This window comes from Marinococcus sp. LNSP9103-4 (assembly GCF_056034345.1).
Genome location: NZ_JBQLIA010000005.1, coordinates 113,857 through 170,495, shown reverse-complemented (window position 1 = coordinate 170,495; position 56,639 = coordinate 113,857). Strand labels below are relative to the sequence as shown.

60 protein-coding genes (2 of these 60 only partly in view) are annotated in these 56,639 nt (G+C 51.5%); all 60 read right to left on the bottom strand.

From position 1 onward, the window contains the following. A protein-coding gene (locus ACTRXG_RS05745; RefSeq protein ID WP_022792810.1) for a DUF503 domain-containing protein crosses the window boundary here: on the bottom strand, positions 1-75 show its start. It extends 201 nt beyond the left edge of the window; 75 of the gene's 276 nt are visible here — the first part of the coding sequence; it begins with the start codon at positions 73-75; the stop codon falls past the left edge of the window. Continuing rightward, positions 72-1,940 (bottom strand): translation initiation factor IF-2, encoded by a 1,869-nt coding sequence (gene infB, locus ACTRXG_RS05740; protein WP_474260554.1) that lies wholly within the window; start codon positions 1,938-1,940, stop codon positions 72-74. Before infB ends, ACTRXG_RS05745 begins: the two co-directional genes overlap by 4 nt. A 72-nt stretch (positions 1,941-2,012) precedes the next feature. Continuing rightward, on the bottom strand, positions 2,013-2,324 hold the full coding sequence (locus ACTRXG_RS05735; protein WP_322524702.1) for a L7Ae/L30e/S12e/Gadd45 family ribosomal protein: 312 nt from the start codon (positions 2,322-2,324) through the stop codon (positions 2,013-2,015). Then, a complete protein-coding gene (rnpM, locus tag ACTRXG_RS05730) occupies positions 2,314-2,589 on the bottom strand; it encodes an RNase P modulator RnpM (RefSeq protein ID WP_474260553.1) in 276 nt (91 codons plus the stop codon). The genes ACTRXG_RS05735 and rnpM overlap by 11 nt, the downstream gene beginning before the upstream one ends. Positions 2,590-2,607: 18 nt before the next feature. Then, positions 2,608-3,723: a transcription termination factor NusA gene (gene nusA / locus ACTRXG_RS05725; protein WP_474260552.1), complete on the bottom strand. Its 1,116-nt coding sequence runs from the start codon at positions 3,721-3,723 to the stop codon at positions 2,608-2,610. 40 nt (positions 3,724-3,763) lie between these two features. Beyond that, a complete protein-coding gene (gene rimP / locus ACTRXG_RS05720) occupies positions 3,764-4,234 on the bottom strand; it encodes a ribosome maturation factor RimP (RefSeq protein ID WP_474260550.1) in 471 nt (156 codons plus the stop codon). 189 nt (positions 4,235-4,423) lie between these two features. Then, the gene (locus tag ACTRXG_RS05715; RefSeq protein ID WP_474260548.1) at positions 4,424-8,719 is read right to left on the bottom strand and encodes a PolC-type DNA polymerase III; all 4,296 of its coding nucleotides are present in this window, start codon (positions 8,717-8,719) and stop codon (positions 4,424-4,426) included. Between the two features lie 107 nt (positions 8,720-8,826). Further along, on the bottom strand, positions 8,827-10,539 hold the full coding sequence (locus tag ACTRXG_RS05710; protein ID WP_474260546.1) for a proline--tRNA ligase: 1,713 nt from the start codon (positions 10,537-10,539) through the stop codon (positions 8,827-8,829). Positions 10,540-10,641: 102 nt separating this feature from the next. Next, on the bottom strand, positions 10,642-11,907 hold the full coding sequence (gene rseP, locus ACTRXG_RS05705; RefSeq protein ID WP_474260544.1) for an RIP metalloprotease RseP: 1,266 nt from the start codon (positions 11,905-11,907) through the stop codon (positions 10,642-10,644). 60 nt (positions 11,908-11,967) lie between these two features. Then, the gene (locus ACTRXG_RS05700) at positions 11,968-13,113 is read right to left on the bottom strand and encodes a 1-deoxy-D-xylulose-5-phosphate reductoisomerase (protein WP_474260542.1); all 1,146 of its coding nucleotides are present in this window, start codon (positions 13,111-13,113) and stop codon (positions 11,968-11,970) included. A gap of 40 nt (positions 13,114-13,153) precedes the next feature. Then, entirely contained in the window at positions 13,154-13,954 is an 801-nt protein-coding gene (locus ACTRXG_RS05695; RefSeq protein WP_474260540.1) for a phosphatidate cytidylyltransferase, read from the bottom strand. Between the two features lie 21 nt (positions 13,955-13,975). Next, positions 13,976-14,794, bottom strand: a complete 819-nt coding sequence (locus tag ACTRXG_RS05690; protein WP_474280745.1) for an isoprenyl transferase — start codon at positions 14,792-14,794, stop codon at positions 13,976-13,978. Positions 14,795-14,964: 170 nt separating this feature from the next. Then, a complete protein-coding gene (frr, locus tag ACTRXG_RS05685; protein ID WP_322524692.1) occupies positions 14,965-15,522 on the bottom strand; it encodes a ribosome recycling factor in 558 nt (185 codons plus the stop codon). Beyond that, positions 15,509-16,243, bottom strand: a complete 735-nt coding sequence (pyrH, locus tag ACTRXG_RS05680) for a UMP kinase (protein WP_091610312.1) — start codon at positions 16,241-16,243, stop codon at positions 15,509-15,511. Before pyrH ends, frr begins: the two co-directional genes overlap by 14 nt. Before the next feature lie 123 nt (positions 16,244-16,366). Further along, positions 16,367-17,248 (bottom strand): translation elongation factor Ts, encoded by an 882-nt coding sequence (tsf, locus tag ACTRXG_RS05675; protein ID WP_462865356.1) that lies wholly within the window; start codon positions 17,246-17,248, stop codon positions 16,367-16,369. A 132-nt stretch (positions 17,249-17,380) separates the two neighbouring features. After that, positions 17,381-18,169: a 30S ribosomal protein S2 gene (gene rpsB, locus ACTRXG_RS05670; RefSeq protein ID WP_091610308.1), complete on the bottom strand. Its 789-nt coding sequence runs from the start codon at positions 18,167-18,169 to the stop codon at positions 17,381-17,383. Positions 18,170-18,324: 155 nt separating this feature from the next. Then, complete coding sequence (locus tag ACTRXG_RS05665) at positions 18,325-18,699, bottom strand: DUF6115 domain-containing protein (protein WP_474260535.1); 375 nt, start codon at positions 18,697-18,699, stop codon at positions 18,325-18,327. Positions 18,700-18,714: 15 nt separating this feature from the next. After that, positions 18,715-19,488 carry a FliA/WhiG family RNA polymerase sigma factor gene (locus ACTRXG_RS05660; protein ID WP_474260533.1) on the bottom strand — a complete coding sequence of 258 codons (774 nt, stop codon included), beginning with the start codon at positions 19,486-19,488 and terminating at the stop codon, positions 18,715-18,717. A 15-nt stretch (positions 19,489-19,503) separates the two neighbouring features. After that, complete coding sequence (locus ACTRXG_RS05655; protein ID WP_474260531.1) at positions 19,504-20,007, bottom strand: chemotaxis protein CheD; 504 nt, start codon at positions 20,005-20,007, stop codon at positions 19,504-19,506. After that, positions 20,004-20,633, bottom strand: a complete 630-nt coding sequence (locus tag ACTRXG_RS05650; protein WP_474260529.1) for a chemotaxis protein CheC — start codon at positions 20,631-20,633, stop codon at positions 20,004-20,006. Before ACTRXG_RS05650 ends, ACTRXG_RS05655 begins: the two co-directional genes overlap by 4 nt. Next, on the bottom strand, positions 20,630-21,259 hold the full coding sequence (locus ACTRXG_RS05645) for a CheB methylesterase domain-containing protein (RefSeq protein WP_474277375.1): 630 nt from the start codon (positions 21,257-21,259) through the stop codon (positions 20,630-20,632). The genes ACTRXG_RS05650 and ACTRXG_RS05645 overlap by 4 nt, the downstream gene beginning before the upstream one ends. Positions 21,260-21,275: 16 nt before the next feature. Next, positions 21,276-22,154: a MinD/ParA family protein gene (locus tag ACTRXG_RS05640; protein ID WP_474280418.1), complete on the bottom strand. Its 879-nt coding sequence runs from the start codon at positions 22,152-22,154 to the stop codon at positions 21,276-21,278. Beyond that, positions 22,144-23,220 (bottom strand): flagellar biosynthesis protein FlhF, encoded by a 1,077-nt coding sequence (locus ACTRXG_RS05635; protein WP_474284278.1) that lies wholly within the window; start codon positions 23,218-23,220, stop codon positions 22,144-22,146. Before ACTRXG_RS05635 ends, ACTRXG_RS05640 begins: the two co-directional genes overlap by 11 nt. Then, entirely contained in the window at positions 23,217-25,250 is a 2,034-nt protein-coding gene (flhA, locus tag ACTRXG_RS05630; protein ID WP_474284277.1) for a flagellar biosynthesis protein FlhA, read from the bottom strand. The genes ACTRXG_RS05635 and flhA overlap by 4 nt, the downstream gene beginning before the upstream one ends. Before the next feature lie 15 nt (positions 25,251-25,265). Beyond that, positions 25,266-26,348 (bottom strand): flagellar biosynthesis protein FlhB, encoded by a 1,083-nt coding sequence (flhB, locus tag ACTRXG_RS05625; RefSeq protein WP_474277363.1) that lies wholly within the window; start codon positions 26,346-26,348, stop codon positions 25,266-25,268. Beyond that, complete coding sequence (gene fliR, locus ACTRXG_RS05620; protein WP_474260517.1) at positions 26,345-27,127, bottom strand: flagellar biosynthetic protein FliR; 783 nt, start codon at positions 27,125-27,127, stop codon at positions 26,345-26,347. Before fliR ends, flhB begins: the two co-directional genes overlap by 4 nt. Before the next feature lie 7 nt (positions 27,128-27,134). Then, the gene (gene fliQ / locus ACTRXG_RS05615; RefSeq protein ID WP_022792784.1) at positions 27,135-27,404 is read right to left on the bottom strand and encodes a flagellar biosynthesis protein FliQ; all 270 of its coding nucleotides are present in this window, start codon (positions 27,402-27,404) and stop codon (positions 27,135-27,137) included. Positions 27,405-27,429: 25 nt separating this feature from the next. Continuing rightward, on the bottom strand, positions 27,430-28,116 hold the full coding sequence (gene fliP / locus ACTRXG_RS05610) for a flagellar type III secretion system pore protein FliP (protein ID WP_474284276.1): 687 nt from the start codon (positions 28,114-28,116) through the stop codon (positions 27,430-27,432). Then, entirely contained in the window at positions 28,116-28,757 is a 642-nt protein-coding gene (locus ACTRXG_RS05605) for a flagellar biosynthetic protein FliO (RefSeq protein ID WP_474260515.1), read from the bottom strand. Before ACTRXG_RS05605 ends, fliP begins: the two co-directional genes overlap by 1 nt. Before the next feature lie 22 nt (positions 28,758-28,779). After that, on the bottom strand, positions 28,780-29,142 hold the full coding sequence (locus ACTRXG_RS05600) for a response regulator (RefSeq protein WP_322524678.1): 363 nt from the start codon (positions 29,140-29,142) through the stop codon (positions 28,780-28,782). Positions 29,143-29,165: 23 nt separating this feature from the next. Next, complete coding sequence (gene fliY, locus ACTRXG_RS05595; protein ID WP_474277360.1) at positions 29,166-30,329, bottom strand: flagellar motor switch phosphatase FliY; 1,164 nt, start codon at positions 30,327-30,329, stop codon at positions 29,166-29,168. Beyond that, positions 30,322-31,317, bottom strand: coding sequence for a flagellar motor switch protein FliM (gene fliM, locus ACTRXG_RS05590; protein ID WP_474260511.1), 996 nt, complete (start codon positions 31,315-31,317; stop codon positions 30,322-30,324). Before fliM ends, fliY begins: the two co-directional genes overlap by 8 nt. Positions 31,318-31,360: 43 nt before the next feature. Further along, the gene (locus ACTRXG_RS05585; protein WP_474260509.1) at positions 31,361-31,789 is read right to left on the bottom strand and encodes a flagellar basal body-associated FliL family protein; all 429 of its coding nucleotides are present in this window, start codon (positions 31,787-31,789) and stop codon (positions 31,361-31,363) included. Positions 31,790-31,819: 30 nt separating this feature from the next. Continuing rightward, positions 31,820-32,029, bottom strand: a complete 210-nt coding sequence (locus tag ACTRXG_RS05580) for a flagellar FlbD family protein (RefSeq protein ID WP_474260507.1) — start codon at positions 32,027-32,029, stop codon at positions 31,820-31,822. A 53-nt stretch (positions 32,030-32,082) separates the two neighbouring features. Continuing rightward, the gene (gene flgG, locus ACTRXG_RS05575; RefSeq protein WP_474284275.1) at positions 32,083-32,880 is read right to left on the bottom strand and encodes a flagellar basal body rod protein FlgG; all 798 of its coding nucleotides are present in this window, start codon (positions 32,878-32,880) and stop codon (positions 32,083-32,085) included. A 72-nt stretch (positions 32,881-32,952) separates the two neighbouring features. After that, entirely contained in the window at positions 32,953-33,333 is a 381-nt protein-coding gene (locus ACTRXG_RS05570) for a TIGR02530 family flagellar biosynthesis protein (RefSeq protein WP_474284274.1), read from the bottom strand. A gap of 18 nt (positions 33,334-33,351) precedes the next feature. Further along, entirely contained in the window at positions 33,352-33,834 is a 483-nt protein-coding gene (locus tag ACTRXG_RS05565) for a flagellar hook capping FlgD N-terminal domain-containing protein (RefSeq protein WP_474277350.1), read from the bottom strand. A gap of 16 nt (positions 33,835-33,850) precedes the next feature. Next, the gene (locus tag ACTRXG_RS05560; RefSeq protein ID WP_474284273.1) at positions 33,851-35,635 is read right to left on the bottom strand and encodes a flagellar hook-length control protein FliK; all 1,785 of its coding nucleotides are present in this window, start codon (positions 35,633-35,635) and stop codon (positions 33,851-33,853) included. A 16-nt stretch (positions 35,636-35,651) separates the two neighbouring features. Further along, the gene (locus ACTRXG_RS05555; protein WP_474284272.1) at positions 35,652-36,206 is read right to left on the bottom strand and encodes a MotE family protein; all 555 of its coding nucleotides are present in this window, start codon (positions 36,204-36,206) and stop codon (positions 35,652-35,654) included. After that, positions 36,199-36,657 carry a flagellar export protein FliJ gene (gene fliJ / locus ACTRXG_RS05550; RefSeq protein ID WP_474284271.1) on the bottom strand — a complete coding sequence of 153 codons (459 nt, stop codon included), beginning with the start codon at positions 36,655-36,657 and terminating at the stop codon, positions 36,199-36,201. The genes ACTRXG_RS05555 and fliJ overlap by 8 nt, the downstream gene beginning before the upstream one ends. Continuing rightward, entirely contained in the window at positions 36,657-37,973 is a 1,317-nt protein-coding gene (gene fliI, locus ACTRXG_RS05545) for a flagellar protein export ATPase FliI (protein ID WP_474280406.1), read from the bottom strand. Before fliI ends, fliJ begins: the two co-directional genes overlap by 1 nt. Then, positions 37,970-38,713, bottom strand: a complete 744-nt coding sequence (fliH, locus tag ACTRXG_RS05540; protein ID WP_474284270.1) for a flagellar assembly protein FliH — start codon at positions 38,711-38,713, stop codon at positions 37,970-37,972. Before fliH ends, fliI begins: the two co-directional genes overlap by 4 nt. Further along, positions 38,706-39,719, bottom strand: coding sequence for a flagellar motor switch protein FliG (gene fliG / locus ACTRXG_RS05535; RefSeq protein ID WP_474260491.1), 1,014 nt, complete (start codon positions 39,717-39,719; stop codon positions 38,706-38,708). The genes fliH and fliG overlap by 8 nt, the downstream gene beginning before the upstream one ends. Positions 39,720-39,734: 15 nt before the next feature. Next, positions 39,735-41,327, bottom strand: coding sequence for a flagellar basal-body MS-ring/collar protein FliF (fliF, locus tag ACTRXG_RS05530; RefSeq protein ID WP_474284269.1), 1,593 nt, complete (start codon positions 41,325-41,327; stop codon positions 39,735-39,737). A 29-nt stretch (positions 41,328-41,356) separates the two neighbouring features. Beyond that, a complete protein-coding gene (gene fliE, locus ACTRXG_RS05525) occupies positions 41,357-41,653 on the bottom strand; it encodes a flagellar hook-basal body complex protein FliE (protein ID WP_474260487.1) in 297 nt (98 codons plus the stop codon). Positions 41,654-41,673: 20 nt separating this feature from the next. Continuing rightward, positions 41,674-42,120, bottom strand: a complete 447-nt coding sequence (gene flgC, locus ACTRXG_RS05520; RefSeq protein ID WP_298784326.1) for a flagellar basal body rod protein FlgC — start codon at positions 42,118-42,120, stop codon at positions 41,674-41,676. 2 nt (positions 42,121-42,122) lie between these two features. Beyond that, positions 42,123-42,518: a flagellar basal body rod protein FlgB gene (gene flgB, locus ACTRXG_RS05515; protein ID WP_474284268.1), complete on the bottom strand. Its 396-nt coding sequence runs from the start codon at positions 42,516-42,518 to the stop codon at positions 42,123-42,125. A gap of 299 nt (positions 42,519-42,817) precedes the next feature. Beyond that, entirely contained in the window at positions 42,818-43,600 is a 783-nt protein-coding gene (gene codY / locus ACTRXG_RS05510; RefSeq protein WP_091610307.1) for a GTP-sensing pleiotropic transcriptional regulator CodY, read from the bottom strand. A gap of 23 nt (positions 43,601-43,623) precedes the next feature. Then, entirely contained in the window at positions 43,624-45,036 is a 1,413-nt protein-coding gene (gene hslU / locus ACTRXG_RS05505; RefSeq protein ID WP_474260483.1) for an ATP-dependent protease ATPase subunit HslU, read from the bottom strand. 27 nt (positions 45,037-45,063) lie between these two features. Then, entirely contained in the window at positions 45,064-45,612 is a 549-nt protein-coding gene (gene hslV / locus ACTRXG_RS05500) for an ATP-dependent protease subunit HslV (RefSeq protein ID WP_474260481.1), read from the bottom strand. Positions 45,613-45,614: 2 nt separating this feature from the next. Then, complete coding sequence (gene xerC / locus ACTRXG_RS05495; protein ID WP_474277328.1) at positions 45,615-46,532, bottom strand: tyrosine recombinase XerC; 918 nt, start codon at positions 46,530-46,532, stop codon at positions 45,615-45,617. A 104-nt stretch (positions 46,533-46,636) separates the two neighbouring features. Next, positions 46,637-47,950 (bottom strand): FADH(2)-oxidizing methylenetetrahydrofolate--tRNA-(uracil(54)-C(5))-methyltransferase TrmFO, encoded by a 1,314-nt coding sequence (gene trmFO, locus ACTRXG_RS05490; RefSeq protein ID WP_474284267.1) that lies wholly within the window; start codon positions 47,948-47,950, stop codon positions 46,637-46,639. An 82-nt stretch (positions 47,951-48,032) separates the two neighbouring features. Continuing rightward, the gene (gene topA, locus ACTRXG_RS05485; protein ID WP_474260475.1) at positions 48,033-50,108 is read right to left on the bottom strand and encodes a type I DNA topoisomerase; all 2,076 of its coding nucleotides are present in this window, start codon (positions 50,106-50,108) and stop codon (positions 48,033-48,035) included. Between the two features lie 193 nt (positions 50,109-50,301). Further along, entirely contained in the window at positions 50,302-51,177 is an 876-nt protein-coding gene (gene dprA / locus ACTRXG_RS05480; protein ID WP_474284266.1) for a DNA-processing protein DprA, read from the bottom strand. 102 nt (positions 51,178-51,279) lie between these two features. Then, on the bottom strand, positions 51,280-52,194 hold the full coding sequence (gene sucD, locus ACTRXG_RS05475; protein ID WP_474284265.1) for a succinate--CoA ligase subunit alpha: 915 nt from the start codon (positions 52,192-52,194) through the stop codon (positions 51,280-51,282). Between the two features lie 21 nt (positions 52,195-52,215). Then, positions 52,216-53,376 carry an ADP-forming succinate--CoA ligase subunit beta gene (sucC, locus tag ACTRXG_RS05470; protein WP_022792755.1) on the bottom strand — a complete coding sequence of 387 codons (1,161 nt, stop codon included), beginning with the start codon at positions 53,374-53,376 and terminating at the stop codon, positions 52,216-52,218. A 178-nt stretch (positions 53,377-53,554) separates the two neighbouring features. Continuing rightward, positions 53,555-53,848 carry an EscU/YscU/HrcU family type III secretion system export apparatus switch protein gene (locus ACTRXG_RS05465; RefSeq protein ID WP_322524653.1) on the bottom strand — a complete coding sequence of 98 codons (294 nt, stop codon included), beginning with the start codon at positions 53,846-53,848 and terminating at the stop codon, positions 53,555-53,557. Next, on the bottom strand, positions 53,845-55,395 hold the full coding sequence (locus ACTRXG_RS05460; protein ID WP_474284264.1) for a hypothetical protein: 1,551 nt from the start codon (positions 55,393-55,395) through the stop codon (positions 53,845-53,847). Before ACTRXG_RS05460 ends, ACTRXG_RS05465 begins: the two co-directional genes overlap by 4 nt. 15 nt (positions 55,396-55,410) lie before the next feature. Then, positions 55,411-56,193, bottom strand: a complete 783-nt coding sequence (locus tag ACTRXG_RS05455; RefSeq protein ID WP_474277316.1) for a ribonuclease HII — start codon at positions 56,191-56,193, stop codon at positions 55,411-55,413. A gap of 13 nt (positions 56,194-56,206) precedes the next feature. Then, positions 56,207-56,639: the 3' portion of a ribosome biogenesis GTPase YlqF gene (gene ylqF / locus ACTRXG_RS05450; protein ID WP_474284263.1), read on the bottom strand. The gene runs 431 nt beyond the window's last position; the window shows 433 of its 864 coding nt (coding positions 432-864); its start codon lies beyond the right edge, outside the window; its stop codon occupies positions 56,207-56,209.

Genomic DNA, 56,639 nt, shown 5'->3' with positions numbered 1-56,639 from the left:
CTGAAGCACCGCCCGTTTCTGCTTTAAATGACTTGCTTCATAAAGCATGCACTCTACATGGACGACGCCGATCATGTGCGTTTAACTTCCTCCATGATATATGGCTCCATAATGTCGCCTTCTTTAAGGTCGTTAAAGTTTTCGAGGGTCACACCGCACTCATAGCCGGCTGCGACTTCCTTGGCGTCGTCTTTATAACGCTTCAGGTCCTTAATGCCGCCGTCGAAAATCACGACGCCGTCGCGCACGACACGCACTTTGGAGTCCCGGGTAATTTTGCCTTCGAGCACATAGCTTCCGGCGATTGTACCAACGCGGGAGACTTTAAACAGCTGACGCACCTCAACCTGTCCGAGCACGCGCTCTTCATAGACTGGGTCGAGCATACCCTTCATGGCTGTTTCAATTTCTTCAATCGCATTGTAGATAACCTGGTGGAGACGAAGATCCACATTTTCTGCGTCCGCCGTACGCTTGGCGTTTACGTCCGGACGGACGTTGAAGCCGATAATGATCGCGTTGGAGGCCGAGGCGAGGATAACGTCTGATTCTGCAATGGCGCCGGCACCGGCGTGTACGATATTGATCTTGCAGCCTTCCACTTCTATTTTTTCAAGGGACCCGCGAAGTGCTTCCACCGAGCCCTGCACGTCCGCTTTCACAATCACGTTGATTTCTTTCATGTCGTTTTCCTGAATCTGGCTGAACAGATCGTCAAGGTTGATCTTCGAGGTTTGTGCACGCTCGGCATCCTTCGCCCGGCTCTTACGCGCATCGGCAATCTGACGGGCTTTTTTCTCTTCCTCAAAGACGACAAACGGGTCGCCTGCCTGCGGCACATCGTTCAGGCCGATAATTTCCACCGGCTTGGATGGTCCCGCGCTTTTCACCTGGCGGCCAAGATCATCCACCATTGCCCGGATCCGGCCAAAGGCGTTACCGACGACAATCGGCTCGCCGACATGCAGCGTGCCGTTTTGAACGAGCAGAGTGGCAACCGGGCCGCGCCCTTTATCCAGCTCTGCTTCTACGACGCTGCCGCGTGCCCGTTTGTCCGGGTTCGCTTTGAAGTCTTCCACTTCAGCGACGAGCAGAATCATTTCGAGCAGTTCATCAATGCCTTCCCCGTGAATCGCAGAAAGGTTTACAAAGATTGTTTCCCCGCCGTATGCTTCCGGCACTAATTGAAATTCCATCAGCTCCTGCATGACCCGGTCCGGGTTCGCGCCTTCCTTGTCCATTTTGTTTACCGCGACAATGATTGGCACATTTGCCGCCTTGGCGTGGTTGATGGCTTCTCTTGTCTGCGGCATGACACCGTCGTCAGCTGCGACAACCAGAACCGTAATATCGGTTACTTCAGCACCGCGCGCACGCATCGTCGTAAACGCTGCGTGTCCAGGCGTATCAAGGAAGGTAATCAGCTTGTTGTTTTCTTCCACCTGATAAGCGCCGATATGCTGGGTAATGCCGCCGGCTTCCCCTGAGGTCACCTTTGTATGGCGGATGGAGTCGAGAAGCGTCGTTTTCCCGTGGTCGACGTGTCCCATAATGGTTACTACCGGCGGGCGCTCCTGCAGCTTTGCAGGGTCGTCCTGCTCGACATAGTTATCGATATCGAGTTCATCCACCACTTCCTCCTGCTCTACCGCTACGCCGTAATCGGTGGCGATCAGTTCAATGGTTTCTGCCTCGAGCGTTTCGTTGATGGTCGCCATTACGCCGAGATTCATCAATTTTTTGATGATTTCAGAGCTTTCCTTATTCAGCTTTTCTGCCAGTTCCCCGACGGAAAGACTGCCGGCAAACGTAATTTTTTCCGGTGTGGCCTGCTGCTCTTTACGGCCGCCGCCCGGGCGTTTCTGGGTGTTCTTCTTCTTGTTTGGGCCTCTGTTCCCCTGCTGGGTGTTTCTTGTTTTATTGCTTCTCACTTTACTCATAGTGACATCACTTTCCTTCCAAAGATATCGTTCCTGAATATTGTTCGTTTTTCCTCCATCTACACGTCCTTCTTAATTTATTTCTTCATCTATTAATTTTATCAGCTTTTTGGCAAAGCCGCGTTCTGTGACGGATAAAATAGTTCTCGATTCTTTTCCGATCGCCGCGCCGAGATCCGCTTTCGTTCCGGCAACCCGAAAAGGGCATGAATAAAAGGCCGTTTTATCCGTGAACTTTTTAATCGTATTGGCAGAAGCGTCCGCAGCGACGATGACCAGCTGTGCTTTTTTGGTCTGCACAGTTTTAAGAACGGTGTCATCGCCGCTTTTCAGTTCTCCCGCCCTCGCGGCAAGGCCAAGAAAGGACAATGCTTTATCGTTCATGACTCGCGCCTCTGCGCTCTTCGAGGAGACGGTCGTAGTCTTCGCTTGAGACTTTCACCTTCAGATGGCGGCTCAGCGAATCCTTTGCCTTCGCCTGTAAAAACACATCATCACTGTCTGTTAAATACGCGCCCCGGCCGTTCTTTTTACCGGAACGGTCAACAAAAACGGTGTTATCCGGGTCCCGAACGACTCGCACCAGCTCTTTTTTGGGCTTTTCTTCTCCAGTAATAATGCATTTTCTCATGGGAATTTTTTTAACCATAGCCGCTCACCCTCATTTTTACAAATCTTCTGTGTCTAAATCAATGCTTGTGCTTGTCACTGGGATTTCTTCCGCATCCTCCGGCGAGAAGATACCGAGATCTTCGGCTTCGGTTTCACTTTTAATGTCGATTTTCCAGCCGGTAAGCTTGGCGGCCAGGCGGGCGTTCTGTCCGCGCTTGCCGATAGCCAGGGAAAGCTGGTAGTCCGGCACCACGACGAGCGTACTTTTTTCCTCTTCATTCACCTGAACATCAAGGGCTTTCGCCGGGCTCAACGAGTTGGCTACATACTCCACCGGATTATCCGACCACTGCACGATATCGATTTTTTCGCCCTTCAGCTCTTTAACGATCGTCTGTACGCGCTGGCCGTTCGGCCCTACGCAGGAGCCGACCGGATCTACTTCCGGATCGTCCGCATACACCGAAATTTTCGAGCGGTCGCCCGCTTCCCGCGCCACTGAAATAATTTCCACCGTGCCGTCATAAATCTCCGGCACCTCCAGCTCAAACAGCCGCTTTAAAAGTCCCGGGTGCGTACGGGAAATAACGATTTGCGGCCCCTTGGTGGTTTTTTCCACTTTGGTGATGTATGCTTTCAGCCGGTCATTATGGTTGTACGTTTCATTCTGCATCTGTTCGCTCTGCGGCAGCAGCGCCTCTACCTTCCCGAGATCCACGTAGATAAAGCGGTGGTCCTGGCGCTGCACGATGCCGGTCATAATATCTTCTTCGCGGTCGATGAAATCGGAATAGATAATGCCGCGCTCGGCTTCGCGCACGCGCTGGGTCACGACCTGCTTCGCCGTCTGGGCAGCGATGCGCCCGAAGTTTTTCGGGGTGACTTCCATTTCCACTACATCGTCGAGCTCATATGACGGGCTGATTTCCTGCGCTTCCTCCTGAGAGATTTCAAGCCGCGGGTCAAATACCTCTTCCACCACTTCTTTCCGGGCAAATACGTGAATCGATCCGGTGTCACGGTTGACGTCCACCCGGACGTTCTGCGCCTGGTTGAAATTTCGCTTATAGGCGGAAATCAATGCGGCCTCGATTGCTTCGAGCACTATTTCTTTATCGATTCCCTTGTCGTTTTCCAGTACGTCCAATGCTTCCATAAAGTCTGCATTCATGGAATTCAGATCCTCCTTTTTCTCGAGGCCCGCCGCACCGTTAAAAAATGATGGCGAGCCTTGCTTTAGCTACTTTACTGTACGGTATATGCACCGTGCGTTCCCTTTGTTTCTGTTTAGTGGAAATCAAAAGCTCTCCATCTTTGAAGTCACTCAGCTTTCCTTCGAACGCTTTTTCTCCTTCAACGGGTTCATACGTAGTCACGTATACGTTTTTCCCGACTGAACGGCGGATATCCGATTCGTTATTCAGCGGACGCTCCGCGCCCGGTGAAGACACTTCCAGATAATAAGCCTCCTGGACCGGATCCAGGGCGTCGAGCTGTTCACTCAGCCGTTCGCTCACCCGTCCGCAGTCTTCCAGATGTACACCGTCGGGGCTGTCCACAAACACCCGAAGGTACCAGTTTTTTCCTTCTTTTTTATACTCTGTATCCACGAGTTCCAGATCCAGTTCTTCAGCAATCGGCCGCGCCAGACGTGCTGCGATGTCTTTAATACTTTCTTTCATTACGTACCTCCCTGCTGCTTTGTCATCATCTTCATTTCTTCCAATGATAGTATATAGTTTATTTTATGCAGAAAGCTTCAACCATAAATGAAAGAGTGGGTATCCACCCACTCTTTCGCCGTCTCGATATACCTCTCACTGCCCATTATCATAGCACGATTTGTGCATTTTCGCAAGCCTCGCTGCCGTTTAGAACAGAGAAAGTTGGTTCGTATCCGGCAGCCCGTCAAGGCATCCGTGCAGGTCGAGGTGCTCGATCACTGTTTTGGTCGCCTTGCTGCGCTGCTGCAGGTCTTCCTTGGATAAAAACTCCCCGTCGGCGCGCGCTTTCACTACGTTGACCGCTGCATTCGTTCCTACGCCTTCAAGCGCATTGAACGGCGGTATCAGCTCGTCGCCGTCGACAACAAATTCGCTTGCCTCCGAGCGGTACAGGTCCACCTTCTGGAAACGGTAGCCGCGCTCGGTCATTTCAAGCGCAAGCTCAAGCACGGTCACAAGGCTTTTCTCCTTCGGAGAGGCGTCAAATCCCTTCGCCTGGATTTCCTCAAGCTTCGCCCGGATCGAGGTGCTGCCGTTGATCATGGTCGGCAGGTCAAAGTCGTCCGCGCGGACCGTAAAGTACGCTGCGTAAAAAAGGATCGGATGGTGCACTTTAAAGTAGGCAATCCGTACTGCCATCAGAACATAGGCGGTGGCGTGCGCTTTCGGGAACATGTATTTAATTTTCAGGCACGACTGGATGTACCATTCCGGTACGCCGTGGTTTTTCATTTCTTCAATCCATTCCGGATCGAGTCCGCGCCCCTTGCGGACAAATTCCATAATTTTAAAGGCGAGCGAGTGCTCGATGCCTTTATAGATCAAATACACCATGATATCGTCCCGGCAGCCGATAACGTCCTTCAGTTCACACGTGCCGTTCTGGATCAGCTCCTGGGCATTTCCAACCCAGACGTCCGCGCCGTGGGAAAGCCCGGAAATCTGAACCAGCTCGGAAAACGTCGACGGCTTCGTATCTTCAAGCATCTGGCGCACAAACCGGGTACCGAACTCCGGAATGCCGTACGTTCCCGTTTTGCAGTTAATCTGCTCCGGCGTCACGCCGAGCACTTCGGGACCGCCGAAGATTTTCATGACTTCCTCGTCATCGGTCGGGATCGTCTGTGGATCAATGCCGCTTAAATCCTGGAGCATGCGTATAACCGTCGGATCATCGTGGCCGAGGATATCAAGCTTCAGCAGGTTGTCGTGAATGGAATGAAAGTCAAAGTGCGTCGTTTTCCATTCCGACGTTTTATCATCTGCCGGAAACTGGATCGGCGAGAAATCGTGAATGTCATACTCATCCGGGACGACAATAATGCCGCCAGGATGCTGGCCGGTCGTCCGCTTGACACCCGTGCATCCGCTCACCAGCCGGTCGATTTCCGCCCCGCGCAGGTGCAGCTCGTGGTCGCTCTGGTAGCCTTTTACAAATCCGTACGCCGTTTTGTCCGCCACGGTACCGATTGTTCCTGCCCGGTATACTTTTTCCTCACCGAACAGTTCCTTCGTGTAATTGTGGGCCCGCGGCTGGTAGTCGCCGGAGAAGTTCAGGTCAATATCGGGCACCTTGTCGCCTTTAAACCCGAGGAACGTTTCAAACGGAATATCGTGGCCGTCTTTAACCATATCCACGCCGCAGCTGTCACACAGCTTGTCCGGGAGGTCGAAGCCGGAGCCGACCGAACCGTCGTCAAAAAACGTCGACTGCTTGCATTCCGGGCAAACGTAATGCGGCGGCAGCGGATTCACTTCGGTAATTTCTGTCATAGTGGCAACAAACGACGAGCCGACCGAGCCCCGGGAGCCGACAAGGTAGCCGTCTTCGAGGGATTTTTTCACGAGCTTCTGCGAAATCAGATAGATAACGTCAAAGCCGTTTCCGATAATGCTGTCGAGCTCTTTATCGAGCCTGGTTTTCACGAGCTCCGGTATGGGCGAGCCGTAGATGCTCTCCGCCCGGCGGTAGCACATTTCCCTTATTTCTTTATCCGACCCTTCGATGTTTGGTGTATACAGGTCGCTTGGTACCGGATGAATCGTTTCCACCTGATCCGCGATCGCCCTGGTATTTTCCACCACAATCTTTTCTGCCGTGCGGTCATCCAGAAAATCGAAGCAGGAGAGCATTTCCCCAGTGGTGCGGAAATGCACCTGCGGAAGCGTCTGGTTGTTCAGCGGGTTCGCCCCGCCCTGAGACGCAATCAGAATCTGCCGGTAGCTGTAGTCGTGTTCATCCATATAGTGGGCGTTACCGGTGGCAACGACCGGAAGATTCAGCTCCTCCCCGGTGCGGATGATTTTCTGAATCACATCCTTGACGTCGTCGTAGCTTTTCAGAAGCTCCTTTTCCACCAGGTGCGCATAGTTTTCCGGCGGCTGCACCTCGAGGTAGTCGTAAAATTCAGCAGCTTTTTTCGCTTCGTCCTCTGACTTCTGCATCATCGTTTCAAACACTTCGCCTTTGTCACACGCCGAGCCGACGAGTATGCCTTCGCGGTACTTCTGCAGCTTCGAACGCGGGATTCTCGGTGTCCGGAAAAAATACTCCAGATGCGAAAGTGTGACGAGATGGTACAGGTTTTTCAGCCCTTCCTGCGTCTGGGCGATCAAAGTACAGTGCGATGGGCGCAGGCGGTGAAAGCCGGACTGGCCCATGTTGTCATTCAGCTGTTTATGGTTCGTGATGCCCTGGGCAAGCGCATCCTTCATCATTTTCCACATCAGGTACCCGGTCGCTTCTGCGTCGTAAATCGCCCGGTGGTGGCTTACGAGTTCAATGTCAAACGTTTTACAGAGCGTATTCAGCCGGTGGTTTTTTAAATTCGGATACAAAAAGCGGCCGAATTCAAGTGTATCGATCACCGGCATGTCTGCCGTTTTACCGATTTTTTTGTATCCCTCCCGGAGAAAGCCCATGTCAAAGCTTGCGTTATGGGCAACCAGCACCGAGTCTTTGGAAAAGGCGTAGAAGTCTTCAAGCACCGGCTCAATTTCCGGCGCATCAACGAGCATGTCGTCCGTGATGCCGGTCAGGTTAATAATCGTGTCCGTCAGCTTTTCATGAGGGTTTGAAAAGCGTTCAAACCGGTCGATAATTTCGCCGTCTTTTACCTTCACTGCTGCGAGCTCAATAATGGAGTCGTACACGACCGACAGGCCGGTCGTTTCCACGTCAAAAACGACATAGGTTCCTGTTTCAAGATCCACGTCCGCCTCGTTATATGCGATCGGGACGCCGTCATCCACGAGGTTCGCCTCCATACCGTACAGTACTTTAATGTCGTGTTTTTTCCCTGCATTGTAGGCCTCCGGAAACGACTGCACGACGCCGTGATCCGTTATGGTAACTGCCGGATGGCCCCATTCGGCTGCCCGGGCTACGTATTCTCCGGCAGAAACAGTCGCATCCATCTGACTCATATTCGTGTGGGCATGCAGCTCGACGCGCTTTTGTTCGGCGTCATCGGTTTTCGACGTTCCCTGCACCTGGATCACATCGTTTGCGATCATAACCAGGTCCCGGACGAACGTATCGTCCTGGACGCCGCCACGGGCCTTTACCCAGATGCCTTTCTGTACGGCTTCAAGCAGCGGCACCTGTTCTTTATCCTTGGAGAACATTTTGATCATAATCGAATCGGTGTAGTCGGTAATTTTAAACGTCAGCAGCGTCCGGCCGCTGCGGAGCTCCTTCGTTTCCGCTTCGAAAATGTAGCCCTCCACCGTGATGCGGCGCTCTTCTTCGCGGATCTCTTTCAGCGGCACGGCTTCGTCCTTGATCGGGTAGCCGATCTGAATTGACTGGGACGCACGCCTGGAATCGGCTTCGGATTCCTTTTTCTTGCGCTCCATCATCGCTTCAATTACTTTAGAGTGCTCTTCCTGCTTTTTCTTTTCTTCGAACTGTTCCTTTTCTTCATCGCTCGTTTTCGCTTCCATCGTAAACGTGGCAGCCGGCAGCCCGAACAACGGCAGAACGTCGTTCATCGCCTGCTGCAGCTTCGGTCCGAGCGAATTCATTTCAATATCGCTTTTACACGGGAAAATCAGCTCGCCTTCCCGCAGAAACGGCGCTCCTCCGTTCAGCCTCATGCGCAGATGGGGATCGTAATTTTCGAGCTTCTGCATAATCAGCGGCCAATAGTCCGGGATGGCGTCCGCCGGCACTGTGGTGCCTTCTTCGTAATGAAGCGTAAAGTCAATGTCAGCAATGCTTTCAAATGCAGCCTGCAGTTTTTCCTTCAGCAGCGCGTAAACCGTAAATGGCAGCGGAGCTGCCAGCGTCAGATGAAAATGCCACTGCTTCTGTTCCTTATGAATAACAAGCTTTTCGAGGCGGCCTTCTGTAAAATAACGGTTGGTTTCTTCTTCCGGCATGCCAATCTGCTCAAGTAGCAACTCAAAACGTTCCTGCTGAATGTGACGGTCGGTCTGCACGTTTCTCGCCTCACTTCTTCGTTCTTTTATAATTCATTTTATCAAAAAAATTCATTTCCGGCAGGTGCATGGAAGAGGGAAACCCCTCCTGGAGACACCAGAAAGGGTTAATGGATTTCAGACCACAGCTTCTCGAGATACTGCGGAAGCTCGCTTACAGCGACTTCCACGTTTTCATCGGCTGTGCGGGATTTTACTTCCACAATCTGCTCCCCTGCTTTTTTTCCGCAGGCGATACGCACAGGAAGCCCGTAAAGGTCCGCATCCTTAAATTTCACTCCCGGCCGCTCCTTCCGGTCATCGAGCAGCACGGACCACCCGCTTTTCTGCAGGCTCTCGTACAGCTCGTCGCCAAGCTGCTGCTGCTCGTCCTGTTTTGGATTGAGCACCAGCAGATGCAGATCAAACGGGGCGGCTGCTTTCGGCCAGCAGATGCCGCTCTCGTCATGGTTCTGCTCAATGACGGCCGCGATCGTCCGGCTCACGCCGACGCCGTAGCTCCCCATAATGATCGGGCGGGCTTTGCCGTTTTCATCCAAAAATGTGGCTCCGAGCGCTTCGCTGTACTTCGTGCCAAGCTTAAACACGTGCCCGACCTCAATGCCCTTGGCGAAGCGGACCGTGCCCTGTCCGTCCGGAGACGGTTCTCCTTCCTGGATGAAACGCAGGTCTGCGTACCGTCCCACCGGGAAGTCTCTTTCCGGCACCGCATACTGGCAGTGTCTGCCGTTTTCGTTGGCACCGCACACGGCACCTGCCATGCCGCGGACCGCGTAATCGGCAAGCACCTCCACGTCTTCAGACAGGCCGGCAGGGCCGATAAAGCCGGGCTCTGCTCCGAATACCTCTTGAATTCTTTCGGCAGACGCTGGTTCAAGCACTTCAGCTCCCACGGCGTTTGCCACTTTCACTTCGTTGACGTCATGATCGCCGCGCATAAGCACGGCTATCAGCCGGCCATCTGCGTCAAACGCGACCGTTTTCAGGCACTCTTCGTGCTTGATTCCGAGGTTTAAAGCCACTTCTTCAATGGTTCGCTCCTGCGGCGTCTCGACAATTATCATTTCCTCTGCTACCGGCTCCGGCTTTGACACGTTGTCCGGAATGGCGGCTATTTCAATATTTGCCGCAAAGTCGCTTTCATCAGAATACACGATGGTATCCTCTCCAACATCGGAAAGCACAGTAAATTCGTGGGTTTCTCCCTGACCGCCCATCGCTCCGGCATCGGCCTGCACCGCCCGGTAGTCCAGTCCCAGTCGGGTAAAAATCCGCTCGTAGGCGCGGTACATTGCCCAGTAGCTTTCGTTCTGCGCTTCGTAGGACGTATCAAACGAATACGCATCCTTCATGATAAATTCGCGGGCGCGAAGCACCCCGAAACGCGGACGCGCTTCATCGCGGTATTTGGTCTGAATCTGGTACAAAATCGCAGGCATGCGCTTGTATGTATTCATTTCATCCTTTACAAGGGCGGCAATGTTTTCTTCATGCGTGGGACCGAGCACAAAATCACGCTGGTGGCGGTCTTTAAAGCGCATCAGCGCCGGTCCGTAATTGTCATAGCGGCCCGACGCCTGCCATACCTCTGCCGGCTGCATGGCGGGAAGCAGTACTTCCTGGCCGCTTGCAGCATCCATTTCCTCGCGGACGATGTTTTCGATTTTACGGAGCACCTTATGGCCGAGCGGAAGATAGGAATAGACTCCGGCTGCACTCTGGCGGATCAGACCGGCCCGGAGCATCAGCTGGTGGCTTGCAATGTCCGCTCCCTGCGGCACATCCCGGAGGGTGGGACTGAATAAAAATTGTTGTCGCATACTATATCAACCTCTTTCTCTTATACATCTGCGTCTGTAAGCTCTTTGGTTATTTTAACATAAGAACGGTGACGGGGCTTTGGCTCCGTCACCGTTTTTTTATTACGTGAATAAGCGGTTAATATCGTTCCACGTCACTGCAATCATTAACAGCAGCAGCAGCGCGAATCCAAGCAGGTGGATCATGCCTTCCTTCTGCGGTTCAATCGGCTTGCCGCGGACTGCTTCAGCAATGATAAACAGCAGCCGCCCTCCGTCAAGCGCCGGCAGTGGAAGAAGGTTGACGATCCCAAGGTTGACGCTGATCATGGCGGACCACGCAATAAGGGTAAGAAGCCCTGTCGCGATTACCTGATCTGTCGCATCATAGATACCTACCGGACCGGCCAGGTCATCCAAAGAAAATTCCCCTGTTACAATCGTGCCGAGTGTCTGGAAAATCAGCGTGGACACTTCATACAGCTGCGTGCCTCCGTACTCCACTGCTTCCGTGAAGGACCGTTCCGTTTCGGCATAGACGCCGATCTGGCCGACTTCCTCACTCGAGCCCTCCTGCACCGGAATCCCGTCAATGGTGACCGTGTCTTCAATTGTCTCCCCGCCGCGTTCAGCGGTGACCGTGACTTCCTCTCCCGGACGCTCCTGGACAACACCGGTCATTTCATTCCACGAATTCACGGACTCGCCGTCCACCGAGGTGATAACATCGCCTTCTTCAAACGCGGATTCGCTCAGCGGCGAACCGCCGGCAATGCCACCGATGGCCGGGGTGTCCTGCGGAAGCCCATTGGCGAGGGCATAAATCATAAAAAGCACGAACGCGAGCACAAAGTTCATAAACGGGCCGGCAAAGATGGCCACTGCTTTTTTCCACGGGCGCTTGGAGCCGAACTGCCGGTCCCACGGCGCAATCTGCTCCCGTTTCTCATCGACGATCAGATCGCACGTACGGTCGATCTCGTAACGCTTTAGTCCGGCTTCTTCATCCTCCACCGCTTCAATATAAAGCTCACGCTCCATATCAATCGATTCCACAGATACAACTTTTGCTTCCGGGTGCTTGGATTTATTGTTTACGATGATTTCTTTTACTTTTCCTGCATCGTTAAACGTCAGGCCGATTTCATAGCCTGGTTTAATATTGACCGGGTCCGGATCGTCCCCGGCCATGCGAACGTATCCGCCAAGCGGCAGGAGCCTGATCGTATAAACTGTTTCATTGCGCTTCGTGGAAAATATTTTCGGCCCGAAGCCAATCGCAAACTCCCGGCACAAAATGCCGACTTTTTTGGCAAAATATAAATGGCCCCACTCGTGTATGGCCACCAATAAGCCGAACATGACAATTACCGCTATCAGCGTATCCAAAGCTTATTCACCTTCTTCTTTTGCTCTTTCTTCCCATTATAGAGTGTTTGTGAAAGAACGTCACGTTAAAAGCGTCTGTACGTGTTCTCTTGTTTCCCGGTCCACACGTAAAATCGTGTCGAGGTCTGGATGTTCGATGCGCTCGTGGCGCAAAAGTGCCTCTTCCACAGCAGTTTCAATTTCAAGAAAAGCACACTGGCTGTTTAAAAACATCGCCACCGCCTGTTCATTGGCTGCGTTCAGCACCGTTCCCATGGAGCCTCCGGCTCTGCCAGCATCGTAGGCCAGCCGGAGGCTGCGGTAGCGTTCAAAATCAGGCGGCTGAAAATGCAGAGTGCCTATTTCCCACAGGTTCAGCGATTCCTTGGCCGGATAGTCAAGCCGCTCCGGGTAGGTCATGGCGTACTGAATCGGCACGCGCATGTCCGGCAGCCCGAGCTGGGCAATTACACTTGTATCCTGATACTCGACGAGCGAGTGAATAATGCTTTCTTTATGAAGCAGCACATCTATACGGTCGTAGGGAATACCGAACAGCCAGTGGGCTTCGATCACTTCAAAGCCTTTGTTCATCATCGTAGCCGAGTCGATCGTAATTTTGGCTCCCATGCTCCAGTTCGGGTGGTTTAAGGCATCCTCCACCGTAACTCCGTCAAGATCGCTGCGTGAATAGTCCCGGAAGCTGCCTCCTGAAGCAGTCAAAATCAGGCGGCTCACTTCCTTTAGCTCGTTTCCTTCCAGGCACTGGGCGATCGCCGAATGCTCGCTGTCAACCGGCAGCAGGCGTACGCCGTGCTCCTTTGCTTTTTCCATTACAAGATGGCCGGCGGTGACGAGCGTCTCTTTATTGGCAATACCGATATCCACCCGGTTTTCGATTGCCCGAAGCGTCGGCTCAAGTCCCATGCTGCCGCTGACCGCGTTCATCAGAAAGTCACAGGAGCTGCCCGCAATTTCCATGAGGCCGTCGTGACCCCAGACGATACGCATGCGCCCGCCGTATTCCGCCTGAAGCGTTTCGGCATCTTCCTTTGTATGAACTGCCGCAATTTCAGGTGAAAATTCTTCAATCTGCTTTCGTACGAGATCCACGTTTCTGCCGGCAGCAATCGCCGTTATCCGGAACCGTTCCGGATGCAGACGGACAACGTCGAGCGTCTGTGTACCGATGGATCCGGTGGACCCAAGCAATGCTATTCGTTTCATGGTTTAAACTCCTTTAGGTTGGCAGCCTGCGTCTGAGGCATTAACCGAAAAAATAGAAAAAATGAAGCAGGGGCATAACAAAAATCAGGCTGTCGAAACGGTCCAAAATGCCGCCGTGACCGGGAAGAATATTTCCGGAATCCTTAACAGCATAGTGGCGTTTCAGCGCCGATTCCACCAGGTCCCCGAGCTGGCCGAAGATGGATGTCACTACGATAAAAGCGCTCATTATCAGGTAAGAGTCGAATACCGGGTATACCGCTTCAAAGATGAAGCCGACAATAAACGCCGCGACAAGCCCCCCGACAAATCCTTCGATCGTTTTTTTCGGACTGATCTCCGGCCAGGGCCGGTGGCGCCCGAAATTCTTTCCAATAAAATATGCCCCGGAATCGGTTGCCCAGATTAAAAATAAAATCAAAATGACAACGGCAAGGCCGATGTCCGGCAGCTGGCGGATCATAATTAAACTGTGAAACCCGTACCCTATGTACACAGAGGATAAAATGACGAAGCCTGCTTCATCAAAGGTAAAGGAGTTTTTAGTAACTACTGTTAATGCAAGCAGGCCCAGAATCATCGTTAAAAAAATCTCTGTTTTCGTTATATGCTGCAAAAACGGAAAGTCCAGCCATTCTGTGGGCACGAGCAGTATCCACATAAAGCCCATGCTGATTAAACCCCGGAAGGACAGCAGCGGGATCCGTTTCATGCGCATTATTTCAAACATGGCGACAGAAGCAAGCAAAGCAATCAAAAGAGTAAACCATTCGCGGCCCACAAATACAATCGCCAAGACGAGTACTGCTCCGATAAGACCGGTCATCGCCCGCAATCCCATACAAGACCTCCCCTTCAGTCGTTAAACGCCTCCGTACCTGCGTTTTCTCTGCTGATATTCTATGACAGCCTCTGCCAGGCCGTCTTCATTAAAATCCGGCCAGAGCGTTTCGGTAAACCAAAATTCCGCATAAGCTAACTGCCACAGCATAAAATTGCTCAGCCGGATTTCGCCGCTTGTGCGAATCAGCAGGTCAGGGTCCGGGATCTGGTTCGTGTACAGCCGGTTGGTGATTAATTCTTCATCGATGGCCTCAGCTTTCATCCGCCCCTCTTCCACGTCCCGGGCAAGCTCCTGCACGACATGGACAAGCTCGTGCCGCCCGCCGTAGTTAAGGGCAAAGTTTAAAACAATGCCGGTGTTTTCAGCTGTGGCATCCACGGCCTCCTGCACAGCCTGCAGCGTATGGTCCGGCAGCTTGTCCGCATCCCCCATCATCCGCACCTGGACATTGTTTTTCATCAGCTTGGGCAGTTCCTTAGCCAAAAACCGCTCCGGCAGCTGCATAAGAAAATTCACTTCTGATTTCGGCCGCTTCCAGTTTTCGGTGGAAAAAGCGTATAGTGTTAAATACTTTATCCCGAGCTCGTGCGCTTTTTCCACGACCTTCGTGATCGCCTTCATACCTTCGCGGTGGCCGGCTACACGGGGCAGGCCTCTTTTTTTTGCCCACCGGCCGTTACCATCCATAATAATAGCCACATGGTCAGGCGTATTCACTTTCACTGCCGTGGTGTTCGCCTCCGCCCATGGATTTATTTGATTAAATAGTCGATCGTTCATAACGAGGGCACCAGCCTTTTCCCCTTTGTCTATTTTATATGGCGCGTGTTCAATCAATTCCATATAAAAACCGTTCCTGCCTCAGCATTGTTGAAGAACGGAAAGCAATATATCTGTTTATGTTTTCTCCCCGGCAGTGCACATGACTCCTGCCGGTTTTATTCTTACAAAAAAACCCTCTTGAGTGCAGAGGGTTCCAGTCTGTTCCTATTGTAACTCGATTCGCATCAAACTTCCATAACTTCTTTTTCTTTTTGTTCCGCTGCCTGATCCACCTGGCCGATGTATTTATCGGTTGCTTTTTGCACCTGCTCCTGCTCACGCTTCAAATCATCTTCGGTGATTTCATTATTTTTTTCATCTTTTTTCAGCGTATCGTTGGCATCGCGGCGAATGTTGCGGATAGCCACCCGTGCTTCTTCCGCGTACTTGTTAATCAGCTTCGTCATTTCCTTGCGGCGGTCTTCTGTCATCGCCGGAATTGGAATGCGGATTACTTCGCCGTCGTTACTCGGATTCAGGCCGAGCTCCGCCTTCTGGATCCCTTTTTCCACGTCCTTGATGGAGCTTTTGTCAAACGGCGTCACAACGAGCAGGCGCCCTTCCGGCACTGTAATCGTTGCAAGCTGCTGAAGCGGCACCTCGGCACCGTAGTAATCAACTACGACCCGGTCGAGCATGGAAGCGTTTGCCCTCCCTGTACGCAGTGTGGCAAGCTCGCGGCTTAAAGACTCCACTGATTTTTTCATTTTCTCTTCTGTTGCTTTTATATCATGAGCCATCATTGTTCCTCCTTATAATTGTTCCAATGTCTTCTCCCATTACTGCTTTCTTAATGTTTCCTTCTTCCATAATCGAAAATACGAGAAGCGGGATATTGTTGTCCATACAAAGCGTCGATGCCGTCGAATCCATCACTTTCAGGTCATGATTTAAAATGTCCAGATAAGTGAGCGACTGGTACTTTTTAGCGTCCGCATTTGCGGATGGGTCTGAGTCATATACCCCGTCAACTTTGTTTTTAGCCATCAAAATGATGTCAGCTTCGATCTCTGCAGCCCGAAGTGCCGCAGTCGTATCGGTTGAAAAGTACGGATTCCCGGTCCCGGCCGCAAAAATGACTACCCGTTTTTTCTCTAAATGGCGGATGGCTTTGCGGCGGATGTACGGCTCGGCCACCTGTCTCATTTCTATGGATGTCTGCACTCTTGTAGGAATTTCAATGTCTTCAAGGCTGTCCTGGAGCGCAAGCGAATTCATGACTGTGGCGAGCATGCCCATATAGTCAGCAGTAGCCCGGTCCATTCCTTTCGAGCTTCCGGCCATGCCTCTCCATATGTTCCCCCCGCCGACGACAATCACTACCTCTGTTCCCAATTCTACTATCTCACCAATTTGAGAAGCAATAGACTGAATGACTTCCGGATCAATACCGTAGCCCTGCTGGCCTGCTAATGCTTCTCCGCTCAACTTCAACACAACGCGATTGTATCTCTCCATCGTCATGAACCCCGCCTTTATATTATGTATCGCAGAAGCGCTGCGGCTTCTGCCCTGATTTTGCTTTCAGAAAAAAGGAGAGCCTACGGACCCTAGAGGATTCGATATGGACTCTCCCATACTGCCGATTTATTTCTTCACCTGGTTCATTACTTCGTCTGCAAAGTTTTCGTCGCGTTTTTCCATGCCTTCGCCTACTTCATAGCGGACAAATGTGCGAACGGAAGCGCCCTTGCTTTTCAGGTAGTCGCCTACTTTTTGGTCAGTATCCTTTACAAATTCCTGATCGAGCAGGCAGATTTGTTCAAAGTACTTGCCAATACGGCCTTCCACCATTTTTTCAACGATGTTTTCCGGCTTGCCTTCGTTCAGCGCCTGCTGCTTCAACAGTTCACGCTCACTGTCCGCTTCTTCCTTCGGAACATCTTCACGGGAAACGTATTTCGGGCTGATAGCCGCTACATGCATCGCAACGTCTTTGGCAAGATCGCTGTCTTCTGTGTTTTCAAGAACCGTCAGCACGCCGATACGTCCGCCCATGTGAAGATAAGCGCCGAATGCGTCACCGTCGTTTTTCTCTGCAAGCAGAAAACGGCGAAGGGAAATTTTCTCCCCGATACGTGCGATCTGGTCGTTAATATAACGCTCAAGCGTTACTCCGCTTTCGATTTCACCTGCGAGTGCCGCGTCAACGTCAGCCGGCTGTTCATTCAGAAGGTACGTGGAAACGTCCGCGACGAGCTGCTTAAACAATTCGTTTTTCGCAACGAAATCTGTTTCAGCGTTCACTTCCACAATCACTGCTTTGTTTCCTTCATACGTTGCGTACGTAAGGCCTTCTGCTGCTACACGGTCAGATTTTTTTGCTGCTTTGGAAATACCTTTTTCCCGCAGGTAGTTGACCGCTTCTTCCATGTTACCGTCTGTTTCGTTGAGTGCTTTTTTGCAGTCCATCATACCTGCACCTGTTTTTTCACGCAGTTCTTTTACCATGCTTGCTGTTACAGCCATTTAAATTCCTCCTTCGATTTTTCCATGCATAAACGCTTAAGCGCTATTTTTCAAGAAAAAGGGTGATAAAGGGTTTTTCCCTTTTACCACCCTTCGCGTCAGGCCTGGGCCCGTTATATTTATGCAGAGAGCTTACTGGTTTGAAACGCTCTCTTCTTCTGTGTTTCCTTCTTCTTCCGCTGCGGCTGCTTCCTGTTCTTTTTCCTGGGCAGCTGCCTGCTCACGGGCTTTTTCTTCTGCGCCCTGGGTTGCTTCGATAACAGCATCGGCCATTTTTCCTGTAAGGAGACGAACGGCACGGATAGCGTCGTCGTTACCCGGGATCAGCTTGTCGATCTCGTCCGGATCACAGTTAGTGTCCACGATCGAGATGATCGGAATGTTCAATTTGTGAGCTTCTGCCACCGCGATGCGCTCTTTGCGCGGATCGATAATAAACAGGGCATCCGGAAGCTTGTTCATATCTTTAATGCCGCCAAGTACTTTTTCGAGACGGTCTTTTTCTTTGTTTAACAGCATAACTTCTTTTTTCGGAAGAATGTCAAAGGTACCGTCTTCTTCCATTTTTTCAAGGTCTTTCAAGCGGGCAATCCGTTTACGGATCGTTGCGAAGTTCGTTAACGTACCGCCTAACCAACGCTGGTTAATGTAGTACATGTTCGAACGGATCGCTTCATCGCGAACAGAGTCCTGCGCCTGTTTTTTCGTTCCGACGAAAAGGATTTTGCCTCCGTCTTCTGCAATGCTGCGTACATATTTGTACGCTTCTTCCACTTTACGTACCGTTTTTTGAAGGTCAATGATATAAATACCATTACGCTCCGTGAAAATATAACGGCTCATTTTAGGGTTCCAGCGACGAGTCTGGTGACCGAAGTGCACCCCTGCTTCAAGCAACTGTTTCATAGAAATAACAGCCATAAAATAATTCCTCCTTAGGTTTTTTCCACCGCAAGCGTCATGTCTGTGCAAAACTTTCCATGCGGAAAGCACCTCTGCACAAATCAGCTGTTGCGTGTGTTTTTAACACCAACACGTAATATACCATACGTGTCTGCAGGACGCAATGTTAAAGCTTATTTTTCCTGCATCTGCAAAAACAGATGAACCTCCCGCTGGCCGATCGACAGCGTCTTTGCGATATCCTTTTCCTTCCATCCATCTTTGTATAACATTATAACACGGTTCATCATCGATTCCTTCGGCGCTGCTTCATCCATCTCCGGTACCGGCTCAGCTGTTTCCATTTCTTCCGCTGGAAGCTCCCCGCCCTCCCACTCGGCGCGGAGACGTTCATTGTCGCGTTTCATTTCGTCGGTGTAATAGATTAAAAGCTGCTCGATTTCCTTCTTATCATTTTTTACCGCCTGCAGCTCACGCACGATGAATTGGTGCTTTATCCATAAAGCGCCGGCGGCCATCAGGGCGAGCAGACTGAATATTAGAGACATGGGCCTTCTCCTTTCTTACGTTCTTTCCTCCGTCTGTTTCAAATACTGGCGCAGCCGGAAGAGTGCTTTGGAATGGATTTGTGAAATTCTTGACGTGGACAGGGACAAAATATGACCGATTTCGGTTAACGTCATTTCCTCCAGGTAAAAAAGAGAAACGACCTTCTGCTCCTTCTCCGGCAGATTCGCTATTGCTTCGCCGAGCTCGTGCAGGGAGGCCTGATCCGTAAGCATTTCCTCCGGGGACGGGGCGTTGTGATCCACGATGGCCCCGCGGTACGTTTCATCACGCTCGCCGTCCGGCGTCGCCTCATCCATGGAAAGCATATGCACGAAATAGTTTTCGGCAATCACCTTCGATACTTCCGAGGACTTCATATCCAGCTCTTCGCCAATCTCCCGGTCCGAGACAAAGCGTCCCTTTTTCTGTTCGAGCCATTCAGCTGTTTCCTCAATTTTCTTCGTTTTTTCCCGTAGAGAACGCGGCATCCAGTCTTCCTGCCGGAGACCGTCAATAATCGCTCCACGGATCCGGAACGAGGCGTATGTATCAAATTTCAAATCCCTGGACAGGTCGAATTTTTTCATCGCATCATACAGGCCCATCAGCCCGTGACTCACAAGATCCTCCCGGTTCACATTTTTCGGAAGCGTCGCTGCGATGCGCTGAACGTGATAATGAACAAGGGGCATATAAATGTCGACTAGTTGGTCGGCCGCCGTGTCGTCATAATTATCCAGCCATTTCTCCCAAATCTCCTGATGAGCATGTGCTGTCGATCTACTCATGTAATTTCCCCCTGTTCATATTATTATTGGTTCTCCTCCGGTCGGCTTGATCCGGAGAACTCCTGTGGCCACGTCAAACTCTATCGTTCTGCCAATGTGACCGCCTGTTTCCTCTGCTTTAAGCGGCACAGACCGTCCGGCAAGCATTTCTTTTGCTGCTTCGACATTTCGTTTTCCAATATGCAGGTGATCGGTCTGAAACTGAAACATTCTTGCTCCCCCGGCAAGCTTTGCTTCGAGCGAAGCAATTGGAATACGCCGTCCTTCGAAGCCGGCAAATGCTTTTTGTAAAGCCGCATCGGTGTACTTCGCTTCGTTAATATGCTGGCCTTCTCTTGCCATGGAGGATGACGGAAGCATCGCATGGATCAGGCAGGCATACTGGTGGCGGAGCGAATAAATGACTATACCTACACAGGAACCAAGTCCGCTCGTAGTGAGAGTATCGCCGCCCCCGCCCCACTGCATATCAGCCATTGCCACTTTTATCTTCGCTTGTTTAATTTCCGTGTTTTTCATTCCCCGCCCTCCTGTACTCCGAGAGAGGCAAAAATTTTCGGAAGCGAGTGGGCGTCCGGGATCATAAAAAACCGGCCGGCCATCTGCGAGTGATTCTCTCCTTTTGTCATGTTCGTATCGATCATGATCGCTTCGTCCCCTTCAAGGCCTGCTTCGATAAGCCCCTCGCTCAAAAGCGCTCCAATCATATCCACCGCTGACGAAGGAACCGTCGGCATCATATAAAGGCCGGTGAAATCGGAGAGTGCCGATAAATAAGAGCCTGCCAGAATATTTGTTAATTCGCACACTGCCGACTCAAGCAGCTCCTGCTCATTTTCCGGCGTGTATGGCAGATTCCAGCTTTGGACAAGCGACCTTCCCACTGCCTGCATCTCCTCCGGCTCGAGCACAAAAAATATGCTGCCGCTGACGTGGCCCGCGATGCGGAGAAACGTAACCGCCGCTACCTTTTCTTCCCCGCCCGCTGCTTCAAGCAGCTCCGGAAACGGTACCATCTGCACCGAAGGCACACTGATCTGGACCGGCGTTTTCAGGAGGGAGGACAGTGCCGTAGCAGCATTGCCGCCCCCTATGGTTCCGATTTCCTTTAATATATCGAGCTCTACGTCCCGTGCGCCCATCATTTCACCTCTCCTTCATATGCAGTAGTTTGTACCAGCCGCCCGATCCGCTCTCCAATCGCATGAAGCGGGAGGATTTCATCGATGACGCCAGCCTGCAGCGCTGCCCGGGGCATCCCGTAGACAACAGCTGTTTCTTCTGATTCGGCGACTGCATAAAGTTCCGTCGCCGCTTTTAGCTTTTTTAATCCGTATGTACCATCATTACCCATCCCGGTTAAAATAACAGCGAGTACACGCAGACCTCCTAATTCGGCAAGAGAAGCAAGCAGAATATCCACCGACGGATGATAACGGTCGCCCATTTTGCTTTCACTAACTGCTGTTACCAGCCGGCCTCCTTTTCGCCGGACTTCAAGCTGCCGGCCTCCAGGAGCAATATAAACTGTTCCTTTCTGCAGTGCTCCTCCGTCCCCGGCTTCTTTTACACTCCAGCTGTAGTCGCGGTTCAGCCTGTCGGCAAGCGACCTTGTGAACCCGGGCGGCATATGCTGCACAATCAGAATCGGAAGTTCGACCGTTTCGGGCATCGAACGGAAAAGCTCATGCAAAGCTGCGGGACCGCCTGTGGACGTTCCGATCACCAGCAGATCCCAGCGTCCCGGTTTCCCGGGGGATTGAATGTTCATATACTCAGACTCCGTTCTACGTGCGGGCAGAAGCGAACAACCGCTGCTTCATCCCTGTAATAAAATGCCGAAACGGCGCACCGTCCGTTTTTGCAGACTGTTCCTTCTTCCACAGCCCTGCTGCAATCTGCTTCATGCTCTGGGCCGCACGGCTGTCAGGATACGCTATCACAAGCGGTGTCTGCTCCATGACTGCCCTGCTTACTTTAGGATCATTTGGCACCATGGGCAGCATGACAAGCTGCATGCTGAGAAAACGTTCACTCACAGTTATTAATTTCTGTGCGGCTGCCCGGCCGTCTTTTTTCTGCTCCACCCGGTTAATAACAGCCGCAAATGGAAAATCGCTTTTGTGGGAGCGGATGTATTTCATCATGGCGTAACCATCCATGAGCGCCGTCGGCTCAGGGGTTGTTACAAGAATTCCGCGTTCGGTCGTCGTAATCAGGTGCATATGGTTTTCGTTCAGCCCTGCCCCCATATCAAAAATAATAAAATCAAATTCGCCTTCAAGCAGCTGCAGCTGTTCGTAAAACCGCTGCTTATGCTCCTCCTCCATATGAAAGACACCGGAAAGGCCCGAACCTCCCGCAATCCATTGCACACCGGAAGGGCCGGACTGAATCAATTCAAAAATACTTTTATTTTCCGTGAACATCTCCTGAAACGGCAGAAGGGGCGTATACCCGAGCAGAATATCAAGGTTGGCCATGCCGGTGTCCATATCAATCAACAGCACCTCTGCACCAGCTTCTGCCAGGGAAATGGCCACGTTCAGGGAGACATTAGATTTGCCGACGCCCCCTTTTCCGCTTACTACCGACAACACTCTCGTCTGCCTGCGGCCCCGTTTCTGCATTTGAGCGCGCAGGCTTTCAGCCTGATCATTTTTCACCGAGTGTCCCCCCTGCTATTTTTGCTGCGAGCCATTTGTTGTCCGCGGGCTCAATGTCCTCCGGCACTTCCTGGCCCGTAGTGACAAATGCCACCCGGAGCGAGAATTCATCAATAATATTCAGAAGCGCTCCAAAGGACGTGGTTTCATCTGTTTTCGTGATAATAACTTCGTTTGATATATAGGGAAGAAATTTTTCAGCGACTTCCTTCATGTCTTTATATTTAGCCGTCAGAGACAGCACGAGCACGGTTTTAATCGGCTCTCCCGCCGGCAGCAGCCGCTGCGCGTCTTCCACCGTCTGTTCATGCAGAAAATTTCTTCCTGCTGAATCAATGAGCACATAATCATGCTCTCCGGAACGGGCCACTGCCTCCCTGTAATCTGCCTGGTCGTAAATAACATGCACCGGCGCTTCCATGATGGAGGCGTACGTATTCAGCTGTTCGACTGCTCCCATGCGGAAGGTGTCTGTCGTAAAAAAGGCAATGGACTTTTTTCTGCGGAGCATTTCCCGGGCGCCGAGCTTGGCAAGCGTCGTCGTTTTTCCGACGCCGGTCTGGCCGACCAGCTGAATCATCCGGGACGGCTTTGCTTCAACGCGGGGATGCCGGTCCTCCAGCCACTCTTCTATGCAGGCTTCGAGTACGGCTGCTTTTGGCCGGCTGGCCTTTTCTGCGTACCATTTCTCCATAAACCGGTTCATCAGCTCTTCCTCCACCCGTTCGTTTACCTCCTGTGCCTTTAAGGCAGCGGCTACGGACTGAAAAGGAGCCGGCGCTGAAGCAGGAAGCACTCCCGGCGTTTTTTCCGGCGCCTTAACAGCCTTAGCCTCTTTCGGCGCGGCCGGTTTTACGGCTTCTGCCGGAGGCGTACGCTCTTTTTTGCGGGGCGGGGCGTCATCGATACCTGCGTAAACTTCGAGCTTGTTCACGGACTTAAGCCCAAACCATCTTCTGACTTTCACCGGCCTTGAATGCAGAATAACCGCTTCATCCCCAAAGTCCTTTCGTACTTTCGCTACCGCTTCCGGCATCGAATCCACTGTAATTTTTTTCATTCTCATTCATTATTCACCACCCCGACGCTTTGGATTTCTATGGAAGGCTCCAGTTCGTTATAGGATAATACCGGCATCTGGGGAAAAAACCGCTCAATCAGCTGGCGTACATGCATGCGCACAGCCGGAGAACAGAGAATAACCGGTGTTTTCCCGATGTTCATCAGCTGCTCGGCCTCTGCACCGATACGCTGAACCACCCGTTGGGACTCGTTTGGATCCATCGCCAGATAATTACCGCTTTCGGTCTGCTGCAGGGCATCGGCAATTTTCTTTTCAATGCCGCCGCTGAGTGTAACGACCTGCAGCAGCTCTTCTCCGTCCGCATACTGCTTCGATATCTGTCTCGACAGTGCCTGCCGTACATACTCTGTCACAATCTCCATGTCCCTGGTCATCGTGCCGTATTCCGCCAGCGCTTCAAAAATAGTCGGCATATTCCGGATGGATACCCCTTCCCGGAGCAGCTTGGCCAGCACCTTCTGCACATCCCCAATCGTAAGCGTTGAAGGAGTTACTTCTTCGACCAGCGTCGGATACGTTTCCTTCAGATGATCGATCAGCTGCTTTGTCTCCTCGCGACCGAGCAGCTCATGGGCGTGCGTTTTAATGACTTCGGTTAGATGCGTGCTTACGACTGACGGCGGATCCACCACCGTGTAGCCAGCGTCTTCAGCTATATCGCGCTCTTCTTCCGGAATCCAGAGGGCAGGAAGCCCGAATGCTGGCTCTGTCGTTTCGATGCCGTCAATCGGCTCTTCAGCCCCGGTGCCCATCGCCATATAATGGTCCATGTACAGCTCGCCCCGGGCGATTTCGCTGCCCCGCATGCGCACGACGTACTCTCCCGGCTGCAGCTGGATGTTGTCACGAATCCGTATCACCGGCACGACCATCCCGAGCTCAAGCGCCAGCTGGCGCCGGATCATCACGACCCGGTCAAGCAGGTCGCCTCCCTGTTTCGCATCCGCAAGAGGAATGAGGTTATAGCCAAATTCAAACTCGATCGGATCCACATCCAGCAGCTGCATCACGCTGTCCTGTGAACGCAGATCCTCCTCCTGCGCTTCTTCGGTTTCATGCACCGCTGCCTGCTCCTCCTGAAGCACTGTCTGCCTGATGGTAAAGCCGATAGCAGCCATCGCACCGGCAATACAGGTGGTCAAAAAGAAGTTGATTGGCGTGAACACACCAAGTAAAAAGATGGCGCCCGCTGCCACAAACAGCATTGGTGGAAAGGCAAACAGCTGCTTTGTAATATCGTGGCCGAGGTTACCTTCGGACGCCGCCCGTGTCACGACAATACCCGTTGCTGTTGAAATAAGCAGCGCAGGTATCTGACTGACCAGGCCGTCGCCGACGGTGAGGAGCGTAAAGGTGTTCGCAGCGGTGCCGATGTCCATGCCGTGCTCGGTCATGCCGATCACAAGGCCAAAAATAACGTTAATAATGACAATAACAATCCCTGCGATGGCATCCCCTTTTACAAACTTGCTCGCCCCGTCCATCGAACCGTAAAAGTCCGCTTCCTGTTCGATTTTCTCCCGGCGGGCTTTGGCCTGCTGTTCGGAAATAACTCCCGCATTCAGATCGGCATCGATGCTCATCTGCTTCCCTGGCATCGCGTCGAGGGTAAAGCGGGCTCCAACCTCCGACACCCGTTCTGCCCCTTTAACGATAACGACAAATTGAATGACAACAAGAATCACGAAAACCACCAGGCCGACAAAGGCGCTCCCCTGCACCACAAAGCTTCCGAACGTTTCGATGACGTTGCCTGCTTCGGCATTGCTTAAAATGGAACGGGTTGTTGAAACGTTCAGCCCGAGCCGGAACAGCGTCACAAGCAGAAGCAGTGTAGGAAAGATGCTGAATTCGAGCGGCTCCTTCGTATTCATCGCCACGAGAATAACCAGAAGCGCCAGGGAAATATTGGCCATGATTAAGATGTCTAAAATAAATGTCGGCAGCGGGATGATCAGCATAATAACAATCAATATAACGCCGAGCAGCACTGATAGTTCTCTAAATCCCATAACGTTGCTCCTTTTCTAGCCGTTTTTCCTTTTGATGCGGTACACGTAGGCAAGCACCTCGGCCACGGCTTTGAATAAATCTTCAGGTATTTCATCATCAATTTCGGACTGGGCGTACAGCGCACGGGCGAGCGGCTTGTTTTCCACCATCGGGATCGAATGTTCGCCTGCTTTTTCTTTGATTTTCCGGGCCAGATGGTCGGCCCCTTTGGCAATTACCTTCGGCGCACCCATCGCGCCTTCTTGATAGCGGAGTGCCACTGCAAAGTGCGTCGGGTTCGTAATAACAACGTCTGCTTTGGGCACTTCCTCCATCATCCGCCCCATCGCCATTTCCTGCTGCTTCTGCTTTCGTTTACCGCGGATGAGCGGATCGCCCTCCATGTTTTTCATTTCCTGCTTTACGTCGTGCTTGGACATGCGGATCTGCTTTTCGTGGTCATGCTTTTGATAAATATAGTCCGGCAGTGAAAGCACGAGCAGCAGCAGGCTCCCAATCAGTCCCATGAGCCCGGTCAGACGGGCAATTTCCATAAAGCCATCCCCAACGTCCTTTTGCGATAAAAACAACAGCCGGTCGAGCGCCAGCCAGAGAATCGCAAAAACGACACCGCCGACGAGCGTAATTTTCAAAAGTGCCTTGGCGAGCTCCACGAGCGCCCGGGCCGAAAAGATCCGCTTGATGCCGCTGAGCGGGTTAATCTTTTCCAGCTTCATTTTGATCGGCTCGCCTGTAAACAAAAATCCTACCTGCGTGAGCGATGCGGCAACACCCGCCACCATGGCCACGAGCATCACCGGCAGAATAATGATTACGGACTGGATCGTAATTTCCTGAAGCATCGCCGGCACGCTGGCTTTTGTAATTTCCCACTGCATGTATTCTATGTATGTATGTGTCATTAACGCTTGTAAGTGATTGAAAATGGTGCCTCCGTACATGTAGAAGAGCGCAAATACTAAAAACAGGATGACCGCCGTATTCACATCATTGCTTTTCGGAACCTGGCCCTTCTGCCTCGTGTCCCTGCGCTTTTTAGGAGTGGCCTCCTCCGTTTTTTCCTGTGAAAAAAACTGCAGATCAAGTGTCCACTTCATTCCTGTCCCTCCCCTAAAAGCTCAAGCAGTCCGCGCGAGACGTGAAACATATCTTCATACAAGTACTGGATCGCCAGAAACATCCCAGGGATTGCCACCACAAGCAGCGGCAGTCCTGCCACAATTTTCAGCGGCAGCCCGACGACGAACACGTTCATCTGGGGAACCGCCCGGGCCATAATTCCTAAAGCAAGATCAACGAGAAAGAGCGAACCGACGATCGGAAATGCCAGCTGAAAAGCAAGAATAAACATCTGGTTAAACGCTTCCGCCACGTGCGTGACGACCGCTTCATCACCGAACGCAAGTCCCGTCTGGTCGATGGGCACAAAGCTGTAGCTGTAGTAAATGCCGTCAAGCAGCAGATGATGGCCGTTCACCGCCAGAAGCATTAACAGCGCAAAAGCGTAAAAGTAACCGCCAAACAGCGGGCTCTGCGCGCCCGTCTGCGGATCTACCACGTTCGCCATCAAAAAGCCGAGGGAAATATCGAGAAACATCCCGGCTGTCTGCACCGCATACAGCATAATCGTTGCGATAAGCCCAATAGCAAGCCCGAGCATAACCTCCTTTAGCAGAAGAAGGATGTACTCGCCGTCCACCGTCATCAGCGGGGCATCCAGTGCCGGGAAAATAGCCAGGGCAAGAAAAAATGCCAAACCTACTTTAAATTGATTCGGAATAGTCCGATAAGAGAAAAGAGGCATCGTCGTAAAGAAAGCGAGCACTCGCACAAGCACCAGGGAAAAAGCCGGGAGCTGCTCTATTATTGCTTCCATCGTCTGTTCATCCGATGAACTGCTGCGCGTGATACCACAGGTTTCTCGTGTACTCCACCAGCTGCGTCAGCATCCACGGGCCGAGCACGAGCATGGCGGCCAAAACGCCAAGAATCTTTGGTATAAACGCGAGCGTCTGCTCCTGGATCTGGGTGGTCGCCTGAAATATGGCGACACCAAAGCCGAGTACGAGCGCAATAACAAGCAGCGGCCCCGCGATTAAAAAAACCATCCATATTCCCTGTTGTGCGATCTGCATTACCTGTTCTGCTGACATACATTTCTTCCTTTCTTCATCCCGGCTAGGTGTAGCTGAGGAGCAGCGACTCTACAATCAGATACCAACCGTCCACGAGCACAAACAGTAAAATTTTAAACGGCAGACTGATCATGACAGGCGGAAGCATCATCATCCCCATGCTCATCAGTACGCTTGCCACAATCATGTCAATAACAAGAAAAGGCACAAAAATGAGAAACCCCATCTGGAAAGCTGTTTTCAGCTCGCTGATGGCAAACGCCGGAACGAGCGATGTGAGCGGAATGTCTTCGACCGATTCCGGGCGCTCTTCGCCCGCATAATCCATAAACAGCGCCAGATCTTTTTCCCGTGTGTACCGGGACATAAATTCCTTCATCGGACCGACCGCTTCGGTCAGCGCTTCATTTTGGTCGATTTCTCCTGCCATCAGAGGGCTGAACGCCTGCTCGTTTACTTCCGAAAGCGTCGGCGCCATGATGAAGAAGGTTAAAAATAAGGCAAGGCCGATAAGCACCTGATTTGGCGGTGTCTGCTGCGTGGCAAGACCCATCCGCACAAAGCTCAGCACGACCAAGATTCTGGTAAAGCAGGTCATCAGCACTAAAATACCGGGAGCAAGAGACAAAACAGTGAGCAGCAGCACAAGCTGTACCGATGTCGCCGCTCCTTCTCCGCCGCCCTCGAGCAGTCCGCTGAAATCAAGCGCAGGAAGAGCACTAATAATCATCACCGTTCCTCCTTCACTTCCGTCCGGTTATCCGGCGCCTCCGGATGCTTTGCCCCACGTGCTGCTTTCAGCCGTTCTTCGAGCACCGACTGAAAGGACTGGCTGCTTTTTTCCTCTGTTTTCCCGCGTGTTTTCCATTTATCCAGCAAGGACGGGACACCTGTATATGTATTCTGTTCCTGGGCGGTAATCCGCTCCTGTTCTTCTTTATCCTCAATTTCCTGTAGCAGCGAAATCGTATCCCCCACTCCGACCACAAGCATTTTATCCCCAATTTTAACGACCTGAATCGATTTATTCTGCCCAAGCCCAATACCGCCAATGCTTTGAAGCGAGCGGGTGGATTGGTATTTGCTTGTTTTTTTGTTGATAAATTTCAGCAGCCAGAACAGCAGCCCGAGAACAACCGCAAGCGCTCCAATCATCTTTACAAAGTTCAGCCACAGGTTGCCGTTATCCATTGCTGCCGGCGCCGTCTCATCGTCTGCCGGAGCCTCTTCACTTCCAGCTGCCGGGTCCTCCTGGTTTTCCTGCGGATTCAGGGACTCATTGACAGTAGTGCTGGCAAGCGCTGTATCAGCGCCCGCCAGAATAATCACTGTCATCATTACAACTATGATTACTGCGTATTTCCAGTTCATTTTCTTCCCCCGCGGCAGGCCATCAGCCTAACGTTTTATTAATTGCTTCAAGTACACGGTCTGCCTGAAACGGCTTTACGATGAAATCTTTAGCCCCCGCCTGAATCGCATCGATGACCATCGACTGCTGACCCATGGCTGAACACATGATCACCTTGGCGTTCGGATCCGCCGCCTTGATTTCCTTCAGTGCTTCAATCCCGTCTTTATCAGGCATCGTAATATCAAGCGTCACCAGGTCCGGCGACGTTTCCTGGAACTTTTCCACTGCTTCGTTTCCATCCTTTGCTTCCCCTACTACGTTAAACCCGTTTTTTTCCAGAATATCTTTAATCATCATCCGCATGAACGCGGCGTCGTCTACTACTAAAACTGAATATCCCATGTTTTCCACTCCCTGTTTTGTCGTTATTTTAATTGCGCAACCCGTTCTCTCGGACTGAGAATTTCCGTAATGCGTACGCCGAAATTTTCATCGATGACAACGACTTCCCCTTTAGCTACCGGCTTTTGGTTCACCAGTACATCGACAGGTTCGCCGGCAAGCTTATCAAGCTCGACCACTGAGCCCTGGGACAGTGACAAAATATCTTTGATCGGCTGCCGCGATCTGCCAAGCTCCACCGTTACATCAAGCGATATATCCATCAGCATATCGAGATTCCCGCCGCCGTCATTATATCTGTGCGCAGGCTCCTCAAGCTCGGAAAAGGCGGCTCCGCTTACTGTCGGAGCTGCTTTTGGCTCCTGTGCTCGGGCTCTCTGCGGCTCGGCTTCCTGCCGTCCGGAAGGCTCCGGGGCAGGCTGGTGCTTCGGTTCGGGCTGCGGAGCTCCGGTGCTTGCCCCGAGCAGCTCTTCCACCATTTTCTTCGCGAAGCCAAGCGGGATGAGCTGCATAATATAGGAGTCCATCAGCTCCCCTATCTGGATACGGAAGGCGATCTGTACGACCGTATCCTCATCGGGAATGTAGCGGGCCGACTCTTCTTCCTCGAGGTTCATAATATTGACGCCCGGTGGAGAAATATCCACCCGTTTGTTAAAAATGGTGCTCATCGAAGTGGATGCCGATCCCATCATTTGATTCATCGCTTCCTGGACCGCGCTTTGCTGCATTTCATCAATATCAGCTGCCTCATCAACCTGCCCGTCGCCACCCATCATCAGGTTGGCGATAATGCTTGCGTCCGTCATGCTGATCACAAACAGGTTCGTGCCTTCAAACCCTTCGGTGTATTCCACATTTACCGCTACGTGAGGACGTGGAAAGGACTTTTCCACCATTTCGGTCGACACCGCTTTTACGCCTGGTATAGTAATGCTCACTTTTTGATTCAGCAGGCTCGACAGGGCGGTGGCTGCGCTGCTGAAGCTGATATTGCCAATTTCGCCGAGCGTATCCTTTTCTTCGGTGGAAAGCAGATGATCGAGTTCCTCATCTTCCGTGGAAGAAGCAATTTCTTCAGCAGGCGTCTCCCCGGAGGAAGCGCCGCTGTCGTCATCATCGTCTGCTCCGACGTTTTTTAGCAGCTCGTTAATTTCGTCCTGCGAAAGCATATCGTCATTACTCATGCTGTTCTTCTCCCTCCTCTATCTTTTCTAGAATCTGTACAGCCATATGGCTGCGCTTTTTCCCCGGCTGAGCCGTAAATTTCTTTCTGCTGCCTACGTGCACCTCGAGCGGGTCATGGATGTGCTGTTTGAGCGTTAAAACGTCTCCACGCTCCATATGTAAAAGCTCTTCGATGGTGATAGAGGAAGTGCCAAGGATTGCCTGCAGGGAAACATTTCCCTGCAGCAGCCACTCGTTCAGATGCTCCACTTCCTGCTGGTCCCGCTCTTTTACTTTCGTCTGCATCCAGTAGTGGGTAGTAAGCTTGGGCAGTATCTCTTCAAGCACCATATGCGGAAGGCACAGATTAATCATTCCCGACGTTTCTCCAATCGTTGTGGTTAAAGAAATAACCACCACGGTTTCGTTTGGAGAGACCATCTGAAGAAACTGCGGATTCACTTCAATTTCGGATCCGATGGTTTCAATACTCAGCACTGATTCCCAGGCACTCTGGAAGGATTCGAGAATCATCTGCATAAAGGAGCTTAAAAGCTTTGTTTCTATTTCCGTCAGCTTTTCCACCTTGTTCATGCTCTGGCCCTGGCCACCGAGCAGCCGGTCGAGCATGGCGTATCCGACGTGCGGGTTGACCTCCATGAGCATACGTCCTTCAAGCGGCGGCGCTTCAAACACATTCAGCAGCGTCATTTTAGGAATTGAGCGGATGAATTCGTCGTAGGGCACCTGATCCACAGAGGCTACGCTGATATCCACAAAGGATCGCAGCTGTCCTGAAAGCGCCGTGGTAAGAATTCTGGCAAAATTTTCATGAATTCTTGACAGGCCCCGGATCTGTTCTTTGGAAAAGCGCAGGGCGCGTTTAAAATCGTAGGAACGGACCTTGCGTTCATTTTCTTCTTTTTTTAACTGCTCGCCGTCCATTTCTCCGGTGGACAATCCGGACAAAAGGGCATCTATTTCATGCTGGGATAGTACATCTGACAAGAGGTTTTCACCTCCCTTTCTCTTCTCTCGGGCGGATTCTGGGTTACTGAATGACGCGTTCGGTCGTATAGACCCGCTGCACTTCCCCTTCAGTCATAACCTCATTCACTTTTTCCCTGATTCGTCCTTCCATTTCGGTGGTCCCTTCCGAGCCTTCGATGTCTCCGGGTTCGAGCTGGGCCAGTTCATGGATAATGATGTTGTTAATCTGATAGTCGCGCTGCTCCAGTTCTTCCCGGGCTTTTTCGTTATCGGCCTGCAGGCTGAACATCGTTTTAATATAGCGGTCGTTGCCTTTAAGGTTGGTGGTCATTTCGTCCATGTCCCAGGTGAGCTCCCTCAGCTCTTCAGCGCTTAATTCCTCTGCCTTTTCTTCTTCACTGCCCTCTGCCTGTTCAGAGGACCCCAGAAACTGATACACAGCAGCAGCCGCACCGGCAATAAGTACAAGGGTCAAAAGCATAATCATCATTATTTTTCCTGCTTTGCTTTTTAACATAGCTCAGACGTTCTCCCCTTTGCGGCCGGCCGGCATCCAGGTCCGCCGGTAAAACCGTTCGGCAAGATCCATCACTTCACTGAGGCTTTCCCGAACAACAATTTTGTTACCGTTCAACAGCGTAATCGTCGTGTCCGGCGCTGCTTCGACCTGCTCAATCAATGTAGTGTTCAGCACGAACGGGCGTCCATTTAATTTTGTCAATTCCATCATTATTAGTTGAGGGGCAGCATACTGCCCCTGTCTCCCCCAATTTCATTCATTAGTTACCGCTTGATGTTCAACAGTTCCTGCAGCACTTCATCTGCTGTCGTAATACCCCGCGTGTTCGCCTGGAACCCGCGCTGGGCAGTGATCATTTCCGTAAACTCTTCGGACAGGTCAACGTTGGACATTTCAAGCGCTCCCGAAACAATTTCTCCCGCTCCGCCTTCGCCCGGAATAGCATCAACAGCGGCTCCGGAGTTCAAGGATGCGCTGTAAACGTTACCTCCTTCTTTATCTAAACCGCCAGGGTTATTAAACGTTGCAAGGCCAATTTGACCCTCGTTGTTAATTGCCCCGTCTTCGCCTACTACGTTGACATTACCTGCAGCATCGATGCTAAAGCTTTGCGCATCGGGATCAATATTAATTCTTCCATCTCCGGCGTCCAATAAATAATGACCGTCTGCATTCACGATGTTTCCGCCGTTATCCAAATAAAAGTTCCCTGATCTTGTGTATAAATTCTCGCCGCCCTGCGGATTTTCCAATTTAAAATATCCCGAGCCCGAGATAGCCAGATCGAGTTCACGGCCGGTATTTTGCAGGCTGCCCTGCGTGTCCACCGTATCAATGCTCCCGAGCTCACTTCCCAGACCGATTTGTTTCGCGTTGATGCCGCCCCGGCCGCCCTCAGCTCCCGCAGCTGCCCCGGTCTGCTGGCTCATCATATCCTGAAATGTCGGGCGTCCTTTTTTGAATCCCTGGGTATTAACGTTTGCGATGTTGTTGCTGATAACGTCCAATTTCTGCTGAAAGTTCTTCATTCCTGCAATTCCTGAATACATAGAGCGTAGCATCGTATTCCTCCTTTGGTTTAAGCGGGCCCCGTCTGTCCGTCGGGAGCCCAGGCCTCCTTGCGGTCAAGCCTTTTACATGAATATAACGCCGTCAATATTTGTAAACGTGTGATTTGCCGCTTCCTGCTTTGACATTGCTGTAATAACGGTCCGGCTCTCCGCGTTCACGACCAGTGCCGCTTCCGGGAACACCACGACAGACTCCTTGACACCCTTTTCTGCCGCCTCATCTAGCTTCACCTGCATCTGCTCCCAGTCTGCGCTTTTGATATGGACATTTCTTTCTTCCATTCGTTTGGCAGCGTGCTTGCTGATTTTGACATCAGGAGCTGCGAGCTCGTTTTGCAGCAGCGAGGCAAATGAACCAGCCTGCTGCTTTTCCGGTCGTGGCGTGTTGGCTGTACTGGACGGAACCGGCATTCTGGGATAGTTGTGCACCTTTGAATAATCCATGCTGTTCCTTCCTTCGTATCAGCTTTCCTTTGCAGCCGTCTCATCCTCTCCGATGTTCACCACCTGCCTGCCATCAATCCAGCGGCCGGAGTCAAGCTCGACCATAATGTTTCCCTGCGTATCTTTTTTCACCGACATTATTTCGTTCCGGCCCGTCTGCACATCCTCATTAGGTGTATTGGCGTTTACGAGCGACTGCCAAGTTACGTCCTGACCGATCAGCCCGCTCAGCTGCATTAGGGCATCCTGCGCCATAAACTGCGTCGACTGCTCCATCGATTTATTCATGTTATTCATCTGCTCGAGCGTACTGAAGTTGGCAATCTGCGACACGTATTCAGTGTCGTTCATCGGCTCAAGCGGGTTCTGGTTTTGCAGCTGGGTGATAAGCAGTTTTAAAAAATCATCTTTATCCATGTTGCCGTTGCTGTTTTCAGCGGCAAAGGGCGATTTGCTGTTTGAAGCGTTGTTCAGCTGCATATTATCTGTAATCGTACTCACCGTTTATTCACCTCCTTTAAATTCGTTCGTTGACCGAAAGCTGCTGTAAAATATCTTCAAACGAGCGTTCTTCCTCTTCTGAAGACTCTTCCTCCATATTTACCGCTTCTCGCTGTTCCTCAGGTTCTTCTTTCTGCTCTTCTTCTTTATAGAAATCCGGGTGCTCTGCTACTTCGATGCGTTCAACCTGCAGATTCTGCTGCAGGAAGGAATATCTCAGCTGATGCACGCTGCCTTCCACGAGCTCCTGCGCCCCTTTGGAGGTTGTAATCAGCTGAGCGGTCCATTGTCCTTCGATTTTCGTGAGCTTCACATCGAGCCGGCCCAGGTGCTCAGGGTGGAGACGAATCGTATAGGAAGCCCCGTTTTTCAGCTGGGCAGTGTTCATCGTCCCGAGCGTCTGCTGAAATTGCTTTAAAAATTCGGCCTGGCGCTGATTTCCTTCAGACGCCGGCGGGAGCTGAATCACGAGCGGCGTATTAGGCTGAAGCGCTCTCGGCTCTCCCGCGCCGGCTGTTGGTGCTGGAGGGGGTGAAGCATTTCCTGCTTCGCCGCGGATGGCCTGCAGAATCTGCTCAAGCTGCTTAGTAAACGCTTCGTTCTTATCCGCCCCTGCTGTTGAAGACACCAGCGGCTGCTTTTTCACCAGAGCCGAAAGACTTTGGATAAACGCAGTCAGCTGCTTTTCCGGCGTTTCTCCAGCGGACGGTTGAAGGGCTTTCGGCACCCAGGTGCCTGGCTGCTCTCGTCCACTGAGGTATTTCTGCCACTGCTGAAGGTCTCGTTTTACCATCTGGGTGCCGGTATCTGCCGCCGCTTCCTTACCGGGGGCAGGGCTTGCCCATCCAGCTGGCACATGCGGCAGTAACTGTGGCCGCAGCGCGGCGATGCTTTTGGCGTCTGCCTGCTGGTCCAGAAAGGAAATCAGCTGCCGGACCTCCGGTGTTTTTTCCGGAAACAGAATGTTGACCTTTTCGAGCGGAGACATTTCCTTCTCTGTCAGCTGACCATTCTCCTGGTTTGCCTTGAGACGGTCTTCCTGTACCGGCGCTCCGGCGGCTACTGCTGATGCTGCTAGAACGGCTTCCGGACGGACACTTTCTGTTTTATCTGATAAAACCTTTGAAAGAAGCGCAGCCAGTTCATTCAGCCTGCTCGTAAATACTTCTTCTGCCTGTTTTTTTTCCTCGCCCTCCTGGGCTTTGGAAAGCAGCGGTCCGGCAGCCTCCTCTAGCTTTTCTGCTGCCACCTGTATCGCCTGCTGATCGCGGGGAGCAAGGTCGTTAAACCGGGCTGCGAGCTGCTCAAGTACCGGCAATTCTGCTTTTCCAGACATATCTTTAATGGCGCTGATTGGGGACTCCCACCTTTTCTCCCCTGGAGCAGCATCTTTTCCTGCAACTGTTTCTGCGTCCGGAGAATGAAGAATAACGGCAAGCTTTGTGAAAATATTTTCTGCTCCTGCCGGCATTTCTCCGGGCATTTCTTCCTTCGCTGGTCCTTCACCGCCCTGTTCGTTACGTACGATCTCAGCGATAAACATCACGGCATCCTCAAATTCGGGATGCTGTTGCATCAGCGCATTGATTGTTTCCCGATCTGCTTCGATGGCTTCCATTATCTGCTCAGCAGAAGGCCCGGCATGTTCCGTCCCATTTTCCATAACCGGCTGTTTCCCCGTTATTGAGGTGGCACCGGCAAACAGAGTGGCAAATGCTGACGGACCACCTCCTGTCTGGGCGGATACGGACATAACGCCCTGGCCCGGTGACGCCGGCCGACCGGTAATTGCTGTCTCCATAGCGGCCTCCTTTCTTTTACTGTTCCAGGTCGAGGCCTTCAATCCCCGAGACAACGGAAGCAGCAAGCTCTTCATCCATCTCTTCGAGTATGGCAGCCTGCTCCTCCGGCTGCAGCGTGTACAAATGCTGGACAATAACTTCTGTTTCCTGCTGCCCGAGCACCGCTGCCGCAGTTGCCGGCTTCATTTCCTCATAAATTTTCTGGGCTGAACCGGTATTCCCGCCGCTTTCTTCCTCTTCATTATTCTTTTCTGTTTCTGATTCGAGCGTCAGTTCCTCAAGCTCTTCTTCCACGCTTTCAAGCTCCTGCTCCCGTTCATCCAGCCGCTGCTGCAGTTCGACGATTTCCTCTTCCTTGGCTTCGAGCTCTTCACCGGAAGCTCCGGCGTCATCGACACTTTCTTCGCTGCCGGTGACCGACTTCATTACGTCCTGGCCGAGCTGAGTAACATTTATCCCCATAAAGGACATAACAGCTACCGACAGAACAATGGCGAAAACAAGCGGGATAAGAAACAGCATGAAAAACCATTGAAAGAAACTGCCTTTTTTCTTTTCTTTTTCAGCCATAATGCTGCACCGTCTGCTTCTGAAGATACATTTGTACTGCTGTGTCATCCATGGCCATACGCTCATGCCGCTTTAATTTTTCCATATGTTTTGCTTCTTCTTTTTCTTTTATCAGCTCAAGCTTCCGGTTTTCACGCCATGCTTCCTGCATCGCTTTTTCTTCACGCTGCATCATCCAGCGCGCCTTGCTTACCGCTTCTTCAAGAACGGCTGCTTCCCGTTCATACATATGCAGCATTTTTTCCTGCTGACGAAGCTCCCGCACCGTCACTCCATGGGTCATTTTCTCCCGGTTTATTTCTTCTGCGTGCTCCTTGGAACGGAGCATTTCATAGAGGGTCCCTGCTTTCTGCTCAAACTGGTCCACTGCCTCATTGTAGGATTTCACCTTCTGGTCTTTTTCGCGATCTCTCAGCTGCAGCAGCTGTTCTAAAGAAAATTGGTAGGACATTAGGATGCTCCTTTCTCCATAACGTTTTGCAGCTTTTGCAGCGTCTGTTTCATGGTCGATGCTTCCATCGACCGCTGCTGGATAAGTGCTTCAACGGCAGGTAATTTTTCCAGTGCCTCGTCGGTTTCGGGGGAGCTGCCTTTGCGGTAGGCCCCAATTCGTATAAGGTCTTCTGCTTCCCGGTAAGCCGCAAGCCAGCTTTTCACTTTCGAGGCTGCCTCCTGATGAGCTTTATCCGTAACCTCTGACATCACCCGGCTGACGCTTTGAAGCACGTCGATGGCCGGAAAATGATTTTTATTCGCAAGCGACCGTTCGAGCACAAAGTGACCGTCAAGAATCCCGCGTACAGCGTCGGCAATCGGCTCGTTCATGTCGTCCCCGTCCACAAGCACCGTATAAAACGCGGTAATCGAGCCTTCGTTGCTTGTGCCGGTCCGCTCGAGCAGTCCCGGCAGGAGGGCGAATACTGACGGCGGGTATCCTTTTGTCGTAGGAGGCTCGCCAATCGCAAGGCCGATTTCTCTTCGTGCCATTGCAAATCGGGTGATGGAGTCCATCATGAAATTGACCTTTTTTCCTTTGGAACGAAAATATTCAGCAATAGCTGTGGCCGTGTAGGCTCCCTGGATCCGCATCGAAGCGGGCTGGTCGGAGGTCGCTACAATCAGCACTGATCTGGCCATCCCCTCTTCTCCGAGGTCGCGTTCGATAAAATCCCGGACCTCGCGTCCGCGCTCTCCGATAAGTGCGATTACGTTAATGTCGGCTTCCGTGTAGCGCGTGATCATCGAAAGCAGGGTGCTTTTCCCGACACCGCTTCCGGCAAATATGCCTATCCGCTGGCCTTCGCCCATCGTGAGCAGGCTGTCAATCACTCTTACACCGGTCGGCATGATGTTTTTAATCCTCGGGCGGTCAAGCGGAGCAGGTGGTGCTGCCTCCGAAGAAACGCTGACCAGTCCTTCCGGAAGCTCCTGATGATCCATCGGCTCTCCCATGCCATTTAGTACGCGCCCGACCAGCCCTGCTCCTGCCTTGATTTTCAGTGGCTTGCCGGTGGCTTCGACCGTACAGCCCGGGCTGATATTTTTTAACGACTCCAGCGGCATCAGCAGCACGTATTCCTGCCGGAACCCAACTACTTCAGCGGCCGTGGAACTGTCGCTTCCGACACCATATATGTAGCAGATGTCACCGACGTTTGTTTTCGGCCCGCGCGACTCCACCATTAATCCAATCACCCGTTCCACACTTCCATAGGAACGGTACAGAGACATCTGTTTCACCTGTTTCGCTGCATGCTCTGCTCTCATACCGGCATGCCCTCTTTAACAACAGCCTGAAGCTGTTTTTTTAATTCCTGGAGCTGAGTGTCAAGGGAGACGTCGAGCTTTCCGAAGTCCGTTTCGAGCACGCACTGCCGCTCTTTCATCTGCGCGTCAGGATAAATGGTCACCTTCTGGTCGCTCCCCGCCGCGCTCTGCAGCTCCTCTTTATACATTCGTAAATCTTCATAATCTTCCGCGCTGACGAGCACGCGGATGTTTCCCTGCTCACGCAGAGACCCAATCGCAGTCGACAGTTGCATCCGCCAGTGTTCATCCGGAAGCCACTCCGGGCCGAGCATTTTTTCAAGCGCCTGCACTGCAATATCGATCACCGTCGGTTCGGCTTCATTCAGGCGTTCATGAAAGGCCTGTTCAGCAGATTCTATGATCCGTCCGGCGTGGCTGATCTGTTCCTGCCACGCTTCGAAGCCTTTCTCCTCCCCGCTCTTAAAACCTTCGGCATATCCTTGCTGCTTGGCCTCTTCGGCCCATGCAGCAATACGCTCCCCGGCGTCTTTTTCTTCCTGTCTGATTTTTTCCTGGGTTTCCTTCCAGGCCTGTTCGGCCCGCTCATGCAGCCGCCCCGCCTCTTCTTTTAACTGTTCGGCCTGACGCTGCTGGAGAAAATGCTCGTCTGCCTGTGGAGACGCTTCTTCAAACACGATTTTTCTGGGCGCAATGGTTCGATGCTCTGCGCTGACGTGCGTGCGAAATACGTTAGACAATAACATCATCTCCTCCGCCGCGGGCAATGACGATTTCCCCCGTTTCTTCGAGTCTGCGTATAATACCGACAATTCTCGACTGTGCTTCTTCTACATCACGCAGCCGTACCGGCCCCATAAATTCCATTTCCTCCTGGAACGTTTCGGCCATCCGCTGGGACATGTTCTGGAAAACGACTTCTTTCACCTGCTCGCTTGCCACCTTAAGGGCAAGCTGCAAATCATCATTATTGACGTCGCGTACAACCCGCTGAATGGAGCGGTTATCAAGCGCCACCACGTCTTCAAACACAAACATCCGCTTTTTGATTTCTTCAGCCAGCTCCGGATCCTCCTGTTCCAGGGATTCAAGAATAATCTTTTCTGTGCTGCGGTCCACCCCGTTCAGCACCTCCACGACAGATTCAATGCCTCCTGCTTCGGTGAAATCCTGGGTGACGGATGTGGAAAGCTTTTGTTCAAGCACTGCTTCCACTTCGCTTACGATCTCCGGTGAAGTCCGGTCCATTTTTGCAATGCGCCGGGCTACATCAGTCTGCTGCGTTTCGGGCAGCTCCGACAATATCTGTCCAGCCTGGCCCGGTTCCAGGTAGGAAAGCACAAGGGCGATGGTCTGCGGATGCTCATTTTGAATGAAGTTCAGCACCTGGGAGGGCTCAGCCTTGCGGGCAAAATCAAACGGCTTTACCTGCAGCGATGATGTGAGGCGGTTGATCATATGCATCGCTTCCTCTTCGCCAAGCGCTTTTTCAAGCACGCTTTTGGCGTAGCCGATGCCTCCCTGGGAAATGTAATCCTGGGCAATCGCTATCTGATGAAATTCATTCATCACTTCTTCTTTTTTTGAGCTTTCTACCTTCCGGACGTTCGCAATTTCAAGCGTCAGCTTTTCAATCTCTTCTTCCCGTAAATGCTTATATACTTCGGCTGAAACGTCCGGGCCCAGTGAAATGAGCAGCACAGCTGCCTTTTGTTTCCCGGTCAGCGTTTCTTTTCTTTTCTGCAATTGCTGCTCCCCCTTTTAATCATCGGACAGCCAGGAACGAAGCAGCTTTGAAAATTCCTCCGGCTTTTCCTTTGCTAACTTCTCGAGCTGGTTTCGTTTCGTTTCTTCCTCGGTCATTTCCCTGCTGCTCTCGAGATCAGGTACCTCGCGCTGTTCAAATTTCGCAGCCTGGAAGGTTTCTTCTTTGGCTTCGGCTGGTTTTTTCCGACGGACGAGCCATACCACTAAAAAGATGAGGCCCAAAGCGCCGACAGCCATTAATGCATATGCCCACCACGGCAGGCCGCCTGCTTCCTGATCGATTTCTTCTGCGCCGAGGAAGGTCTGGGAGGAGATAGAGACTTTTTCTTCTACATCCATCTCCTCGCCTTCCACTTCAAGGTATTCTTTATCGATGCTCGTACTGATAACTGTTTCAAGCATACCCTGCATATTATCCATCGTCTCCGGCTCTAAAGAGTTCGGATCTTCCGGATCCGGCGGCTCCACCATCACCTGAATACCGAGGTCCCGGAGCTTGTACGGGCTTTCCTGAATTTCTTTATGAATACGGTTCACTTCATAATTAATCCGTTCTTCGGTCCGCTCTGAGTCGCCTGCTGCTTCTGTACCGGCCGGATAATTGGCTACGTCTTCCTCCCCTGCACCGACTTCTCCTTCTTCGAGCGGATCAACACCTTCATAGGCTTCAGCAATTTCTTCCGCGCTGACGGCGATGCCTTCCATTGTTTCTTCATCCACGGGCTCCACCAGGTCTTCCTCCCGGTTTTCCTTCGTAAAGTCGATGTCTGTCGTTACCGATACCATGACTTTATTCTGCCCCGCCACAGTGCCGAGCATCTGCTGGACTTCACGGCGGATGTCCTTTTCGATATCCTGCTGCACCGCACGCTGGTCCTCGTATTGATCCATGGCAGAGCCGGACGCACCATTTTCTTCATATGTATAATAGTTCATGCTTGTATCACTGATATCGATGTTTTCCACCGGCAGATCAGGCACACTTTTGGACACCAGGTTGTACAGGGTTTTCACCTGCTCCTGATCGAGCTCTCCAGTACCGCCCAAATCAACGTTCACCGATGCTGTCGCTGCTTCAGCTTCTTCGGCCACCCACGTAGACTCCTCCGGCATATTGATCATTACATCGGCACTTGACACTGCATCCATATTGGAAATTAACGCTTCAAGTTCAGTCTGCAGCGCTGCCCGTTCCATGACGGAAAATTCGTTGTCTGTCATTCCGAAGCCGGTCTGATCCTCAATAAAGCTGTAGTCAATCGCCCCGTCCTGTGGAAGCCCTTCGGCTGCCAGGTCAACCTTTAACGCATCCACCTGATCCTTCGGTACGCTGATGGTAGTTCCCTCATTCGATATTTCATATTTCACTCCGCGGGTGTCCAGCGTTTCTTTGATGCTGCCTGCTGTTTCCGGTTCCAGATCGGTGTAAAGAGGCTCAAAGTTTGTCCGCGAAAACAGCAGTATGCTGATGAGGAGAAAAAGAAAGATCGCCGTCGTGCCAAAAATATATATTCTTTTTTGTTTTTTACTGCGGCTGCTCCAATACGTTTTCGCCTTTTGGCTGTACTCTTTCCATTTTTCTTTCATAATTCCGCTTCATACCTTCCTCTTTACGATTACACCTGCATCCGCATCATTTCTTTGTAGGCTTCCACCGCCTTGTTTCTCACCTCGGTGGCCGTCTGCATGTAGACACTTCCTTTTTCCGCGGCAATCATCACATCATGCAGGTTGTCCGCTTCTCCGGTCACAAGCTTTTCCGTCATCCGGTCCGATTCAAGCTGGGCTTCATTGACTTTACTCATCGCCTCACTCATCGCTTTTTGAAATGAATCGCCGGTTTCCTTTACTGTCGCCTGGCCTGCCTCATTTGCTGTTTTCATTACCGGAGCCTGGCTATTCGTAATTTCCATTTGTCATCCTCCTTCCGTTATTAGTTTTTACCGATTTCAAGTGCTTTCATCATCATATTTTTATTGGCATTGAGTGCCGTGACGTTTGCCTCATACGAGCGTGAGGCCGAGGTCAAATCCGTCATTTCTTTTAAAGGATCCACATTTGGCATCTGTACGTAGCCTTCTTCATTGGCATCGGGATGCTCAGGCTGGTAAACCTCATCAAAAGGGGCATCATCCACCCCGATTTCCGACACCCGCACGCCGCCCTGGTCATTTAATGCTTTCGTTAAATTCGACTGAAAGGAATTGTCCTGCTTCGGACTCATGGAAACGGTTTTGCGCTGGTACGGCTGCCATTCCCCGTCAACGAGCCGCCCTCTCGTGGAATCCGCATTCGCAAGGTTGGAGCTTACGACATCCATTCTTAGGCGCTGTGCCGTCAAGGCCGAGCCGGAGGCTTGAATTCCATTAAAAATAGACATGCTTATGACCCTCCCCGGATAGCTGATTTAATGCCGCCAAATTTTCCATTAATACGATCGATAATGGCGTTATAATGCAGCTGGTTTTCCGAAAGCTCGGTCATTTCTTTGTCAATGTCTACGTTGTTTTCATTATTGTTATATGTATTGCCCTTCTGCTCGTATACGCTCGGAGTATTTTGATTATTCTGAAAAGAAAAGTGTTTTGCGTCTGTCCGTACAGCTTCCATCTGACTGCTGCTTTCTTCTTTCAGCATGTCCTGAAAGGAAACTTCCTTCGCTTTGTAGTTCGGGGTGTCAATATTGGCAATATTATCCGTAATTGCCTTCTGTCTAAGCGATGCCCCTTCGACACCCGCCTGTAATTTCTGCCACGTCCCGGATTGGAACAGTTCCATTTTCTCACCTCTGGCTTTTTAATTGATACTAAAGGTTTAGTTATTTACTTTTATATGAGCATTACTTCCTAAATTGAATAGAAAAAATGTACATTTGTCTAATCAATATCGCGGTTTTTGCATTTCAGTAACTTCCGTCTAAGAAGTTAAACTACTTTTTAATAGTTCTTTTATCCTTAATGTGCTTATTTATTGGATAGTATTCAATTTTCACCGGAATGCTGTCTTTCCTTCACGCCTCATGTTTTAGTTTAAGAGCAAAAAAAAGCGACCCCCGTGAAGGGATCGCCTGAAAGCCGTTAATCGTTATTTTTAATTTTCTCCAGCTCATACAGAAACTTGTTGTTTAACACTTTAATATAGGTTCCCTTCATGCCAAGGGATCTTGATTCGATCACGCCGGCGCTTTCAAGCTTACGCAGGGCGTTGACGATCACGGAGCGGGTGATACCGACACGGTCGGCAATTTTACTCGCTACAAGCAGCCCTTCCTTGCCGTCGAGCTCCTCGAAAATATGCTCTACCGCTTCGAGTTCGCTGTAGGAAAGGGAGCTGATAGCCATCTGAACAACGGCTTTACTTCTCGCTTCCTCTTCAATTTCCTGCGTTTTTTCATGGAGGATTTCCATGCCGACAACAGTCGCCCCGTACTCGGCGAGGATCAGATCATCATCATCAAACGTTTCGCTTAACCGGGCCAGAACGAGCGTGCCAAGACGCTGGCCGCCGCCGACAATCGGTACAATCGTTGTCAGGCCGGACGCAAATAATTCAGCGCTTTCCTGCGGAAATGCCGTGTATTCACTCTGCACATCCAGATTCGGGGAGGTTTCATTAATGCCGAACAGCCCTGAGGTATACTCCTGCGGGAACTGACGCTCCTCTAAAATCCGCTGCATTTTTTCGTGCTCGATTTCCTGCTCGATCGAGTAGCCGAGCAGCTTCCCGCGGCGGCTGACTACAAACACATTAGCCCCGATAATTTCCTGAAGGGTTTCGGCCATGTCTTTAAAATTGACGTGGTCCCCCTGTGTTTTCTGTAACATTTCATTAATTCTTCTGCTTCTTGTTAACAAATCCATGCTGATTCTCCTCCTGATTTATGCTACAAAATGTACCGGCTGACGTCCCGGTCCCTGGCGATCGTGGCCAGTTTATCATTGACGTACTCCGGCGTAATGGTAATAGCGTCCATAGTAATTTCCGGCGCCTCGAAGGACAGATCTTCGAGCAGTCTTTCAAGCAGCGTATGCAGCCGTCTCGCACCGATATTTTCTGTCTGCTGATTGACCGCTTCCGCTAATTCTGCAATAGTGTCGACCGCTTCATCTGTAAACGTTACTTCAATGCCTTCGGTACGGATGAGAGCCTGATACTGCTTCGTAAGAGCCTGGTCCGGCTCCCGCAGAATCCGGGCAAAATCTGCTGCCCCTAAGTTATCTAGTTCGACACGCACCGGAAATCTTCCTTGCAGCTCAGGAATTAAATCGGAAGGCTTAGCCGTATGAAAAGCACCGGCGGCGATAAACAGCATGTGATCGGTACGCACCGGCCCGTACTTCGTATTAACCGTTGATCCTTCCACAATCGGCAGAATGTCCCGCTGTACGCCTTCACGCGAAACGTCCGCACTGCTGCTTTCCTTTTTACCGGTCACTTTATCAATTTCATCCAGGAACACAATTCCCAGCTGCTCCGCGCGATAAACAGCTTCTGTACTGACTTCGTCCATATCGATCATTTTCTGGGCTTCCTGCTCGGTCAGCACCTTGCGTGCTTCGCTCACAGGGAGGGTGCGGCTGCTCGTTTTCTTTGGCATCATGTTCCCGAGCATCTCCTGCATGTTCATGCCCATCTGCTCCATGCCGCCGCCCTGAAACATGTCACCCATGGAGCCGGACTGCTGTTCGACCTCTATGGTCACTTTGCGGTCTTCAAGCTCGCCCATCTCCAGCTGCTTCTGCAGCTGACGGCGCTGTTCACGCAGATCACTGTTGTCCGAAGTGTCTGTCTCTTCCTCTTCATCATTGTCCTCATTCTGCTGAAAAAGCATCCCGAACGGATTGCCGGAGTTGTTGTCCGCCTGACGATTTTTGCGTTTTCTCGGAGCAAGCAGCCGGACAATTTTTTTATTCGCAGCTTTTTCTGCTTTTTCCTGTACGGAGGCTGTTTTTTCTTCCTTTACAATACGTACGGCGACCTCCACCAGATCCCGGATCATCGATTCCACGTCACGGCCGACATAGCCGACTTCCGTGAATTTCGTGGCTTCCACCTTCGAAAACGGGGCACCCACAAGCTTCGCAATCCGGCGGGCAATTTCTGTTTTACCTACGCCCGTCGGTCCGATCATCAAAATATTTTTCGGCGTTACTTCCTCCTGAAGCTGTTCGGGCAGTTTGCTTCTGCGGTACCGGTTGCGAAGAGCTACCGCAACAGACCGTTTCGCTTCATTCTGGCCGATAATATATTGATCGAGCCGTTCTACAATCTGTTTGGGTGTCATCGAAATTTCCATTAATAAGCCCCCTTAGCGGACTATGTTTTAAGATTCCAAATCTTCAATTATGATTTCATGGTTGGTGAAAACACATATATCTGCTGCTGTCTGCAGCGAAGCCTCGGCCATTTCCCGGGCGGTCAGGTGCGTGGCATGCTTTTTGAGTGCCCGTCCGGCGCTGAGCGCAAAATTGCCCCCGGAGCCGATCGCAAGCATATTATCATCAGGCTCGATTACCTCTCCTGTGCCCGCGACCAAAAGCATGGTGGATTTATCCATAACAATGAGCATCGCTTCCAGACGCCGCAGCGTTTTATCGCTGCGCCAGTCCTTGGCAAGCTCGACGGCAGCACGCTGCAGATTGCCGCTCCACTGCTCGAGTTTTTCTTCAAACAAGTCAAACAGTGTAAACGCGTCAGCTACCGATCCGGCAAAGCCGGCGAGAACTTTCCCGTTGTACAGCCGTCTCACCTTTCGTGCCGTATGCTTCATAACCACCTGCTGGCCGAGCGTCACCTGGCCGTCGCCGGCCATCGCTCCTTCACCGTCGTGATGGACAGCGTATATTGTTGTGGCGTGAAAGGATGGTTCCATAGTTATTCACGCTTCCTTTCTGCTCTTGGATGCGCATGTCGATACACATCCTGTAGCCGTTCTTTCGTGACATGGGTATAAATCTGGGTTGTTGATAAATTGGCATGGCCGAGAAGATCCTGCACGACCCGCAGGTCCGCCCCGTGATTGAGCAGATGTGTCGCAAACGTATGCCTCAGATCATGAGGAGAAATACGAAGCGTGCTTGAGACCTTTTTCACCCGTTCGTTGATGACATGGCGGAATCCACGGTCGGTCAGCGGACCGCCCCGGGCGTTTAAAAACAGCTGGCCGGTCGGCACGCTGCTTTTGGCTGACAGCTCCGGCCGCACCTCCGTTTTGTAAAGCTCCACGGCTTCCTGGGCAAAGCTTCCTACCGGCACGTACCTCTCCTTCCGGCCTTTTCCCTTCACCAGAATGGTGCCAAGATAGTCATCGAGGTCATCGGCCTGCAGCTGCTGGCATTCGCTGATGCGCATGCCTGTCGCATAAAGCAGCTCCATAATGGCTTTATCCCTGATATCAAGCGGCTTGCTCATATCAAATGAAGCAAACAGCGATTCGATCTCTTCTTCATATAAAAAGTGGGGGAGCGGCCGCTCTTTTTTCGGATGGCTCGCTCCGATGAACGGATTCTGTTCAATATATTCTTCACGCTGCAGATAGCGGAAATACGCACGCAGCGCGGAGATTTTCCGCGCTACTGTCGCCCTCGCATACGAGCGGTCGTACATGCTGCTGTAGTAGAGGCGGACGAGCGTTGGATCAACATCCTCCACGTGCTTCCAGCCCTCCTGCTGCATAAACGCTTCAAATTCAATCAAGTCCTGTTCGTAAGCTGTTTTTGTATAGGAGGAAATGTTTTTTTCAAGCTCCAGATAGCGGAAAAATTCTTCCCTCCAGGTTAATAGCGGGTTCATCAGCTTTTTGCTCCTTTGCACTTTCGGCTTCCCTCTGCGGGTCTGTTGCCGCCTTATGAAGACAAAAGCTAGTAAATCGTATCATAAACCCTGCAGCCTAGCAATCATATTTGGACTTTTTTCTTAAAATTCTGAATGGCATCCAGAGCCCGTTCTGCGTAGTATTCATTGCGTTCCCGCTTGTTTTTGATTTTCTGCTCCGGGGCGGGCAGCAGGCCGAAGTTGGCGTTCATCGGCTGAAAGTTTTTGGCGCCGGCCGTCGTAATATAGTGACTCATGGCACCGATCACCGTTTCCTTCGGGAAGGTGTCCGTTTCTTCCTGCAAATATTGTTTTGCCGCATTCCATCCAGCGACCAGCCCGGAAGCAGCTGATTCCACGTAGCCTTCCACACCGGTAATCTGTCCGGCGAAGAACAAATCACTGCGGGCCTTCGTCTGATAGGTCGGATTCAGGAAGTTCGGGGAATTCAAAAATGTATTGCGGTGCATCACGCCGTAGCGGACGATATCGGCATTTTCAAGCCCCGGGATTAAACGGATTACTTCCTTCTGAGGTCCCCATTTGAGATGCGTCTGGAAGCCGACAATGTTAAAGAGCGTGCCTTCCTGGTTGTCCTGGCGCAGCTGCACGACGGCGTGCGGGCGCTCCCCTGTTTCCGGGTGCTCCAGACCGACCGGCTTCATCGGGCCGAACAGCAGGGTCTTTTTGCCTCTGCGGGCAATTTCCTCGACCGGCATACAGCCTTCAAAAAAGATGTTTTTTTCAAATTCGCGCAGCGGAACAACTTCTGCTTCCACCAGTGCATCGTAGAAGCGGTCAAATTCCTCTTCTGTCATCGGACAGTTGATGTACGCAGCTTCTCCTTTATCGTACCTGGATTTTACATACGCTTTGTCCATATCGATGCTGTCTGTTTCCACAATCGGCGCCGCTGCATCGTAAAAGTACAAATGCTCTTCGCCGGTCAGGTTAAAAATATCCTCAGAGAGCGACTCAGTGGTCAGCGGACCCGTGGCAATAATTGCCGGTTCATCCGGTATATGGGTCACTTCCTCCGATACCACTTCCACGAGCGGATGATTTTTTACTTTTTCCGTGACCTTCGCGGCAAATTCATGCCGGTCTACGGCAAGGGCGCCGCCTGCCGGCACCGAAGCTGCGTCTGCTGCCTCGATAATCACGCTGTCGAGGTGTCTCATTTCTTCCTTTAATACGCCGACGGCATTTGTAAGGTTGTTGGCCCGAAGGGAATTACTGCAGACCAGCTCCGCAAATTTATCGGTATGGTGGGCGGCCGTCTGTTTGTTTGGACGCATTTCGTGAAGCTTGACCGGCACGCCCTGTTTTGCAAGCTGCCATGCCGCTTCGCTTCCGGCTAGCCCTGCACCGACGATATGAACAGGTGTACTTTTCATGATAAAAACTCCTTTCCCTTTTGAAAGCGCAGGCAACTATTCCTTTCGGAAGCAGTCAGACCTGCGCTGTAACCAGTCATTTTTAATTTGGTTCTTCCTTATAATCACATTCAGAGCACTGGACGTGTACGCCTTTTTTCGTCTTTTTCTCCACAAGCATATTTTCACATTTCGGACACGGTCGGGCAATCGGTTTATCCCAGGAAACAAATTCGCAGTCCGGGTACCGGTCGCAGCCGTAAAAGATCCGCTTTTTCTTACTTCGGCGTTCAACGACATTTCCCTCTTTACATTTCGGGCATTTCACGCCAATATCTTTGACAATCGCTTTCGTATTACGGCATTCCGGAAAATTGGAGCAGGCCATAAACTTTCCGTAACGGCCCATTTTATATACCATCGGATGGCCGCACTGCTCGCAGTCTTCGCCTGCCGGCTCATCTTTGATTTCGACTTCTTCCATTTCTTCCTCGGCTTTTTTCAGCCTTGGCTCAAATCCCTGGTAAAATTCATCGATAATCTCGATCCAATTTTGTTTTCCTTCTTCAATATAGTCAAGATCGTTCTCCATCTTTGCGGTAAATTCCACATCAAGAATTTCCGGGAAGAATTCCACGACCAGATCCATGACGATTTCACCGAGCTCCGTTGGCACGAAACGTTTTTCTTCAAGTGCTACGTAGTTCCGGCGCTGCACTGTATCGAGCGTCGGCGCATATGTGGATGGCCGGCCGATGCCCATTTCCTCCATCGTCCGAACGAGCCGGGCTTCTGTGTAACGCGGCGGCGGCTGGGTGAAATGCTGATTTTCTTCCATATCCGTCCGGGTGACCATCTGGCCCTCCTGAAGATCCGGAAGCATTTTATCCTCTTCTTTTTTTCCGTCATCCTGGCCTTCCACGTACACCTTCATAAAGCCGGGGAATTTCACTTTAGAGCCGGTCGCCCGGAACAGCACGCCTTCATTATCAAGGTCCACCGACATAGTGTCCATAACAGCCGGGGCCATTTCACTCGCCACCAGACGTTCCCAGATGAGCTTGTACAGCCGGTACTGGTCTCTTGAGAGCGAGCTTTTCACCTGTTTTGGTTCATACATGATCGATGTCGGCCGGATCGCCTCGTGGGCATCCTGGCTGTTGCTGCTTTTAGCATTCTTACGTTCGCCATGGCGGATGTATTCTTCGCCGTACTTTTCCGTAATAAACGTCCGTGCTTCTTCCTTGGCGGTTTGGGAGACCCTGGTGGAGTCTGTCCGCATATAGGTGATTAAACCGACAGTGCCAGCCGGTTTACCCAAATCAATACCTTCATACAGCTGCTGGGCCACCATCATCGTCTTTTTCGCACGGAAATTCAGCTTTCGCGCTGCCTCCTGCTGCAGGGACGAGGTCGTGAACGGCTGTACCGGATTTCGTTTACGTTCTTTTCTCGTGACCTTTGTTACTTCAAACTGATCGCCTTTCATCTTTTGAAGCACGCCGTCAACGTCTTCCCGGGAGGCAAGCGCCTGCTTTTCTTTCGCTGTGCCGTGAAATTTCGCTTCAAATTCCGCGTCCCCGTCCGAGAACGTTCCATTAATACTCCAGTATTCTTCCGGAATAAACGCCTTGATTTCTTTTTCCCGGTCAATAATCATTTTTACAGCAATCGACTGTACCCGTCCGGCACTCAATCCTTTTTTCACTTTCTTCCATAGTAATGGACTAATGTTGTAGCCGACGAGGCGGTCAAGTATCCGGCGGGCCTGCTGGGCGTCCACAAGATCCATATTGATGGATCGGGGATGCTTAAATGCATCCTTCACCGCCGTTTTTGTAATTTCGTTAAAAACAACCCGGCATTCCGAATCCTCATCAATGTTTAAGCTGTGCGCCAGATGCCAGGCAATAGCTTCACCCTCTCTGTCAGGGTCGGCTGCGAGATATACTTTTTTCGCTTTTTTTGCAGCCGTTTTTAATTCTTTTAAAACTGGACCTTTCCCGCGTATCGTTATATATTTCGGGTCATAATTGTTTTCAGTGTCGACTCCCATTTGGCTTTTCGGCAGATCTCTTACGTGCCCCATTGAAGCTTTCACCGCATATTTTTTCCCTAAATACTTTTCGATTGTTTTTGCTTTTGCGGGAGATTCCACGATGACTAAATAGTCGGCCATTCCTCTTCTCCCCTTTGTCTCAATGAAATATTACCATTATTAACTCGAATAAATTACTCTGTCAAATAGTGATGCTTTTATGATCTTAATCGTTTCAGTGCGTTTTGTGCTTGAAATCACAATTATTCTTTCACAGTTTACCGAACGTGTCTAGCATAACATACGGAAAATTTAAAATTCCGTTTCAATTCCGTCAGCTGTTATGAGACGCTGTCCACCTGCCGGATATGCTTAAATCCTCCGGCTGGAGAACCGGGAGAGCACCGTCATAAATCAGCTGATTTGTACCCGCACTCTGCTTGGAAAACACGGATCCCGGCAGTGCGCAGACCTCCCTGCCCTGTTCAAGCGCAAGCGATGCCGTAATGAGGGAACCGCTGTTTACATCCGCTTCCACCACAAATATTTTATCAGACAGACCGCTGATAATGCGGTTTCTGGCCGGAAAGTGCCATTTTTTCGGTGATCTGTCCGGAGGATATTCGCTCAAAAGCAGCCCCGCGGCAGCAATATTTTTTGCCAGAGCGAGATGCTCCTTCGGATAAATACGCCCAAATCCGGAGCCTAGCACCGCAATAGCCGGCGCTCCCATTGTTAATGCCTGCCGGTGGGCGTGCCCGTCCACCCCTCTTGCCAGTCCGCTGACAATCTGCACCTGCCCAGGAGGAAGAAATGCTTCCACAGCTGCTCTGCCGTAGGAAGTCATGCTCCGGGAGCCGACTACCGCCAGCCGGGGGCTGTCTTGAAGCAGCTCTGTGTTCCCTTTCGTGTAAAGCACCCACGGCGCATCGTATATTGACTTTAAAGACGACGGATAGCGTTCGTCAAAATATGTAATCCACCCGATACCCTGCTCCCGGTACCAAGCGAGCCTCCGCTGCACGGCAAGCTGGGACATATATTCCCGCCAGGCAGTCAAATGGGCGCTGTTTACAGGCAGAAGATGAGGGTGCGTAAAAGGTAAAAGTAATTCACGGTCACGGCGCAGCAGCTCTGCTACGTGCTTCCATTGAAAATAGGGAAATTCGTGGACAGCCAGAAGCCGTTCATTAAAGGAGAGATTTTGCATGAGGAGTAGTCCTTTCATGGGGGAATAATGGTTTTAGGGGGAACACGGGGAAGAAAAAGAAAACCTCCGCCTGCCCGAAAGAGGCAGCGGAGGGCGGTTATTTTATACTTGCGGTTCGTGGGTGAGGCATTTTTCGTGCAGACCGCGTTCTTTCAGAACGTTGATCATCGTATCACCGATTTCTGCCGGTGTCGCTGCTACCTGCACGCCGCTTTCGTTTAACGTTTTAATTTTTTCCTCTGCGGTGCCTTTACCGCCGGAAATAATCGCGCCGGCGTGGCCCATCCGTTTTCCTGGAGGGGCTGTCGCACCGCCGATGAAGCCGACTACTGGCTTGGTCATATTCTGCTTGACCCATTCAGCTGCTTCTTCCTCAGCTGTGCCGCCGATTTCACCGATCATGATCACGGCTTCTGTATCCGGATCGTCATTAAAGGCCTGCAGCACGTCGGTAAAGCTTGTGCCGTTTACCGGGTCGCCGCCGATACCGACAGCTGTCGACTGGCCGATGCCTGCTTTGGTAAGCTGGTCTACGGCTTCATACGTCAGTGTACCCGAACGGGAAACAACACCTACGTGTCCTTTTTTATGAATGTAGCCCGGCATAATGCCGATTTTGCACTCGTCCGGTGTAATAACGCCCGGGCAGTTTGGACCGACAAGGCGGGTGCGCTTGCCTTCCATAAAACGCTTCACTTTAATCATATCAAGAACCGGGATGCCTTCAGTGATGCAGATGGCAAGATCAAGGTCTGCGTCCACTGCTTCAATGATCGCGTCCGCTGCGAAAGCAGGCGGAACGTAAATAACCGACACGGTAGCACCGGTTGCTTCTATTGCATCATCAAGCGTGTTGAAAACCGGCACGCCTTCAACTTCCGTGCCGCCTTTACCCGGCGTCACGCCGCCGACGATTTTCGTACCGTACTCTAACGCCTGCTGAGTGTGAAAGAGGCCGGTAGATCCTGTAATTCCCTGAACAACTACTTTTGTATCCTTATTAATATAAATGCTCATAGGTCGATGGTCCCTGCCTTTCTATTGAACTAACGAAACAATTTTTTGCGCACCGTCTGCCATAGAGTCCGCTGCTGTAATATTCAATCCGGATTTTTCCAGAATTTCTTTGCCTTTTTCTACGTTCGTGCCTTCCAAACGTACAACAAGCGGAATCTCCAGTCCAGTCTGCTTCGTAGCTTCCACTACCCCGTCAGCGATGACGTCGCACTTCATGATTCCACCGAAGATGTTAACGTAAATGCCTTTAACAGCATCATCTTCAAGGATAATTTTAAATGCTTCCGTTACTTTTTCAGCCGTCGCACCGCCGCCAACATCCAGGAAGTTCGCCGGATCGCCGCTGTAGTGCTTAATGATATCCATTGTAGCCATCGCAAGACCGGCACCATTGACCATGCAGCCGATATTGCCGTCGAGGGCAATGTAGCTTAAGTCGTATTTGGAAGCTTCGATTTCCTTAGGATCCTCTTCATCGAGGTCACGGTAATCAAGTATTTCTTTTTGACGATAAAGGGCGTTTGAATCAAAATTGAATTTCGCATCAAGCGCCATTACTTTCCCGTCCCCGGTCGTTACGAGCGGGTTAATTTCTGCGATAGAGCAGTCGTTGTCGATAAATACTTTGGACAGGCCAAGCATGAACTTCACTGCTTCTTTCAGAAGGTCTGTCGGTATATTCATGTTAAATGCCATACGACGGGCCTGATAAGGCTGCATACCGATAGCTGGATCAATGTATTCGCGGAATATTTTTTCCGGATTTTCTTCAGCTACTTCTTCGATCTCTGTTCCGCCTTCTTCAGAGCCCATCATCACAATGCGGGACGATACACGGTCGAGCACAACACCTAAGTAGTATTCCTTCTTGATGTCGCTTCCCTCTTCGATGTAAAGACGTTTCACTTCTTTACCTTCCGGTCCGGTCTGATGGGTAACCAGTGTTTTGCCGAGGATTTCGTCAGCATATTTGCGGACGTCATCGAGGTTTTTAGCGAGCTTGACCCCGCCGGCTTTCCCTCTTCCACCTGCGTGGATCTGGGCTTTTACCACCGTTACGTCAGAACCCAGTTCTTTTGCGGCTGCTTCTGCTTCATCTACCGTAAATGCAACTTTTCCGTTAGGGACTGCCACTCCGTATTTACGAAGGAGCTCTTTTCCCTGGTACTCATGAATATTCATGCTTTTTCCCCCTCACCGTTACAATACGAATCCTTCTATCGACTGTGTAAGTGATTACAAAATCGAATCTGGGCAGAACGAAAGCCTCTAAATAGCCTCGCTCTCTCCCACACATCCTTTATCGTATAGAAATTTAGAAAAAAATTCAACATTTCCGTGAAAGTTTCTGCTGCGCGGTTTAGTTTTCATTTTTACCGGCCGTTTTTTTATCCATCCGGTAGATAAAGGCGAAGATTTCCGCCACCACTTCATACAGCTCTTCCGGAATTTCTTCATTCCATTCAAGCTCATGAAGCATATGTACAAGCCCGGCATCTTTATGCACCGGGACGTCCTGTTCAGCGGCCGCTTCGATAATTCGTTCCGCGGTCCATCCCCGCCCCTTCGCTTTGACTGCCGGCGCCTGTGAAGTGCCCTGCTTATAATTAAGTGCCACTGCTTTTTTCGTGGTCCAGTTCTGGTTGGAGGTCATATCCGAATATCAAATGCTCCTTTCCGTCCGGGCTCCCGGCCGTGCGGCCCGGCCGGAAGGGCTTCTTCTTCGTGCCACTGAAGCGACACCAGCTGGTAGTTCAGCGAAGCCATTGCCGTTTTCAGCATGGGCTGAAAAAGATGCAGCGGCTGTTCCGGGCGCGGGTTTTCACTGCTGATATTTACCGTCACGTTTCGTTTATAAATCTGCACATCAGCGATTAAAACGCCGAGCCGGTCCATCTCGAGCTGAAATAAAATATGGCACGTATCCGGATCGAGTTTTCCGTCTTCAGTACGTTTTCCCTCCCAGTGAACAACAGCATCCGAAAGCATCTCCCCCCACTTCGCCGGAAGATGGGAGAGCTGCTGCAGCCATGCCTCCTGATCGGTCTGCTGCATGAGCTGCTGACCGGCCACATGGGCGACGGTCCGTTCATGCTGGGGTGAGAGTTCAGCTCTCGACATAATATGCACCTGAGCCTGCTCTAAATGCCTGTAAGACGTCTGCATCGCTTCTTTGCTCCCGCTTTCCGCCCAGGAAGACCAGCTCGAGTTGCCGGTATAACTTTTCAGCCATTCCACCATCTGCGGCGTATTGGCAAGCACCGTCACTGCTTCCGGGACCAGCGCGTGCCAGGCTCTCATTAGAGCCTTTGCGCTCAGCTGCGGCGAACTGCCCGGCTGCTGGATCGTCTGATGCAGCTTTGCCGCGTCTTCCACCTGGGACTGAAGCCATTTTTCCACGGACCCGCTGCTTACGGCGCCCTGACCGACATGCTGCAGAAAGGCTTCAGCGTTCAATGGAGGCTGAAGGCCCGCAAATAGCCGGTGGATCAGCTGGGCAGCCTGACCGTTTTTATCAATGACAGCCGCCGCGGCTGCTGCGGCGAACAGCTGCATCGGCTTTGTCGGTGCTTCGATGTCTCCTTTAAAGCTTCCCGGGGTGAGCACGGCGCTGCTGATGGATTGATGAACAGCGTCAGACGTTTTGTGCTGCGCAAGCAGCACAGTTAAATCCTGTGCCGGCGAGGGGCCGTGCAGCACCTGGTGGGCACTTTGAAAGATGGATGCTTTTAAAGGGGCACCTGCGCCGAGCATCCATTGAATCGTCTGCATCCCCTGCTTATTTACGGCGCCTTCCCCTTTTAGCAGCTGCACGCTTTTCTGGAGCGTTTCCCTCGTTACAGGCAGCTGCATCTGTTCAAACATGCGGAATATGTACTGCTTCTGCTTTCCGGAAGGCAGGCCGAGCAGCTTCAGGAGCGCATGGCCTTTATCACCGGAAGAAGTGGCAGCCTCGTTTGCTGCCACCTGCCACACCTGCCGGCCGTGTTCATTTTTCACCTGAAAATAATATGACTTTCCGGCTTCAACCGGTGCCTCCAGGGAAGCGTGATACACCCTCCCGTGCACAGTAACTGCCGCCCGTTGGCCTGGATAAAGCTGTTTGACAGTACCTTTAATAATCTGCCCGGCTTTAATTTCTTCATTTCCGGCTTGTCCTGTACGGTTTCCGGCAAACGTGGACGGCAGCGACAGCTTCATCGATTTTCTCTCCTTTTACGAACGACGGTACCCGGATACCGGCTGAAACGAATACCGGTGGATGGCACACCCGCCGAGACGATTTAAGCCGTCCAGGTGATTCTGGGTACCGTAGCCCTTGTTGCTGGCAAAATCATAGTCCGGATAAAGCGTATGATAGTACTGCATATAACGGTCCCGTTCCACCTTCGCCAGAATAGAGGCAGCCGCAATCGACACACTCCGGCTGTCCCCCTGCACGAGCGACTGCTGTTCAATATGTAATGGAAGGGTCATCGCATCTACGAGCAGGGCATCCGGAGCAGGTTTAAGATCCGCCACAGCCGTCCGCATAGCCTTTTTGGTTGCCTGGTAAATATTCAGACGATCGATTTCGTCCGCCTCGATATGAACAACGCTCCAGGCGACCGCCACCTCTTTAATTTTTATTTCAAGCTCTTCACGTTTTTTGGCGGAGAGCATTTTGGAGTCATTTACTTCTATCAGGCTGACGTCCTTTGGCAGCACAACAGCAGCCGTAGTCACCGGCCCGGCCAGCGGCCCGCGCCCGACTTCATCCACTCCAGCCACCGCCTCGAAACCCCGGTCCCAATAATCCTGTTCAAACGAAAGCCGGCGGCAGAAGTCCTCGTACTTTTCCTGCTTCTGCTTCTGTCGCTTAGCATACCGCTGCAGCTCCTTCTGGACGCCGGCCCGGGAGTCTTCCTTCCAGGCCTCCAGAAGCTCTGCATCCGGCTCCTCATGTGTCTGCAAATATTCCTTTACAGCTGTTATCGTCCATTTCTCCAATATTTTCACCTCTGCTGCACAATTATTCGCTCACGTCATCGTCCGGGCGTTCGAGACTGATGCGTCCGAGCAGCCCGCCGCGGAACTCGCGTACGACCATTTCACCTGCTTTTTCGTAATCGATTTCCGCTCCTGCAAGCAGCGCTCCCCGCTTACGTCCAATGTCTTCAAACCACTCCAGCGACGTCTCCCTCGGCTTATCCTCAAGGCTAAAACGCTGAAGCAGCTTTTCGGGGTAATACTCCTGGCAGACCCCGATAATAAAATAAGCAATATCCTGCAGATCCAACAGCTCGTCTTTAATAGCACCTGTCGCTGCGAGACGTTCCCCGACGTAAGGGTCTTCGAACTTCGGCCAGAGAATGCCCGGGGTGTCGAGCAGATCCATTTCCTTGCCCATTTTCAGCCACTGCTGGTTTTTCGTAATTCCCGGACGGTCACCGATTTTAGCTGTT

Excerpts from the sequence above, each read along its gene's own strand:
- infB (WP_474260554.1), bottom strand. The coding sequence starts at position 1,940 with ATGAGTAAAGTGAGAAGCAATAAAACAAGAAACACCCAGCAGGGGAAC.
- ACTRXG_RS05735 (WP_322524702.1), bottom strand. The coding sequence starts at position 2,324 with ATGAACGATAAAGCATTGTCCTTTCTTGGCCTTGCCGCGAGGGCGGGA.
- rnpM (WP_474260553.1), bottom strand. The coding sequence starts at position 2,589 with ATGGTTAAAAAAATTCCCATGAGAAAATGCATTATTACTGGAGAAGAA.
- nusA (WP_474260552.1), bottom strand. The coding sequence starts at position 3,723 with ATGAATGCAGACTTTATGGAAGCATTGGACGTACTGGAAAACGACAAG.
- rimP (WP_474260550.1), bottom strand. The coding sequence starts at position 4,234 with ATGAAAGAAAGTATTAAAGACATCGCAGCACGTCTGGCGCGGCCGATT.
- ACTRXG_RS05710 (WP_474260546.1), bottom strand. The coding sequence starts at position 10,539 with ATGCGACAACAATTTTTATTCAGTCCCACCCTCCGGGATGTGCCGCAG.
- ACTRXG_RS05700 (WP_474260542.1), bottom strand. The coding sequence starts at position 13,113 with ATGAAACGAATAGCATTGCTTGGGTCCACCGGATCCATCGGTACACAG.
- ACTRXG_RS05695 (WP_474260540.1), bottom strand. The coding sequence starts at position 13,954 with ATGGGATTGCGGGCGATGACCGGTCTTATCGGAGCAGTACTCGTCTTG.
- frr (WP_322524692.1), bottom strand. The coding sequence starts at position 15,522 with ATGATGGCTCATGATATAAAAGCAACAGAAGAGAAAATGAAAAAATCA.
- pyrH (WP_091610312.1), bottom strand. The coding sequence starts at position 16,243 with ATGACGATGGAGAGATACAATCGCGTTGTGTTGAAGTTGAGCGGAGAA.
- tsf (WP_462865356.1), bottom strand. The coding sequence starts at position 17,248 with ATGGCTGTAACAGCAAGCATGGTAAAAGAACTGCGTGAAAAAACAGGT.
- rpsB (WP_091610308.1), bottom strand. The coding sequence starts at position 18,169 with ATGGCTGTTATTTCTATGAAACAGTTGCTTGAAGCAGGGGTGCACTTC.
- ACTRXG_RS05665 (WP_474260535.1), bottom strand. The coding sequence starts at position 18,699 with ATGTCTCTAATATTCAGTCTGCTCGCCCTGATGGCCGCCGGCGCTTTA.
- ACTRXG_RS05660 (WP_474260533.1), bottom strand. The coding sequence starts at position 19,488 with ATGAGTAGATCGACAGCACATGCTCATCAGGAGATTTGGGAGAAATGG.
- ACTRXG_RS05655 (WP_474260531.1), bottom strand. The coding sequence starts at position 20,007 with ATGAAAAACACGGAAATTAAACAAGCGAAGATAAAAGTGGCAATGGCT.
- ACTRXG_RS05650 (WP_474260529.1), bottom strand. The coding sequence starts at position 20,633 with ATGATGGGCGCACGGGACGTAGAGCTCGATATATTAAAGGAAATCGGA.
- ACTRXG_RS05645 (WP_474277375.1), bottom strand. The coding sequence starts at position 21,259 with ATGAACATTCAATCCCCCGGGAAACCGGGACGCTGGGATCTGCTGGTG.
- ACTRXG_RS05635 (WP_474284278.1), bottom strand. The coding sequence starts at position 23,220 with ATGAGAATGAAAAAAATTACAGTGGATTCGATGCCGGAAGCGGTAGCG.
- flhA (WP_474284277.1), bottom strand. The coding sequence starts at position 25,250 with ATGGGATTTAGAGAACTATCAGTGCTGCTCGGCGTTATATTGATTGTT.
- flhB (WP_474277363.1), bottom strand. The coding sequence starts at position 26,348 with ATGAAGTGGACACTTGATCTGCAGTTTTTTTCACAGGAAAAAACGGAG.
- fliR (WP_474260517.1), bottom strand. The coding sequence starts at position 27,127 with ATGGAAGCAATAATAGAGCAGCTCCCGGCTTTTTCCCTGGTGCTTGTG.
- fliQ (WP_022792784.1), bottom strand. The coding sequence starts at position 27,404 with ATGTCAGCAGAACAGGTAATGCAGATCGCACAACAGGGAATATGGATG.
- fliP (WP_474284276.1), bottom strand. The coding sequence starts at position 28,116 with ATGATTATTAGTGCTCTTCCTGCGCTTGATTTCAGCGGACTGCTCGAG.
- ACTRXG_RS05605 (WP_474260515.1), bottom strand. The coding sequence starts at position 28,757 with ATGAACTGGAAATACGCAGTAATCATAGTTGTAATGATGACAGTGATT.
- ACTRXG_RS05600 (WP_322524678.1), bottom strand. The coding sequence starts at position 29,142 with ATGGGATATTCAGTTTTAGTAGTAGACGACGCCGCGTTCATGCGGATG.
- fliY (WP_474277360.1), bottom strand. The coding sequence starts at position 30,329 with ATGAGTAATGACGATATGCTTTCGCAGGACGAAATTAACGAGCTGCTA.
- ACTRXG_RS05585 (WP_474260509.1), bottom strand. The coding sequence starts at position 31,789 with ATGATGATTATGCTTTTGACCCTTGTACTTATTGCCGGTGCGGCTGCT.
- ACTRXG_RS05580 (WP_474260507.1), bottom strand. The coding sequence starts at position 32,029 with ATGATGGAATTGACAAAATTAAATGGACGCCCGTTCGTGCTGAACACT.
- flgG (WP_474284275.1), bottom strand. The coding sequence starts at position 32,880 with ATGCTACGCTCTATGTATTCAGGAATTGCAGGAATGAAGAACTTTCAG.
- ACTRXG_RS05570 (WP_474284274.1), bottom strand. The coding sequence starts at position 33,333 with ATGGATTATTCAAAGGTGCACAACTATCCCAGAATGCCGGTTCCGTCC.
- ACTRXG_RS05560 (WP_474284273.1), bottom strand. The coding sequence starts at position 35,635 with ATGGAGACAGCAATTACCGGTCGGCCGGCGTCACCGGGCCAGGGCGTT.
- ACTRXG_RS05555 (WP_474284272.1), bottom strand. The coding sequence starts at position 36,206 with ATGGCTGAAAAAGAAAAGAAAAAAGGCAGTTTCTTTCAATGGTTTTTC.
- fliJ (WP_474284271.1), bottom strand. The coding sequence starts at position 36,657 with ATGTCCTACCAATTTTCTTTAGAACAGCTGCTGCAGCTGAGAGATCGC.
- fliI (WP_474280406.1), bottom strand. The coding sequence starts at position 37,973 with ATGAGAGCAGAGCATGCAGCGAAACAGGTGAAACAGATGTCTCTGTAC.
- fliF (WP_474284269.1), bottom strand. The coding sequence starts at position 41,327 with ATGAAAGAAAAATGGAAAGAGTACAGCCAAAAGGCGAAAACGTATTGG.
- fliE (WP_474260487.1), bottom strand. The coding sequence starts at position 41,653 with ATGGAAATTACGAATAGCCAGGCTCCGGTAATGAAAACAGCAAATGAG.
- flgC (WP_298784326.1), bottom strand. The coding sequence starts at position 42,120 with ATGTCTATTTTTAATGGAATTCAAGCCTCCGGCTCGGCCTTGACGGCA.
- flgB (WP_474284268.1), bottom strand. The coding sequence starts at position 42,518 with ATGGAACTGTTCCAATCCGGGACGTGGCAGAAATTACAGGCGGGTGTC.
- codY (WP_091610307.1), bottom strand. The coding sequence starts at position 43,600 with ATGGATTTGTTAACAAGAAGCAGAAGAATTAATGAAATGTTACAGAAA.
- hslU (WP_474260483.1), bottom strand. The coding sequence starts at position 45,036 with ATGGAAATTTCGATGACACCCAAACAGATTGTAGAACGGCTCGATCAA.
- hslV (WP_474260481.1), bottom strand. The coding sequence starts at position 45,612 with ATGGAACCATCCTTTCACGCCACAACAATATACGCTGTCCATCACGAC.
- xerC (WP_474277328.1), bottom strand. The coding sequence starts at position 46,532 with ATGAACCCGCTATTAACCTGGAGGGAAGAATTTTTCCGCTATCTGGAG.
- trmFO (WP_474284267.1), bottom strand. The coding sequence starts at position 47,950 with ATGAAAAGTACACCTGTTCATATCGTCGGTGCAGGGCTAGCCGGAAGC.
- topA (WP_474260475.1), bottom strand. The coding sequence starts at position 50,108 with ATGGCCGACTATTTAGTCATCGTGGAATCTCCCGCAAAAGCAAAAACA.
- dprA (WP_474284266.1), bottom strand. The coding sequence starts at position 51,177 with ATGCAAAATCTCTCCTTTAATGAACGGCTTCTGGCTGTCCACGAATTT.
- sucD (WP_474284265.1), bottom strand. The coding sequence starts at position 52,194 with ATGAGCATTTATATTAATAAGGATACAAAAGTAGTTGTTCAGGGAATT.
- sucC (WP_022792755.1), bottom strand. The coding sequence starts at position 53,376 with ATGAATATTCATGAGTACCAGGGAAAAGAGCTCCTTCGTAAATACGGA.
- ACTRXG_RS05465 (WP_322524653.1), bottom strand. The coding sequence starts at position 53,848 with ATGACCTCCAACCAGAACTGGACCACGAAAAAAGCAGTGGCACTTAAT.
- ACTRXG_RS05460 (WP_474284264.1), bottom strand. The coding sequence starts at position 55,395 with ATGAAGCTGTCGCTGCCGTCCACGTTTGCCGGAAACCGTACAGGACAA.